At 64.9% G+C, this 57,671-nt stretch carries 40 protein-coding genes and 2 pseudogenes (1 of these 42 running past the window's edge); 17 read left to right on the forward strand and 25 right to left on the reverse strand.

The window, feature by feature from the left end:
* Nucleotides 1–181: 181 nt before the first annotated feature.
* Complete coding sequence (gene gltA, locus EJA05_RS19425) at nt 182–1,471, forward strand: citrate synthase (protein WP_110993995.1); 1,290 nt, start codon at nt 182–184, stop codon at nt 1,469–1,471.
* Between the two features lie 89 nt (nt 1,472–1,560).
* On the opposite strand, the gene EJA05_RS19430 is transcribed toward gltA, so the two are convergent.
* From EJA05_RS19430 to EJA05_RS19470, 9 genes are all read right to left on the reverse strand, one after another.
* Nucleotides 1,561–2,166: an START domain-containing protein gene (locus EJA05_RS19430; RefSeq protein WP_110993996.1), complete on the reverse strand. Its 606-nt coding sequence runs from the start codon at nt 2,164–2,166 to the stop codon at nt 1,561–1,563.
* 33 nt (nt 2,167–2,199) lie between these two features.
* Complete coding sequence (locus tag EJA05_RS19435; protein ID WP_125464891.1) at nt 2,200–2,454, reverse strand: YkgJ family cysteine cluster protein; 255 nt, start codon at nt 2,452–2,454, stop codon at nt 2,200–2,202.
* Between the two features lie 107 nt (nt 2,455–2,561).
* On the reverse strand, nt 2,562–3,056 hold the full coding sequence (locus EJA05_RS19440; protein ID WP_125859464.1) for a hypothetical protein: 495 nt from the start codon (nt 3,054–3,056) through the stop codon (nt 2,562–2,564).
* Nucleotides 3,057–3,117: 61 nt separating this feature from the next.
* Entirely contained in the window at nt 3,118–4,560 is a 1,443-nt protein-coding gene (locus tag EJA05_RS19445) for an aminotransferase-like domain-containing protein (protein ID WP_125464893.1), read from the reverse strand.
* A gap of 207 nt (nt 4,561–4,767) precedes the next feature.
* The gene (locus EJA05_RS19450; RefSeq protein ID WP_125464894.1) at nt 4,768–5,577 is read right to left on the reverse strand and encodes an OmpA family protein; all 810 of its coding nucleotides are present in this window, start codon (nt 5,575–5,577) and stop codon (nt 4,768–4,770) included.
* Entirely contained in the window at nt 5,574–5,927 is a 354-nt protein-coding gene (locus EJA05_RS19455; RefSeq protein WP_125464895.1) for a DUF4398 domain-containing protein, read from the reverse strand. The genes EJA05_RS19450 and EJA05_RS19455 overlap by 4 nt, the downstream gene beginning before the upstream one ends.
* Before the next feature lie 9 nt (nt 5,928–5,936).
* Nucleotides 5,937–6,758: a substrate-binding periplasmic protein gene (locus EJA05_RS19460; RefSeq protein WP_125859465.1), complete on the reverse strand. Its 822-nt coding sequence runs from the start codon at nt 6,756–6,758 to the stop codon at nt 5,937–5,939.
* Between the two features lie 84 nt (nt 6,759–6,842).
* A complete protein-coding gene (locus EJA05_RS19465) occupies nt 6,843–7,772 on the reverse strand; it encodes an electron transfer flavoprotein subunit alpha/FixB family protein (RefSeq protein WP_125859466.1) in 930 nt (309 codons plus the stop codon).
* Entirely contained in the window at nt 7,773–8,522 is a 750-nt protein-coding gene (locus EJA05_RS19470; protein ID WP_125464898.1) for an electron transfer flavoprotein subunit beta/FixA family protein, read from the reverse strand.
* A 528-nt stretch (nt 8,523–9,050) separates the two neighbouring features.
* On the opposite strand from EJA05_RS19470, the gene EJA05_RS19475 reads away from it, so the two are divergent.
* Nucleotides 9,051–10,733 carry an electron transfer flavoprotein-ubiquinone oxidoreductase gene (locus EJA05_RS19475; protein ID WP_125859467.1) on the forward strand — a complete coding sequence of 561 codons (1,683 nt, stop codon included), beginning with the start codon at nt 9,051–9,053 and terminating at the stop codon, nt 10,731–10,733.
* 59 nt (nt 10,734–10,792) lie between these two features.
* Here EJA05_RS19475 and EJA05_RS19480 read toward each other — a convergent pair whose 3' ends face one another.
* The 5 genes from EJA05_RS19480 to EJA05_RS19500 all read right to left on the reverse strand — a co-directional run bounded on the left by EJA05_RS19480 (nt 10,793) and on the right by EJA05_RS19500 (nt 14,105).
* Nucleotides 10,793–11,194, reverse strand: coding sequence for a type II toxin-antitoxin system MqsA family antitoxin (locus tag EJA05_RS19480; protein ID WP_125859468.1), 402 nt, complete (start codon nt 11,192–11,194; stop codon nt 10,793–10,795).
* Between the two features lie 2 nt (nt 11,195–11,196).
* Nucleotides 11,197–11,493: a type II toxin-antitoxin system MqsR family toxin gene (locus tag EJA05_RS19485; RefSeq protein ID WP_125859469.1), complete on the reverse strand. Its 297-nt coding sequence runs from the start codon at nt 11,491–11,493 to the stop codon at nt 11,197–11,199.
* A gap of 94 nt (nt 11,494–11,587) precedes the next feature.
* Nucleotides 11,588–12,913, reverse strand: a complete 1,326-nt coding sequence (locus EJA05_RS19490; protein ID WP_125859470.1) for an MFS transporter — start codon at nt 12,911–12,913, stop codon at nt 11,588–11,590.
* 61 nt (nt 12,914–12,974) lie between these two features.
* Entirely contained in the window at nt 12,975–13,460 is a 486-nt protein-coding gene (locus EJA05_RS19495; RefSeq protein WP_125464903.1) for a histidine kinase, read from the reverse strand.
* A 168-nt stretch (nt 13,461–13,628) separates the two neighbouring features.
* Nucleotides 13,629–14,105 (reverse strand): sigma-70 family RNA polymerase sigma factor, encoded by a 477-nt coding sequence (locus tag EJA05_RS19500; protein WP_125464904.1) that lies wholly within the window; start codon nt 14,103–14,105, stop codon nt 13,629–13,631.
* A gap of 218 nt (nt 14,106–14,323) precedes the next feature.
* Between EJA05_RS19500 and EJA05_RS19505 the strand changes: the two genes are divergently transcribed.
* Genes EJA05_RS19505 through EJA05_RS19515 form a run of 3 tightly spaced genes read left to right on the forward strand, consistent with a single transcriptional unit; the run spans nt 14,324 to nt 18,890 of the window.
* Nucleotides 14,324–15,499, forward strand: a complete 1,176-nt coding sequence (locus tag EJA05_RS19505; RefSeq protein ID WP_125859471.1) for an efflux RND transporter periplasmic adaptor subunit — start codon at nt 14,324–14,326, stop codon at nt 15,497–15,499.
* 1 nt (nt 15,500) lies between these two features.
* On the forward strand, nt 15,501–17,465 hold the full coding sequence (locus EJA05_RS19510) for a MacB family efflux pump subunit (protein WP_125859472.1): 1,965 nt from the start codon (nt 15,501–15,503) through the stop codon (nt 17,463–17,465).
* A gap of 3 nt (nt 17,466–17,468) precedes the next feature.
* Complete coding sequence (locus EJA05_RS19515; protein WP_125859473.1) at nt 17,469–18,890, forward strand: efflux transporter outer membrane subunit; 1,422 nt, start codon at nt 17,469–17,471, stop codon at nt 18,888–18,890.
* A 191-nt stretch (nt 18,891–19,081) separates the two neighbouring features.
* Here EJA05_RS19515 and pvdP read toward each other — a convergent pair whose 3' ends face one another.
* Nucleotides 19,082–20,704: a pyoverdine maturation tyrosinase PvdP gene (gene pvdP / locus EJA05_RS19520; RefSeq protein ID WP_125859474.1), complete on the reverse strand. Its 1,623-nt coding sequence runs from the start codon at nt 20,702–20,704 to the stop codon at nt 19,082–19,084.
* 122 nt (nt 20,705–20,826) lie between these two features.
* Between pvdP and EJA05_RS19525 the strand changes: the two genes are divergently transcribed.
* Nucleotides 20,827–21,759: a siderophore-interacting protein gene (locus EJA05_RS19525; protein WP_125859475.1), complete on the forward strand. Its 933-nt coding sequence runs from the start codon at nt 20,827–20,829 to the stop codon at nt 21,757–21,759.
* 49 nt (nt 21,760–21,808) lie between these two features.
* Here EJA05_RS19525 and EJA05_RS19530 read toward each other — a convergent pair whose 3' ends face one another.
* The 6 genes and pseudogenes from EJA05_RS19530 to EJA05_RS19555 form a co-directional block, all read right to left on the reverse strand.
* Nucleotides 21,809–23,209 (reverse strand): aspartate aminotransferase family protein, encoded by a 1,401-nt coding sequence (locus EJA05_RS19530; RefSeq protein WP_125859476.1) that lies wholly within the window; start codon nt 23,207–23,209, stop codon nt 21,809–21,811.
* 203 nt (nt 23,210–23,412) lie between these two features.
* Nucleotides 23,413–24,735, reverse strand: coding sequence for an ATP-binding protein (locus EJA05_RS19535; RefSeq protein ID WP_125859477.1), 1,323 nt, complete (start codon nt 24,733–24,735; stop codon nt 23,413–23,415).
* Entirely contained in the window at nt 24,732–25,415 is a 684-nt protein-coding gene (locus tag EJA05_RS19540; protein ID WP_110994018.1) for a response regulator, read from the reverse strand. The genes EJA05_RS19535 and EJA05_RS19540 overlap by 4 nt, the downstream gene beginning before the upstream one ends.
* A gap of 119 nt (nt 25,416–25,534) precedes the next feature.
* Nucleotides 25,535–26,031: pseudogene (locus tag EJA05_RS19545) on the reverse strand (RHS repeat-associated core domain-containing protein); the annotation flags it as partial.
* Nucleotides 26,032–26,176: 145 nt separating this feature from the next.
* On the reverse strand, nt 26,177–26,722 hold the full coding sequence (locus EJA05_RS19550; RefSeq protein ID WP_125859478.1) for a hypothetical protein: 546 nt from the start codon (nt 26,720–26,722) through the stop codon (nt 26,177–26,179).
* Between the two features lie 347 nt (nt 26,723–27,069).
* Nucleotides 27,070–31,420, reverse strand: a pseudogene (locus EJA05_RS19555) (RHS repeat-associated core domain-containing protein); the annotation flags it as partial.
* Nucleotides 31,421–31,801: 381 nt separating this feature from the next.
* Between EJA05_RS19555 and dsbD the strand changes: the two are divergent.
* The 3 genes from dsbD to dsbG are packed head-to-tail and all read left to right on the forward strand — an operon-like array spanning nt 31,802 to nt 35,110.
* Nucleotides 31,802–33,520, forward strand: a complete 1,719-nt coding sequence (dsbD, locus tag EJA05_RS19560) for a protein-disulfide reductase DsbD (RefSeq protein WP_125859479.1) — start codon at nt 31,802–31,804, stop codon at nt 33,518–33,520.
* Entirely contained in the window at nt 33,520–34,350 is an 831-nt protein-coding gene (locus tag EJA05_RS19565) for a TlpA family protein disulfide reductase (RefSeq protein WP_125859480.1), read from the forward strand. The genes dsbD and EJA05_RS19565 overlap by 1 nt, the downstream gene beginning before the upstream one ends.
* A gap of 1 nt (nt 34,351) precedes the next feature.
* Nucleotides 34,352–35,110 (forward strand): thiol:disulfide interchange protein DsbG, encoded by a 759-nt coding sequence (gene dsbG / locus EJA05_RS19570; RefSeq protein WP_125464917.1) that lies wholly within the window; start codon nt 34,352–34,354, stop codon nt 35,108–35,110.
* 133 nt (nt 35,111–35,243) lie between these two features.
* On the opposite strand, the gene EJA05_RS19575 is transcribed toward dsbG, so the two are convergent.
* The gene (locus EJA05_RS19575) at nt 35,244–48,188 is read right to left on the reverse strand and encodes a non-ribosomal peptide synthetase (protein WP_125859481.1); all 12,945 of its coding nucleotides are present in this window, start codon (nt 48,186–48,188) and stop codon (nt 35,244–35,246) included.
* Nucleotides 48,189–48,508: 320 nt separating this feature from the next.
* Here EJA05_RS19575 and EJA05_RS19580 point away from each other — a divergent pair, with 320 nt between their 5' ends.
* Nucleotides 48,509–49,039 (forward strand): RNA polymerase factor sigma-70, encoded by a 531-nt coding sequence (locus tag EJA05_RS19580; protein ID WP_125464919.1) that lies wholly within the window; start codon nt 48,509–48,511, stop codon nt 49,037–49,039.
* Nucleotides 49,040–49,144: 105 nt separating this feature from the next.
* Here the strand turns inward: EJA05_RS19580 and EJA05_RS19585 are convergent, their stop codons facing one another.
* On the reverse strand, nt 49,145–50,155 hold the full coding sequence (locus tag EJA05_RS19585) for a GNAT family N-acetyltransferase (RefSeq protein WP_125859482.1): 1,011 nt from the start codon (nt 50,153–50,155) through the stop codon (nt 49,145–49,147).
* Nucleotides 50,156–50,218: 63 nt separating this feature from the next.
* Entirely contained in the window at nt 50,219–51,019 is an 801-nt protein-coding gene (locus tag EJA05_RS19590) for a substrate-binding periplasmic protein (RefSeq protein WP_125859483.1), read from the reverse strand.
* Nucleotides 51,020–51,197: 178 nt separating this feature from the next.
* Between EJA05_RS19590 and EJA05_RS19595 the strand changes: the two genes are divergently transcribed.
* Together EJA05_RS19595 and ppnP are read left to right on the forward strand one after the other, a co-directional pair.
* A complete protein-coding gene (locus EJA05_RS19595) occupies nt 51,198–51,749 on the forward strand; it encodes an exonuclease domain-containing protein (protein WP_125464922.1) in 552 nt (183 codons plus the stop codon).
* A 74-nt stretch (nt 51,750–51,823) separates the two neighbouring features.
* Nucleotides 51,824–52,108, forward strand: a complete 285-nt coding sequence (gene ppnP, locus EJA05_RS19600; RefSeq protein WP_110994027.1) for a pyrimidine/purine nucleoside phosphorylase — start codon at nt 51,824–51,826, stop codon at nt 52,106–52,108.
* Between the two features lie 99 nt (nt 52,109–52,207).
* Here the strand turns inward: ppnP and EJA05_RS19605 are convergent, their stop codons facing one another.
* Nucleotides 52,208–52,900, reverse strand: coding sequence for an alpha/beta family hydrolase (locus tag EJA05_RS19605; protein WP_125859484.1), 693 nt, complete (start codon nt 52,898–52,900; stop codon nt 52,208–52,210).
* 49 nt (nt 52,901–52,949) lie between these two features.
* Between EJA05_RS19605 and ccoN (EJA05_RS19610) the strand changes: the two genes are divergently transcribed.
* The 5 genes from ccoN (EJA05_RS19610) to ccoN (EJA05_RS19635) all read left to right on the forward strand — a co-directional run.
* Nucleotides 52,950–54,374: a cytochrome-c oxidase, cbb3-type subunit I gene (gene ccoN, locus EJA05_RS19610; protein ID WP_110994029.1), complete on the forward strand. Its 1,425-nt coding sequence runs from the start codon at nt 52,950–52,952 to the stop codon at nt 54,372–54,374.
* A 13-nt stretch (nt 54,375–54,387) separates the two neighbouring features.
* Complete coding sequence (gene ccoO / locus EJA05_RS19615) at nt 54,388–54,996, forward strand: cytochrome-c oxidase, cbb3-type subunit II (RefSeq protein WP_110994030.1); 609 nt, start codon at nt 54,388–54,390, stop codon at nt 54,994–54,996.
* A 5-nt stretch (nt 54,997–55,001) separates the two neighbouring features.
* Entirely contained in the window at nt 55,002–55,193 is a 192-nt protein-coding gene (locus EJA05_RS19620) for a cbb3-type cytochrome oxidase subunit 3 (protein WP_110994031.1), read from the forward strand.
* Complete coding sequence (gene ccoP, locus EJA05_RS19625) at nt 55,190–56,131, forward strand: cytochrome-c oxidase, cbb3-type subunit III (protein WP_125464924.1); 942 nt, start codon at nt 55,190–55,192, stop codon at nt 56,129–56,131. The genes EJA05_RS19620 and ccoP overlap by 4 nt, the downstream gene beginning before the upstream one ends.
* Nucleotides 56,132–56,638: 507 nt before the next feature.
* On the forward strand, nt 56,639–57,671 hold the 5' portion of the coding sequence (ccoN, locus tag EJA05_RS19635; RefSeq protein ID WP_125464925.1) for a cytochrome-c oxidase, cbb3-type subunit I. Its footprint extends 410 nt past the window's final position; only the first 1,033 of its 1,443 coding nucleotides appear in the window; its start codon is at nt 56,639–56,641; its stop codon lies beyond the right edge, outside the window.

Genomic DNA, 57,671 nt, shown 5'->3' on the forward strand with positions numbered 1-57,671 from the left:
TAGCGCATTGCCTTTAGTGAACAAAAGGCGTAAACGGGCGAGAATTTCGTGAAAAATCAGGCCTCAGAGGGCGTTTCAACCAGCCTTTAGGCAAATTGACATTCGAATTTATCCCTCTATAGTGGTGCGGGCCCTGCGTGGGGGGTCTGTCTGATGATTTCAAGCATTAATAGGAGGCCACATGGCTGACAAAAAAGCGCAGTTGGTCATCGAGGGCAATGCCCCCGTCGAGCTGCCCATTTTAACCGGCACCGTTGGTCCTGATGTTATCGACGTCCGCGGGTTGGGGGCATCCGGCCACTTCACCTTCGACCCCGGCTTCATGGCGACCGCTTCGTGCGAGTCGAAGATCACCTACATTGATGGTGACAAGGGCGTGCTGCTGCACCGCGGCTACCCGATCGAGCAACTGGCCGAACAGTCGGACTACCTCGAAACCTGCTACCTGCTGCTCAACGGCGAACTGCCGAATGCCGAGCAGAAGGCCCAGTTCGTCAGCACCGTCAAGAACCACACCATGGTTCACGAACAGCTGAAGTCGTTCTTCAACGGTTTCCGTCGCGACGCCCACCCGATGGCGGTGATGTGCGGCGTGGTCGGCGCCCTGTCGGCGTTCTATCACGACTCGCTGGATATCAATAACCCGCAACACCGCGAAATCTCCGCGGTGCGCCTGGTCGCCAAGATGCCGACCCTGGCCGCGATGGTTTACAAGTACTCCATGGGCCAGCCCATGATGTACCCGCGCAACGACCTGTCGTACGCGGAAAACTTCCTGCACATGATGTTCAACACGCCGTGCGAGATCAAACCGATCAGCCCGACGCTGGCCAAGGCCATGGACCGGATCTTCATCCTCCACGCCGACCACGAGCAGAATGCCTCCACCTCCACCGTGCGCCTGGCAGGTTCTTCGGGCGCCAACCCGTTCGCCTGTATCGCTGCCGGTATCGCCGCACTGTGGGGCCCGGCCCACGGCGGTGCGAACGAAGCCGTACTGACCATGCTCGATGAAATTGGCGATGTCTCGAACATCGACAAGTACATCGCCAAGGCCAAGGACAAGAACGATCCGTTCAAGCTCATGGGCTTCGGTCACCGCGTGTACAAGAACCGCGACCCGCGCGCCACCGTGATGAAGAAGACCTGCGACGAAGTTCTCAGCGAACTCGGCATCAAGAACGATCCGCAACTCGAACTGGCCATGCGCCTGGAAGAGATCGCATTGACCGATCCGTACTTCGTCGAGCGCTCGCTGTACCCGAACGTGGACTTCTACTCGGGCATCATCCTCAAGGCCATCGGCATCCCGACCAGCATGTTCACCGTGATCTTCGCCCTGGCACGTACCGTGGGCTGGATCTCGCACTGGAAGGAAATGCTCTCCAGCCCGTACAAGATCGGCCGCCCGCGCCAGCTGTACACCGGCTACGAAAAGCGCGACATCGTCGAGCTGAAGGACCGCAAGTAAGCCTTCTGAGCCGAACGCAAAAAGGCCGCCCTTCGGGGCGGCCTTTTTCGTTGCGATCCAGCGCTAAACAGGTGAGCGCTGAAAGCTGCTCAGGGCCTTTCAGCTTTTTCGCGCAGCCCTTTGAGGGTATTGAACGGCGCATCCACCACGAACTTGTTGGCCAGCCACGACGGCACGCTGCCTCCCGGCTCGGTGTGTACCTGATAGGTCACTTCGGTACTGTCACCCTTGGGTACCAACTTCCAGAAACCCTGCACCTGGGCAACACGCACGTAGCCGCTTTCTTCCGGCAGGTACTTTGGCTGCTCCTCGAGCGTGCGGGTCAAGCTGCCATCGCTGCCCTGGACTGTGGTGATATGCAATACCGAGTCACGCGGAGTCACCGGCCAGGGTGTATTGAACTGGGTGTAGGTCCAGCTCTGATCACCTTCATGCTTCAGCAGTTTCTGCGACTTGCATTCATGCACCCAGGCACAGGCCCCGGCGACGTCTTCCTGCAACGCCCTGACCTTGGCCAGCGGCGCCTTGATCAGCGTTACACCACGGTAAGCCTTGTACTTCGAGCCCGGCACTTCGCTGAGCGACACCTTGATGCCGTCCTCGTCCTTGGCCACCTGCCAGCTTTCAGCCCAGGCTGCCGGCGCCAACAGCACACTCAGGCCACACAACACAGCAACACGCTTGAACGATCTCATTATCTTGTTCCTTGTTGTAGAAGATCCGCACAGTCACGCCGCCGTCATTTGCTCCAGCCAACCAATGATGCGAATGGCCTCGTCACGATCATTGCCGCAGACATCCACCTCTGCCTTGAAGCCACCACACACCTTCGGCCGTTCGGGCTTGCCGAACAGGGCACAAAGGTTGTCGATGGACAGGTGCAGGCAGCGCTCGCCGGCCGGCTTGCCTTGCGGCATCCCCGGAATGGCTGAGCTGATGGACGGAGCGATGCAGCAGGCACCACAGCCCTCACGGCATTTCATGACAACAGGACTCCCAGGAGCAAAGCGGGACGAACGTCCCTGGATACTAACCGCTCAAACATACGTTTGAAATTGCCGGACAGATGAAATCGCCAGTGACCCGGCAGTCAGTTGCGGAATTCGAATTCGATGGCCGCGCCCTCTACATCGCGACGGCTGTCGTTGCGCAGCTGCAGCTGCATTTCATTGTTGATCAGCCGACCATTGAGCTGGAACGGGCTGTCATCAGTGACCGGCTTTTCGCTGAACATGGAAGGCAGCAATGGCTTGCGGGGCGACGGCGCATTGCCAACGTCCGGCTTGAGGTGCTTGACCATGTCGGTGGGCAGACTGAGGTCGAGCTTCGCGGCAGGTACAGGCTGACTGGCCACCTTGCTCACGCCCTTGCTGCGAGTGACAGGTTTCTGCTTGGGCTTAGGCTTGACCGCCGGCTTGGCGGGCGCTTTGGACACAGGTTTCGCCGCCACCTTGCTCACAGGCTTGGCAGCCTTGCCCTGCTGCGCCTGCTCCTTGGCCGGCGGTTGCGCGGCGTGCACCAAGCCCCCCGAAAACCAAGGTAGCGATAAGGACAGAATCAGTGCCAGAGGGCGAAGCGCTTTCATGAATACCGGGAGCAGGCTGGGAAAACGCGTATGCTCCCTGTTCCCTGCCCTTCTGACAAGCCTACATAAGCAAGCCAGCCGACTCCCGGCACAGTTGCTGGGCCAGCAAGCCCAGGGTCATTACCGCCCGTTCGGCTTCCTTGTTCCATGGAATACCGCAGTTGAGACGGATGCAGTGGTTGAATTGCTCGGTATTGCTGAAGATCAGCCCCGGCGCGATGCTGATACCCTGCTCCAGCGCACGCACGTGCAACTCTTGGGTGTTGACCCGTCCAGGCAGGCTGACCCACAGGATAAAACCGCCTGTCGGCCGGGTCATCTGCGTACCCTCCGGGAAATGCTGCTGCACCGCCAACTGGTAGGCACTGAGGTTCTTGCGATACTCCTGACGGATATAGCGCAGGTGGCGGTCGTAGCCGCCGTTTTCCAGATAGGCCGCCACCCCCATCTGCGTCACGCTGCAGGCCGAGTGCGTGGTGAAAGTCTGCAAGCGCTGGATCTCGTCCTGATAACGGCCGGCGACCATCCAGCCGACACGAACCCCCGGCGACAGCGTCTTGGAGAAGCTCGAACAGTAGATCACCCGATCGAGGCGATCGAAGGCCTTGAGTGCCTTGGTGCGACCCTGCTCGAACATCAGCTCGCCATAGATATCATCCTCGACGATCTGAATATCGAAGTCCGAGGCCAGGCGCAGCAGCTGTTTTTGCCGCTCTTCGGGGATGGTGCCACCCAGCGGGTTGCTCAAGCGCGCGGTCAGCACCAACGCCTTGATCCCCCATTGATTGGCGGCCAGCTGCAGCGCTTCGAGGCTGATGCCGGTGGAGGGGTCGCTGGGAATCTCGATCACCTTCAACCCCAGCAGATCGGCCAGCTGCAGCAAACCGTAGTAGGTTGGCGACTCGGCGGCGATCAGGTCACCCGGGCGCGTCAGCACCCGCAACGACATCTGCAGCGCATCGACACAACCATGGGTCACCACCACTTCGCGCGGGTCGACCAACACACCGGCATCGCGCATGCGAATGGCAATCTGCCTGCGCAGCGGCTCGAAGCCAGGGCTGAACATGTAACTGAAGGCACGCGGGCTGTGGAAGCGGGTCACCTTGGCGATTTGCTGGTGCAGGGCACGCACCGGCAGGTAATCGACATGAGGCACCGCCGCACCGAAGGGAAATACGCCGTCGCGCCGCGCTTCGGTCAAGACCTGCTGAATGATACTGGCGCGGGTAACCAGGCCGGGGCGTTCGACCCGAGCGATATCCGGCGTTTGCGCAGTAAGGGCCGGCGTCTGGTGTACGTAGTAGCCCGACTGTGGCCGCGCACGAATGAGGCCCTGGTCCTCGAGATTGGCATACGCCTGCAGTACGGTGGCATGACTGACGTTGAGCTGGGCGCTCATCTTGCGCACCGAGGGCACCCGCTCACCAGGCTGATAGACACCACGGCGGATGTCATCGGCCAGTTGCTGGGCGATGCGCTGGTACAACAGCAGGTTGGTCATGGCGTGTTCTCGAAGCGCGGACGGGATCGTTGTTCTTGTGCGACTCACAGCTGAGCCAGAATACCGTAACAGTTGCAAAGTGTACTGGGACAGATCGCAGGATAGTCAACAATACAGTTGCGTGACAGCTACAAGATGAACAACAACGGCCGTGCGCCGACGAACGCAGGGAGCACAGGGCCGCGTCGCGACCCTGCAGGAGCTGGCTCAGCGCGCTGGAGCGAGCTTGCCCTTGTCATCGGAGAAAACGATCTCGACCCGACGATTCTGCGCCCTGCCCCGCTCCGAGGCGTTAGCCTCGACCGGATACTGGTCGCCATAACCCTCGACTTCGATGCGCTTCTCGTCGATACCCAGGTCAACCAGCATGTCGGCCACCGACTGAGCACGATCGCGCGACAGCTTGAGGTTGTCCTCGGGCGTGCCGGTGCTGTCGGTGTAACCCTCGATCCGCACCACACGGCGCGGATTGAGCTGGAGGAACTGCACCAGCTTGAGCACGGTGCGGCTGGCCGAGCTCTTGAGCTCCGCCTGGCCGGTGTCGAACAGCACATCGCCCAAGGTCATCACCAGCCCCCGGTCGGTCTGCTCAGAGGCCAAAGCGGCAATCTGCGCCTCGACGAACTTGCCCTGCTGCTGGACGCTGGCCAGCTTGGCCTCACGCAAGGCCAACTGCAGGCGCTGGCGTTCGAGGTCGAGCTTGGTCAAGCGTTCCTGATTCACCGCCAGCTTGGCGTGCTCGGCAGCGATTTCACTGTAACGCTGGCTCAGATAGGCGTAATGACGCACATCGCTGCCAGTACCGATATAGCCGGCCAGGCGCTCTGCCCGGCCCAGCGACTCACCGGCACGGATCACGTCACGCGGCGCACTGCGCAGTACATCGGAGTCATCCTTGACCTTCTGGAACGCAACGGTGGCGTCATCCAGTGCCGATTCGCTGCGCTGGCTGGCACAGCCCTGCAACCCGACCAGCGCCAGCAAGGCCAGCGCAGCCATTGGCTTGAGGCGGCTCATGGCTGCACCTCCAGTTGCTTGCGCAGGCGCTTGACCCGCGTCTGCAACAGCTGCAGCTGCTCTTCGCTCTTTTGCGTCAGCACCAGGGCCTCGGCCAGGCGCGCATCAAGCTCGGCCTGCTCGGCACGCATGCGCGCATCACGGTAGCTTTCGCTGGCCATGTTGGCCTTGGCACGGGCCAGCTTGTCTTCGGCCAGCTTGAACTCCGGCACCTGCTCGGTGGCGCCGACCGCCTTGGCCTGCTGCAGCGCCTGTTCGGTGAGGCGCAGTTGTTCATGGGGCACCGGATCACTGGCACACCCGGCCAGGCCAAACACGGCCAAGGCAAGAATCAGGGGATGGCTTCTCACACACTCTTCCTACTGTTTAGGGGCGTCCAGCGGCGCCTGCATCTGCGCTTTCCAGCGCTCGACATTGCGCTGCAGCACCGCCTCACTCGCCCCGGAGATCGGTAATTCTGTCAGCTTTTTCGCCAGTTGTCCGCGCAACCAGCTGTCGTTGCACGCCGAGTTGTGCGACACCGCCAGGTACAGGCCTGGGCGGTCTACTGGCAGGCCGCGGGCGATAAGGTCGTTGCCCACTCCCAGGCTCTGAGCCATTGCCATGCCGGCGTAACGCCCTGCAAGCACATAATCGACCTGGCCGAGCACCAGCCTCTGGAACGCCTGGGTGAGGTTCTGCGCGGGCACCAGCTTGAGCTGGGCCTTGGTAAAGGCTTCGAAAGCCGGGGTCAGGCGCGCCTTTTCCGACACGCCGCCCTGGTAACGGGCAAGGTCTGCAGGGCCGTTGAACTCCAGCACCGCGTCGTGCCGGGTCCACACCAGGTATTCGTTGAGCTGCAAAGGGGGATGAATGTAATCAAGCGCAGTGAGCTGGGTAACCTGCATGGGCGTGTCGAGCAGCAGGTCCATGCGCCCGCTGCGCACTTCTTCAAGCGCCTGTTCGCGCTTGCCGGCGTACAGCACTTCGACCTTGACCCCCAACTCTCCCGCCACTTGGCGCAACAGGTCGACATTGGCGCCGATCAGGTGCTTGGGGTCGCTTGGGTCCTGCCAGGAGTAAGGCGGCGCATCCGGGCTACCGGTGACCACCAGGCGCTCACACTTGCCGGCGGCCAGCAGCGGTGCCGACAACAGCGCCAGCACACCGGCCAAGATCCCTTTGCTTGCGCGAAACGCCATGCCAACTCTCCTACAGCCTTGAAAATCAAAAAAAAGCCCGACCCCCAAGGAGGGCCGGGCTTCTTTATAGGTGAAGCAGGCGGATCAGACCAGCTTTTCCAGCTCCGGAACCGCTTCGAACAGGTCGGCGACCAGGCCGTAGTCGGCGACCTGGAAGATCGGCGCCTCTTCGTCCTTGTTGATCGCAACGATCACTTTCGAGTCCTTCATGCCGGCCAGATGCTGGATCGCGCCGGAGATACCGACGGCGATGTACAGCTGTGGCGCGACGATCTTGCCGGTCTGGCCGACCTGCATGTCGTTGGGCACGAAGCCTGCGTCAACCGCAGCACGCGAAGCGCCGACGGCGGCGCCGAGCTTGTCGGCCAGGCTGTACAGGTGCTTGAAGTTGTCACCGTTGCCCATGCCACGACCGCCGGAAACGACGATCTTGGCAGCGGTCAGCTCTGGGCGATCGGACTTGGCCAGCTCTTCGCCGACGAAGGCCGATTTGCCGGCGTCGTGCGCGGCAGCAACAGCTTCGACAGCAGCCGAACCACCTTCAGCGGCCACGGCGTCGAAGCCGGTGGTACGCACGGTGATGACCTTGACCGCAGCGCTCGATTGCACGGTGGCAATGGCGTTACCGGCGTAGATCGGGCGCTTGAAGGTATCGGCGGATTCAACCGAGATGATCTCGGAAATCTGATCGACGTCCAGCAGCGCGGCAACTCGCGGCAGGATGTTCTTGCCGTTGGTGGTGGCCGGGGCCAGCACGTGGCTGTAACCGCTCGCCAGATCGACGATCAGCGGCGCGACGTTTTCCGGCAGGGCGTGGGCGTAGGCGGCATTGTCGGCAACCAGCACCTTGGCAACACCGGCGATCTTGGCGGCGGCTTCGGCAACGCCACCCACGTTTGCGCCAGAGACCAGCACGTGGATATCACCACCGATCTTGGCAGCAGCGGCAACAGTGTTCAGGGTGGCCGGGGCTACGGCACCGTTTTCGTGTTCAGCGACAACCAGGATAGTCATTTAGATTACCTTCGCTTCGTTCTTCAGCTTCTCGACCAGTTCGGCCACCGATTTGACCTTGATGCCAGCGCTGCGGGCAGCAGGCGCTTCGACTTTCAGGGTTTTGGTGGTGGAGGCGATGGACACGCCCAGCGCGTCTGGAGTAACGGTCTCCAGCGGCTTCTTCTTGGCCTTCATGATGTTCGGCAGCGACGCGTAGCGCGGCTCGTTCAGGCGCAGGTCGGTGGTGACGATCGCTGGCAGGTTCAGCGCAACGGTCTGCAGGCCGCCATCGATTTCACGGGTGACGTTGACCTTGTCGCCGGCCAGCTCCACCTTGGAGGCGAAAGTGCCTTGGGCGTAGCCGGTCAGCGCAGCCAGCATCTGGCCGGTCTGGTTGTTGTCGCTGTCGATCGCCTGCTTGCCGAGGATGACCAGCTGTGGCTGCTCTTTATCGACAACGGCCTTGAGCGCCTTGGCCACGGCCAGGGAGTTCAGCTCATCGGCGACTTCGACCAGGATGGCGCGGTCGGCACCCAGGGCCAGGGCGGTACGCAGTTGCTCCTGGGCCGTGCTCGGGCCGACGGAGACGACGACGATCTCGCTCGCCACGCCCTTTTCCTTCAGGCGGACGGCTTCTTCCACGGCGATTTCGCAGAAGGGGTTCATGGACATCTTGACGTTTGCAAGGTCGACGCCGGAGTTGTCCGCCTTGACGCGAACCTTGACGTTGTAGTCGACCACTCGTTTGACAGCTACAAGAACCTTCATGGATTCCTCGTTACTCTCCGGTGAAAAGAATGTCGCCTGGGGGCTGCCCGGCGAATGCGCGTGGGTACAAGGGCACCTCTAAAAACGTTCTGGAGCCGGCAGAATTCAGATGACCGATCAGTCCTGTTTCGACCCTTCGGGGTAAAACCCGCGGGTCATTTTCTGTCGTGGCGTGTAGACTCCACTACAAAACCTGATTCGGCCCGTAAACCCTGCTCCACGCCTGGTCTTTAGGGGTGCACCTGCGCCCGACGGTCAGCCTACGGCAAGCGTAAAAGCGCTCGTATCTTGACCGTAACACCCCATCCGGTCAATACGCCAAATTGGCCAGCCTTCAGCCGCGTACCAGTGATTTTACTGGGCTCCGGCAAATTCAAACAAACGTTTGTATTGGACCCGCCAAGTGGTGTAGATATAATGCGCGGCCAAGACAAAACGGTGTAGTCCGTCATTCCAGCAGCTACAGCATCAGCCGCTACCCATGACCGCCCCAGCACCCAATAAGACCAAGCAACAGCACGAGCCTTGATGAGTAGGAGAGAACCAGTGGAACGCGAATACATGGAATTCGACGTGGTCATCGTCGGCGCCGGCCCGGCGGGCCTGTCCGCCGCCTGCCGCCTGAAGCAGAAGGCCGCCGAAGCCGGTAGCGAGATCAGCGTCTGCGTGGTCGAGAAAGGCTCCGAAGTCGGCGCCCACATCCTCTCCGGCGCGGTATTCGAACCTCGCGCCCTGAACGAACTGTTCCCCGACTGGAAAGAACTCGGCGCGCCGCTGAACACCGAAGTGAAGCGCGACGACATCTATGTGCTGAAAAGTGCCGACAGCTCGACCAAGGTCCCCGACCTGTTCGTGCCCAAGACCATGCACAACCAGGGCAACTACATCATCTCCCTGGGCAACCTGTGCCGCTGGCTGGCCCAGCAGGCCGAGAACCTGGGCGTCGAGATCTACCCGGGCTTCGCCGCCCAGGAAGCCCTGTTCGACGAGAACGGCGTGGTCCGCGGCATCATCACCGGTGACCTCGGTGTCGACCGCGAAGGCAATCCGAAAGAAGGCCTGTACACCCCAGGCATGGAGCTGCGCGCCAAGTACACCTTGTTCGCCGAAGGCTGCCGTGGCCATATCGGCAAGCAACTGATCAAGCGCTTCGACCTGGACAACGAATCCGACGTGCAGCACTACGGCATCGGCCTCAAGGAAATCTGGGAAGTCGACCCGGCCAAGCACGAGCAAGGCCTGGTGGTACACACCGCTGGCTGGCCACTGGACGTGATGAGCGCCGAGAACACCGGCGGCTCGTTCCTCTATCACCTGGAAAACAACCAGGTGGTGGTCGGCCTGATCGTTGACCTGTCGTATGCCAACCCGTACCTCTCGCCCTTCGACGAGTTCCAGCGCCTGAAGCACCACCCGGTGATCAGCCAGTACCTCGAAGGCGGCAAGCGCATCAGCTACGGCGCCCGCGCCATCTGCAAAGGCGGCCTGAACTCGCTGCCGAAGATGGTGTTCAACGGTGGCGCGCTGATCGGCTGCGACCTGGGCACCCTGAACTTCTCCAAGATCAAGGGCAGCCATACCGCGATGAAGTCCGGCATGCTCGCCGCTGAAGCGGTAGCCGACGCATTGATCGCCGGCAGCGAAGGCGGCGACCAGCTCAACGGCTATGTCAGCGCGTTCAAGGCCAGCTGGCTGCATGAAGAGCTGTTCGCCAGCCGCAACTTCGGTCCGGCGCTGCACAAGTTCGGCCCGTTGCTCGGTGGCGCGTTCAACTATGTGGACCAGAACTGGTTCGGCGGCAAGCTGCCGTTCACCCTGCACGACACCAAGCCGGACTACGCCTGCCTCAAGCTCGCCGCCGACTCGCAGAAGATCGACTACCCGAAACCGGACGGCAAGCTCAGCTTCGACAAGCTCAGCTCGGTATTCCTCTCCAGCACCAACCATGAAGAGGAACAACCCTGCCACCTGAAGCTGGCCGACCCGAACATCCCGATCGCCAGCAACCTGCCGCTGTACGACGAGCCGGCGCAGCGCTACTGCCCGGCCGGCGTGTATGAAGTGATTACCCAGGAAGACGGCAGCAAGCGTTTCCAGATCAACGCGCAGAACTGCGTGCACTGCAAGACCTGCGACATCAAGGATCCGGCCCAGAACATCACCTGGGTCACTCCTGAAGGCGCCGGCGGGCCGACCTACCCGAACATGTAAGGCCTGCCCTCGCAGCAATGAAAAGCCCCCTGGCCGCAAGGCCAGGGGGCTTTTTCGTATCAGGCGGTCCTGACTTCCTCGAACAGCTCGGGGTGGCGGTCGAGCAGCTTGAACAGCTTGATCAACGCCACTGGCGGCGTGGTTTTACCATTTTCGTAGCGGGAAAAGGCGTTGACCCCACCACCGAAAATCTCACCCGCCTCGCGCTGGTCCAGGTCGAATTTCTTGCGCACGGCGCTGATGAAAGCTGGATCAACCGCGGCCGCATTGACCCGACGCTCAAAGGCCGACATCTGTTCACTGACACGCATGGCTTCGTCGTGGCTCAGGACCGCCTCACCACAGGCAGAGCAGTAGTCGCCGCTGACGCCCTGGATCAGAGTCGACTCTCCTTTGTAGCGGTAGGGCATGTCCTGAATATCTGGCGCAAGCTCCGCGCCACCGCAGATCGGGCATCTCATGATTACAGCTCCTTGAAGGACACGATGAGCACGTCATCGACCACTGACAGTTTCAGGTAAACGTAGCCGACTGCCGTGAGCGGACGGTATATGTCCTGCCAGACGCCGTGTTCCGTATAGCAGGTCATGCTTTTGTAAAAATCAGTGCGTTCCAGACTGCTGATCACATCGAGCATTCCTGGGTAATCCAGGCCCAGAGACCTGGCACCTCTTAATGCAGCGAAGGTCGGACTGATCCGCTTTACAGCAAGCAGCGCTTTTACCCGATCAAGTGGACAGTGAGGCACTCTCTTTTCCATGAGAAATTAACCTTTCAGGTTAAATCTGGCTAATAGGTTATTCCAATAACCCCCGCCCGGAAGTCTGCCTCAACGCCCCACAGCCACTACCACTTCATTTGTCACCACACATGATCGGCATGGAGTCCGCACCGAATGCCAACGGCTCACGACGCCCGAAATACAACGACGTCAGCGCCCCGACCGTGCCCATGATCAGACAAAAGCCGACACACACCCACGGGCTCCACGGCATCAGCGCAATCAACGCCAACGGTGTGGTACTGGCCCACAGGGCGTAGGCGATGTTGTAGGTGAACGAAATCCCCGACACCCGGATCTGCGCCGGGAACAGCCCGACCATCACCGACGGCACCACCCCCACCACCCCACAGGACAGCCCGGCCAGCGCGTAGGCCAGCCAGGTCATGCCCCACTGCCCGACCAGGCTGGCGTACAACGCGCCGATGCCCAGCGGCAGCACCAGGCTGTAGATCATCAATGCACGCCAGGCGCCGATGCGGTCGACCAGCAACCCGGCCAGCACGCAACCAATGTTGAGAAAGACGATACCCACGCTACTCAAGGCAAAGGTGTGCCCGGCCGTCATGCCGAAACGCTGCTGCATCACCGTCGGCGTGATCACCACCAGCACCACCACTGCCGAGGTCAGCACACAGGTCAGCAACACCGCCGGAATCAGTGCCCGGCGATGCTCGCCAAGCACACTGCGCAGCGGGAAGGCCACCGGCTGTTCCCGCTGTTCACGCAGGGCAAGAAACACCGGTGTCTCGCTCAGCCAGCGGCGTAGCCACACACCGATCACGCCGAACACGCCGCCCAGCAGGAACGGGTAGCGCCAGGCGTAATCGAGTATCTCCTGCGCTGTATAAAGCTGCGCCAGCAGCGTCGCAGTCAGCGCGCCCAGCAGATAGCCAAAGGTCAGCCCCGCCTGCAGAAAGCCAAGCGCATAGCCTCGCCGCCCGGCCGGCGCATGCTCGGCGACGAAGGTCCAGGCACTGGGCACCTCGCCCCCCACCGCAGCCCCTTGCAGGATGCGCAGGGCCAACAGGATCAGCGGCGCGGCGTAGCCGATGTCGGCGTAGGTCGGCATCACGCCGATCAACAGGCACGGCAATGCCATCATCAGGATGCTCAGGCTGAACACCCGCTTGCGCCCCAGGTGGTCGGCGAAATGGGCCATGAGGATGCCGCCCAAAGGCCGCGCCAGGTACCCGGTGACGAAAATCCCGAAGCTTTGCAGCAACCGCAGCCACTCTGGCATCTCGGGCGGGAAGAACAGCTGGCTGAGGGTCAGCGCAAAAAACACGAAGATGATGAAATCGTAGATTTCCAGGGCGCCGCCCAGCGCCGCCAGGCCCAGGGTCCGGTGGTCGCCGCGGCTGAAGCCGGGCGCGCGGGGGTTATCGATGGCAGTCATGGCAGGTCCGCAGATCGGCAAAAGGCCAAGAGGATAGCAAATGCCGTTAACGGGGGCCGAGTCAGGAACTGCGGCTGAAAACGGTCTGGCCGAAATTCATTCGCCGCTTGCCATAGCCGGCTGCGCCGCAAAGGCTGGCCGGCAAGGGTACCTGCCCGACCACCACCGGCAGGTCGATAATCGCCATGAACGACCCTAACGCTTCGCAATCAGGCACGCTTGGCAGGCTGACGCTCACGGCCTGTCGCTCGCTCTGCGGCACGGCAGGCACCTTCAGTTGCTGCGAGTGATACAACAAAGCGTGCTGGATCTGCGTACTGACCCGGCAGAAGCGCGCCAGGTCGACGCCCGCATGGCTGGCCAGTTCGATGTTGCCAACCAACAGGTTGAACGGCAGCAGGGCACTGTGCACCAGACGCTGCAGATCGTCGAAGCTCTCCACCGGGGCGATGCGGTAATACCCCAGGCCATTGAGCAGCCGCTCCAGTTGCAGACGCTGGTCGGGGTGTTCGTCAGCGATGAGGATGCGCAGGGATTTGTTGGGCATCGTCCGCACCTGGCCGCAAGGTAATGAATGGGCTCCATGACCGTACTGCGCCAGAACAGGCAAACGTCAGGCAGGCCGCCTGATCGGGTCTTTATTGATAGTTGTCTTGAAACAAGTGGAAATCAAGTTGCCAGCACAGGAAATTTTCACCTGCCCTTCACGGCGTCTTCACGACTCCCACTGACGCATGCGCAAGCGACAGTGCTTCATGGCATTGACGATGTGCTTCTCCACCAGGCTGCGGGAAATGCCCAGGCGCTCGGCAATCTGCGGGTGCGACAGGCCATCGAGCTTGCGCAACAGGAAGCAGTCACGGCACACCGCGCTCAACTCATCCAGGGCTTGCTGCATCAAGGCCAGGCGCTGATCCTGCTGCATGCTTTGGGTCAGTGCCGGGCTATGCCAGCGCTCGTCGCTATCGAGCACCTCCAGCGGCTCGGCCTGGCGCACCAGGTGGCGCCGGTGGCGATCGACCACCAGGTTCAGCGCGGTGCGGTACAGGAACGCCCGCGGGTGCTCGATCTGCTCGCCCTCGGTACGCTCCAGCACCCGCAGGTAAGCGTCATGGGCCACATCTTCCGCCGCCTGGCGATTGCCCAGGCGCGCAGAGAGAAAGCTCACCAATTCGCGATAGTAGTGTTCCACGACGGTACCTGGCCTTTCCCTGCGCAAACGCTGACATGGCATGGGCAGCGGATAGGAGTGAAGTAAGCGAACGATCTTACAAATTATAATTATTCTCAGCAACATCGATACTGGCCTTTCGCCCGGTTAAATCGGCACGCAGCAGGTTCGTTTAACTGGCACCCCCGAGCGCGCCGTGCATGGCCGCGCCCGGCCACTCCCTTCGGCTGGAAGCCCGCATGACACGCACAACCGCCCCCCGTCGCCGTCTGCTTATTGCAGCCTTGGGCCTGCTTGGCCTGGGCAGCCTGCTGGCCTGGACCACCTTGCCCCTGGGCGGTGCGCCGGTCAGCACCGTGCCGGTGACCCGCGCCGATATCGAAAGCAGCGTCACCGCCCTCGGCACTCTGCAACCGCGTCGCTATGTCGACGTCGGTGCCCAGGCGTCCGGGCAGATCCGCAAGTTGCATGTCGAGGCCGGCGATGAAGTCCGCGAAGGCCAGTTGCTGGTGGAGATCGACCCCTCCACGCAAAAGGCCAAGCTCGACGCCGGCCGCTACTCCATCGAAAACCTCAAGGCGCAACTCGCCGAGCAACGCGCCCAGTACCTCCTGGCCCAGCAGCAACACCAGCGTCAGCGCGACCTGGCCGCCGCTGGCGCCAGCCGCCAGGAAGACCTGCAAACCGCCCAGGCCCAGCTGAAAGTGACCCAGGCCCGCATCGACATGTACCAGGCACAGATCCTCCAGGCCCAGGCCAGCCTGCGCAGCGACGAGGCGGAGCTTGGCTACACGCGCATCTATGCCCCCATGAGCGGCACCGTGGTGGCCGTGGACGCCCGCGAAGGCCAGACCCTCAATGCCCAGCAACAGACCCCGCTGATCCTGCGCATCGCCAAACTGTCACCGATGACCGTCTGGGCCCAGGTATCCGAAGCCGACATCGGCAAGGTCAAACCCGGCATGACCGCCTACTTCACCACCCTTGCAGGTGGCAAACGCCGCTGGGCCAGCACCGTGCGCCAGATCCTGCCGATCCCGCCCAAACCGCTGGATCAAAGCGCCCAGGGCGGCGGCAGCCCGGCCAGCGCCACGGCCGGCACCACCGGCAGCAAAGTGGTGCAGTACACCGTACTGCTCGACGTCGACAACCCCGACGGCGCCCTGATGGCCGAGATGACCACCCAGGTGTTCTTCGTCGCCGGCCAGGCCAGCCAGGTGCTCAGCGCCCCTCTGGCCGCGCTGGAAGACACGCCGGACGACGGCCTGCGCCTGGCCCAGGTACTCAAGGCCGACGGCAAGGTCGAGGCACGCCAGGTACGCATCGGCCTGAGCGACCGCCTGCGCGTACAGATCCTCGACGGCCTGCACGAAGGTGAACGCCTGGTGATCGGCTCGCCGACCAGCGGGGGTTGAGATGAGCACGCCCCTGATCGAGTTGAGCGACATCTACAAGGCCTACGGAGGCATCGATTCACCGAAAGTCGAGGTGCTGCGCGGCATCAGCCTGAGCATCCACCCCGGAGAATTCGTCGCCATCGTCGGCGCTTCGGGCTCCGGCAAGTCGACCCTGATGAACATCCTGGGCTGCCTCGACCGCCCGACTTCCGGCAGCTACCGCTTCGCCGGCCGCGACGTGGCCGAGCTGGACGGCGACGAACTGGCCTGGCTGCGCCGCGAGGCGTTCGGCTTCGTGTTCCAGGGCTATCACCTGATCCCTTCGGGCTCGGCCCAGGAAAACGTCGAGATGCCGGCCATCTATGCCGGCACGCCACCGGCCGAACGTCATGCACGCGCCCATGCCCTGCTCGAACGCCTGGGCCTGGCCAGCCGCACCGGCAATCGCCCGCACCAGCTTTCAGGCGGGCAGCAACAGCGCGTGTCGATCGCCCGGGCATTGATGAACGGCGGCCATATCATCCTCGCCGACGAACCCACCGGCGCCCTCGACAGCCACAGCGGCGCCGAAGTGATGGCCCTGCTCGACGAGCTGGCCAGCCAGGGCCACGTGATCATCCTGATCACCCACGACCGCGAAGTCGCCGCCCGCGCCCAACGGGTGATCGAGGTGCGCGACGGCCAGGTGGTCAGCGATTCGGCCGCCGAGCAGGCGGCCAGCGTACCCACCCGCCACCTGCAGGCCGACGACCTGCGGCAACGCCTGGACAGCGGCGCCAGCCATAAAGGTGCCTGGAAAGGCGAAATGATCGAGTCACTGCAAGCCGCCTGGCGGGTGATGTGGGTCAACCGTTTTCGCACCGCGCTCACCCTGCTCGGTATCGTCATCGGCGTGGCCTCGGTGGTGGTCATGCTGGCGGTCGGCGAAGGCAGCAAACGCCAGGTGATGGCGCAGATGGCCGCCTTCGGCTCGAACATTCTCTACCTCAACGGCAAACGCGCGACCGAGCGCGAACCCGCAGGCATTGTCACCCTCGACGATGTGGCCGCCATCGCCGAACTGCCCCAGGTGAAACACGTCATGCCGGTGATCGGCGACAAGCTGATGGTGCGTCAGGGCAACAACAGCCAGCAGTTCTATGTAGGCGGCAACAACACCTGGTTCCCCGAGATCTTCAATTGGCCGGTGGTCGAAGGCAGCTTCTACAGCGAGGCCGACGAAGCCAGCGGCGCAGCCGTGGCGGTGATCGGCCAGAAGGTCCGCAACAAGATGTTCGGCGAGCAGAGCAACCCGCTCGGCCAATACCTGCTGATCGGCAACGTGCCGTTCCAGGTGATCGGCGTGCTGCAGGCCAAGGGCGCCAGCTCCGGCAGCGAGGACAGCGATGAGCGCATCGTGGTGCCCTACTCGGCCGCCGCCATCCGCCTGTTCGGCAGCGGCGACCCCGAATACATCGCCATCGCCGCCCAGGACTCCAGCCGGGTGCACCAGACCGAACAGGCGATCGAGCACTTGCTGCGCCAGCGTCACCAGGGCAAGCATGATTTCGAGCTGACCAACGACGCCGCGCTGATCCAGGCCGAGGCGCGCACCCAGAACAGCCTGTCGCTGATGCTCGGGGCGATCGCTGCGATATCCCTGCTGGTCGGTGGCATCGGCGTGATGAACATCATGCTCATGACCGTGCGCGAACGCACCCGCGAGATCGGCATCCGCATGGCCACCGGTGCCCGCCAGCGCGACATCCTGCGCCAGTTCCTCACCGAAGCGGTGATGCTGTCGATGGTCGGCGGCGTCACCGGCATCCTCCTCGCCCTGGCCATCGGCGGCAGCCTGCTGCTGGCCGATATCGCCGTGGCCTTCGCCCTGCCCGCGATCATCGGCGCCTTCGCCTGCGCCGTGGTCACCGGCGTGGTGTTCGGCTTCATGCCGGCCCGCAAGGCCGCCCGCCTAGACCCGGTCAAAGCCCTTACCAGCGAATAATCCATGACGATCCCCAGCCGCATCAGCCTGTTGACCCTGAGCCTGTTCCTGGCCGCCTGCAGCACCCCGCCGCCACCGGCGTCGGGCATCGACGCCCCAGCCGCCTGGCAAGGCGCCGCCGAAACGGCGCAACCCTGGCCGGACGGCCATTGGTGGCGCGCCTTCGCCAGCCCAGTGCTTGACCAGTTGATCGAACGCGCCCGGCAAAACAGCTACGACCTCGCCGCCGCCACCGCCCGGGTGCGCCAGGCCCAGGCCAGCGCGGTGATCGCCGGCGCCCCCTTGCTGCCGGAACTGCAGCTGGGCCTGGATGCCAGCCGCCAGCGCCTGCTGCGCGGTGACGGCAACGACCAACTCGACGCCAGCAGCAGCGAACGCACCAGCACCTCGTTCGGTACTCGCCTGAGCGCCAGCTACGAGATCGACTTCTGGGGTGGCCTGCGCGCCGCTCGCGACAGCGCCCTGCGTAGCCTGGACGCCAGCCGCTTCGAGCGCCAGACCGTCGAACTGACCTTGGTCAGCGCCGTGGCCGACAGTTACCTGCAGGGCCTGGCCCTGGAGGAGCAATTGCGCATCGCCCGCCTCAACCTCGACAACGCCCGCGACGTGCTCGGCCTGGTCGAGGCCCGCGAACGCGCGGGCTCCGCCACCCGCCTGGAACTGGCCCAGCAGCGCAGCCTGGTGGCCGCCCAGGAGCGCCAGCTGCCGCTGCTCGAACAGCGCCGCCAGGACAACCGCATCACCCTGGCCACCCTGCTAGGTGAACCAGTGCAGGCACTGCCCGCTGGCAACGAGGTGATCGGCGCGCTGCGCTGGCCAGTGATCGGTAGCGGCGTGCCCAGCGAACTGCTGAGCCGACGCCCCGACATCGCCGCCGCCGAAGCCCGCCTGGCCGCCGCCAGCGCCGACGTGCAGGTCGCCAGGGCCGCCATGCTGCCGCGCCTGGTCCTGGGCGCCAACCTTGGCAGCGGCTCCAGGACCTTTGCCAATATTTTCGACAGCCCCTACTACACCCTCACCGCCGGCCTTACCGCGCCGATCTTCAACAATGGCCGCCTGCGCGCCCAGCGCGAGCTGGCCAGCGCCGAGCAGCAAGAACTGCTGGAGGCATACCGCAGCAGCATCCTGGCCGGTTTTTCCGATGTCGAGAAAGCCCTCAACGCCATCAGTGGCGTGGAGCGCCAGCGCCAGTGGCAAGACCAGGAAGTGCAGCAGGCGCGCATCGCCTTCGACCTCGCCCAGCAGCGTTATGCCGCCGGTGCCGAGACCTTGCTGAGCGTGCTAGAAACCCAACGCACCCTGTACCTGGCCCAGGATGAGCAGGCGCAACTGTACCTGGCACGACTGCAAGGCAGCGTGGCGTTGTACAAGGCGTTGGGTGGGGGGTGGCAGGCGCCGCAGGCGTTGGCCGAGGCTCGGCCATAATCCGCCGCCCCTCGTAGGAGCAACTGTCTTACTCAACTGCTAAAGCTAGCGCGATCCCTGTGGGAGCGGGCTTGCCCCGCGAAAGGGCCGTGCAGCGGCCCCAGCGATTTCTGCCTTTACACCGAAACCTGGGGCTGCCCTGCATCCCTTTCGCGGCACAAGGCCGCCCCTAAAGAGGGCGGGCTACCCCATCAAGTCGCGATGTTCTTCATCGACAGATGCCGCGCATACCAGGGCCGTTGCGGCACCTTGCGCAGCAGCCCGTCGATCTTGTCGTCTTCACCGAAGGTGATGCGCAAGGCCAGTTTCATCACCTCCACGTCCATCTCGACCGATTTGCCCGGGCGCGTGCCCGGCTCGGTGCTGCAGCCATGGGTATCGGGCCCCAGCCACGGGTCATCGACCTCCACCCAGCGGCCAGGGGCGAACCAGGCCACACCATTGACTTGCTGGCGCCGAACCTGGCCAGGGTGATAGCGCTCGTGGGCGCGGAACCAGTCCTCGATGCGGTCGTCGATCCAGCCATGGAAGGCCCAGAACACCGGGTTGACGTGGGACGAGAACGGGTCGCCGAGAAAATCGTTTTCACGCTCGAACCAGCGCGCGGCGAAGTCCGCAGGGTCACGGGCAAAGGGCACCGGCGCGCCGTTGATCGGGTCACGCGGCACCGACGCCCAGCACATGTGCAACCAGTCGTGCAGGTTCATCTCAAGCTCGGAGCCAAAGGCCCCCAGCGACAGCTTCGACAGGTACTGCGGGTCCTGATACTGCGACTCCCACACCTGGAAGTTGCTGCAGAACGTCTCACCCGCCTTGATCGCCGCCACCCACTGGCCGTAGGCCTCGTCCTCGGGCGCCTGCCAACTGGGCGGCACACGGTGGCCGTCGTGGTTGTCGTGGTAGCGAGCGAAGCCTGCGCGGTCGAACTCCACGCTCGGTTGCGGCAACGGGAAGCGCTGCCACGACGGCAGGTCCTGCAGGGTGCGGGCATGCATCAGCATGTGCCGATGCATGAACAGGAAGTCGATGCCTGAACCATTGCGGTGCTTGCGTGGGCCACGGGCATCGCGCTCGCGGTCGCGCGGGCCGGGCTGCCAGCCCAGGCCACGCAGCGCGTTGTGCTTCTCCACGGGCAGCTTGTGCCACTGATCGCGGGTCGCGTGCCAGAGCTGGTGGAACAGCCGATGCTCGGCGCCGATCACCCAGTCCTGCATCTGCGCGGTGTAGGGCAGGCGCTCGCGCGCTTCGGGGAATGGCCGCTTGACCGCGACAAAGCGGCTGTCCTGCAACGGCAGCGTCAGCGGGCGGTCCAGGCGTTGAATGCGGCCGCTGAGGGTGCCTGGGCCGGCATTGGCAAAGGTGCCCCATACCTCATCGAGGCTGGCCACGCACTCATAGCCCGGGCCGCCGTGCAGGCCGACCAAGCGCCAGCGCACCTGGCCGCTGCTGGCACCCACCAGGTCGCCAAGCACACGGTAGGCCGCCTCGCCGTCGCCACGCAGGCGTTCGCCGGTATCGACGAAGCCCCGCAGCCCGCGGCCCTTGGTGGCGACATCGAGGAACATCTCCACGCCTTCCTTGGGCAGACCGTCAAGGCCACCATCGGCGCCGGCAAAGCGGATGTCCCAGACCCCGCGCAGCAAGTCCGCCAGCACCTGCCCGGCGGCGTCGGCCAGCTCCACGCTGGCCTCGCCCGGCGTGACCACATCGTCCTGCGGGTCGTGGGTCAGTTCCTTGTGCGCGTAATAGGCCGCCGTGCCGGCAGCGCCCGCTACCGCCAGGCCTGCGATGAATCCTCGTCGAGAAATTGTCATTGCGCCTCAATCCGTCTCCGCGTGACGCGGCTTCTATCCAAGCTAGGACGGATGTCGGCCGGGTAAATTTAGCGGCCGAGGCGCTCGTCTGTTGAGTATCTCCCGTTGCCAGAGGTACCCCCATGACCTCCCTGCTTGCCCGCCTGATCCGCCCCAGCAAGGCCACCGCCTACCGGATCTTCGACATCGAGCTCAAGGCCATCGTGGCCCTGAGCCCTTCGCTGTGCCGCTTCGTCTTCAGCGGCCCTGACGTGGCCCAGATGACCACCCTGGCTCCCGACCAGCGCATCAAGCTGTTCTTCCCCACTCCTGCGGGCGCTGCGCCCAACCTGCCCAAGGACGGCCAGTGGCAACAGGCACGCCGCCACCTGGCGCCGCAGGACACGCCACCGATGCGCACCTACACCATTCGCGCCCTGCGCCGCAAAGCCTGTGAAGTGGATGTGGACTTCGTCCTGCATGGGGTGAACGGCCCGGCATCGGCCTGGGCGACCAGCGCCCGCATGGGTGACCGGCTGCAGATGGTCGCCCCCAACCTGGCCTATGCCGGCGACCCGGGCGGCTATGAATGGAAGCCCCCGCACGACGCCCGGCACATTCTGCTGGTGGGCGACGAAACCGCCCTGCCGGCCATCGCCGGCATCCTCGAACAGCTGGCCGACCAGGCCCCTGAGCTGGCGGTAGAAGCTTTTATCGAAGTGCCCCTGGAAGACGACTGCCTGCCCCTGCGCCACAGCCCGGCAACCCGCCTGCACTGGCTGCCCCGTGACCTGCTGCGCAGCGAGCACGGCCAGGCCATGCGTCACGCCGTACAAGAGCTGGCCAGCCTGCCCGCTGCGCGCAGCACAGCGTCGGGCACGCTGGAAGACGTGGACATCGACACACAGCTGCTGTGGGAACTGGCCAGCGGCGAGAGCAATGGATTCCATGCCTGGATCGCTGGTGAATCAGGGGCGGTGATGGACATCCGCCGACACCTGATCAAGACGCGCGGCCTGCCACGCGAAAGCCTGACCCTGATGGGCTACTGGCGCGCCGGCCGGGTACTGGACTGAAAAGCACTGGGGCCGCATTACGCGGCCCCAGTGCTTGTCACGGTTCGCTTCAACGTGCAGCAACCGCCGCCCGCACCGCTTCGGCAAAACGCCCGGCCACTTCGTCGATCTGCTCGGCGCTGATGATCAACGGCGGCAGGAAGCGCACCACCGCGCCATGCCGCCCGCCCAGTTCGAGGATCAAGCCACGGCGCAGGCATTCACGCTGCACCTTCGGCGCCAGGGTGCGACAGGCCGGCGGATGGCCTTGGGCGTCGAGTTTGCCGGCCGGATCCACCAGCTCGACCCCCAGCATCAAGCCACGGCCACGAATGTCGCCCAGCTGCGGATAATCCTGCTGCAGGCGCTGCAGGTGGCCACGCAGGCGCTGACCCATGGCTTCGGCGTGCTCGCACAGACGGTGCTCGACCAGGTAGTTGATCACCGCCGAGCCTGCGGCCATGGCCATCTGGTTGCCACGGAAGGTGCCGGCATGGGCACCCGGCGACCACTGGTCGAGCCAGTCGCGATAGACCATCACCGCCAGCGGCAGGCTGCCGCCGATGGCTTTCGATAGCGTGACCACATCCGGGACGATGCCGGCATGCTCGAAGGCGAACATCCGCCCGGTACGGGCAAAGCCGCTCTGGATCTCATCGACGATCAGCGCCACCCCGGCCTGCTCGGTGATCCGGCGCAGGCCGCGCAGCCACTCGATGTCCGCCGGGATCACGCCGCCTTCGCCCTGCACCACCTCGACGATCACTGCCGCTGGCAGTGCAACGCCGGCCTCGGGATCGTTCAGCAGGTTTTCCAGGTAATGCAGGTTGGCGCGCACGCCCGCCTCACCGCCCAGGCCGAACGGGCAACGGTAGTCGTAAGGGTATGGCAGGAACTGCACGCCATTGTTGAGCAGCGCGCCCAGCGGCTTTTTCGGGCCCAGGCTGCCCATCAGGCTCAGCGCGCCCTGGGTCATGCCGTGGTAGGCCCCCTGGAACGCCAGCACCGTGCTGCGCCCGGTGGCGGTGCGCACCAGCTTCAGTGCGGCTTCCACCGCGTCGGTACCGGTCGGGCCGCAGAACTGGATCTTCGCCTCGTTGCGCAGCGCCTCGGGCAGCACCCCGAACAGATCCTGGACGAAACGGTCCTTGACCGGGGTGGTCAGGTCCAGAGTGTGCAGCGGCAGCTCATCGGCCAGCACCCGCTGGATCGCCTCGGTCACCACCGGGTGGTTGTGCCCCAGCGCCAGGGTGCCGGCGCCGGCCAGGCAGTCGATGAACTGGCGGCCCTCGACGTCCTCGACGTAGAGGCCACGGGCGCGTTTGAGCGCCAGCGGAATGCGCCGCGGGTAGCTGCGCGCGTTGGACTCCTGCTGCTGCTGGCGCAGCAGCAGCGGTGAGTCCGTGAATTCATACAAGGCCTGCGGCGCGCTGGCCGGCAGAACCTGAGCAAGGCTGGAAGCGGTCGACATCGGAAAAACCCTCGCAAGCAAGCGAATGTGCCCGCCACGCCCCTGTAACCGGATGTGTGTCGGGTTGTTATCGCTTGGAAAACGCTTGGGCGAGGTACGGATTTAGCGGTTGCTGTGGGATTTGTTATGGCAGTGCCGCTCCCACAGGCGGACATGCAAGTTCATTGTGGGAGCCGGCTTGCCGGCGATGAAGCCAACGCCGATCACTTGACCGAGCGCGCCGGCACGTTCAACCACACCCGCAACCCATCGGCCTGGCTGTCGAAACGCAGGCTGCCCGCGCAACGCTGGGCAATGGCCTGGACGATCGCCAGGCCCAGGCCACAACCGCCGCTCTGGCTGTTGCGCCAGAAGCGTTCGGTGAGGTGTTCGAGGTCTTCCTGGGCGATGCCCGGGCCATGGTCGCGCACCATGAAACCCACCTGCCCGTCCCGCGCCTGCACTTCCAGCTCCACCGCCGCATCGCCCCCGTGGCGCAAGGCGTTGTCCAGCAGGTTACGCAGCGCCGCCACCGCCAAGGGCGCCGGCATGCCGAGGTAGACCTTGGCCGCCTCTTCCGGCAAGCGCAGCAGGATGCGCCGGTTATCACCACCGCCTGCGTCCTGAACCGCCTGCAAGGCCACCTGCTCGGCGCTGCACTGCACGCCGTCGTCGAACGACAGGCTGCCCTCGACCCGGGCCAGCATCAGCAGTTGTTCCAGCGTGCGGTGCATGCGGTCGGTGCCCTGCTCGGCGTGCTCCAGCGCCTGCTCGCGTACCGCGCCGTCGGTCATGCGGGCCACCTGCAGGTGGGTCTTGATCGCGGTCAGCGGACTGCGCAGCTCGTGGGCGGCATCGTCGGTCAGGCGCCGCTCGCGCTCGAGGGTCTGGGCGATGCGCAGGAACAGCTGGTTCTGGGTGTCGAGCAACGGCTGCAGTTCGCTGGGCAGGCCCGCCACCTGCAACGGCTCGACACTGTCGGCGCGCCGCCTGCGCAACGCGTCGCGCATACGGTTGAGCGGTTCCAGGCCCTTGCCCAGACCGATCCACAGCAACCCCAGGCTACCCAGCAAAGCCATCAGCACCGGCGCCGAGGCGGCCAGCAGTATCGACTGGTTCAGCGCTTCGCGCTCCTGGTGGCGGTCAGCCGTGGTGATCCGCACATCGCCGTGGTTGTAGGTGAAGGTGCGCCAGGAGGCGCCTTCGATGGTCTGGTCACGGAAGCCGCTGCGCTGGTCGTCCATCGCCCCGTCATGCTTGTGGTTGCTGGCCAGCACCTCACCGCGCAGCGAGCTGACCTGGCAGGCCATGCCGTCCGGCACGCTCAGCTGGTCGGCGGCAAAATGCGCCTCCTCGCCCTTGGCCGCCAACGGCTGCGGCAACTGGTCGATGAGCCCGGCGACCATGCGTGCCGAGGCCACCAGGCGTTGGTCGAGGGAGAACATCATCTGCTGGCGCAGGTCGCGCAGCATCCACGCCGCCGCCAACGCCCAGATGACGATGAACACGCTGCCAAGGATCAGCGACAGCCGCACCCGCAGGCTCATGACGAAGCCCCCTCGGGCGCCTGCGCCGGCCCCAGCCGATAGCCCAGCCCACGCACCGTCTCGACGATGCCATTGCCCAATTTGCGCCGCAGGTGATGGATATGCACGTTCAACGCATTGCTCTCGACCTCGTCGCTGAAGCCGTAGACGCAGTCCTTGAGCTGTTCGCTGGACAGCACCCGCCCGGGGTTCTGCAACAGCGCCTGCAACAGTGCCTGCTCGCGCCGCGACAGGTCGACCGGCTGCCCGGCCAGGGTGGCCATGCAACTGCTCGGGTCATAGCACAGCGGGCCATGCTCGATCACGTTCACCGCCCGCCCCGCCACCCGCCGCACCAGGGTATGCAGGCGCGCCGCCAGCTCGCGCAGGTCGAACGGCTTGAGCAGGTAGTCGTCGGCGCCGGCCTGCAGCCCGTCGACCCGGTCGCTGACCGCGTCCCGCGCGGTCAGCACCAGCACCGGCAGCGCCTCGCCCTGCTGGCGCAGGCGGCGCAGCAGCTTCAGGCCGTCCTCGTCGGGCAGGCCCAGGTCGAGGATCATCACATCGAACTGCGCGGCCTGCAGCATCTGCCGCGCCTGCGACGCATTGCCCACCCGGTCGACGGTGAAGCCCTGGGCCGTGAGCCCGGCGCAGATGCCGCTGGCGATCAGGTCGTCGTCCTCGCAGAGCAGAACGTGCATGGTGGGGGCTCCTGGGGTGGGGAAGCGGGTATTGCACAGGGGGGGGATTAAGTGGGGATTATCGTATCGCCTTCATCCTGCGGCGGCGAACTTTCCCAGGCGAGCGTGTCGCCTTCTCAACCATAGAGGGTGATACCACAACCCAGCTCGCGCTGGCGTTTGGCCCGCTGCATCCGGTTCCAGCCGCTGCCCGAACGGGGATCGTCCTGATAGCGTGCACTCGAGTGTTTATGCAGGCGGCGGCCCAGGGCGTCGTAGCTGTAGACCACGCTGAGTTTGCTGTCGTCAAAGCGAGTCAGGCGGTCGAACAGGTCCCAGGTCAGGCGCGCCTTGTCGCCGTTATGCAGGCGGTGGACGAGGTTGCCGCGCTCGTCGTACTGATAGTGGGTACCGGCGTACTCGCGCAGCAGGTTGTCCATGCGCTTGTTATAGCGGGGGTCGCTTTCCAGCGGGCGGTTGAGTTGCTGGGCTTTGTCGTCCAGCAGGTTGCCGCCGGATCGAAGGCGATGGTCTCAACACCAAGATGGCTGGTGGATTGAAGCAGGCGACCAACGGGATCGTATTGATAGACCAGATAGCCACGGCGAGTGTCGTGGATATCGGTCAGCTGGTGGGCCACTTAGCGGTAAAGCTCATCGCACTCATAGGCCAGCAGCATCTTGACGCTGTTGCACATCTCTCGACGCACTAAATACAGGTGCACCATTTTATTCCGGAACAGAGCACGTAGTGATAGTAACTTCGTGGGCCAATTTTATATATCAGGGCAATATTTTCGGCAAATAGCCCGAACTAGCATTTAGAGGTTTCCTAACCCCAAAGCCTAAAAACAGATGCCAATTTTTACCAGACGCCAGCGCACCTTCCGTCCAATAATAATTATCCCAAAGCCCACCTACTCCACCTTCAGAGCTGACAACCCCTTTATTCGCGCACTTCCTGAGCAACTTACTCAACGCTTTTCCAACCATTTTTTCATTTTCAGATGAGTCGCCTTTAAAAATGGTCGCACCAATAGCATTTTCATCATCGCGCCCATAAGTCACATCAACAAAACCCACGATATCAGCACGACCGACTTCTGCTCTAGGCTTATCTGAAAACGTAAAGTCTTTCTTTGCCCCGATTAAAATTCGGGGCTTTCGAGATGAATTAATTAAAGACTCGCTACCAGCACCCAACGACTCGATAAGCGCGAAGGGCTCTTCAGAACTGGCAGACATGAACAAGTCAAGCCCCGACTCCTCTTTAAGCTTATTAACGAGAGAAGCATACTCTGCAAAAGTAATAAATATTGTCTTTTCCACAGATCACCTTAAGGACACGGCCTATTGTAAGCACGGAACTGCACCTCATCTGGAATATCTTTACCTTGAGTCTTCGTCCTCAAATCCTCCATTGCCTTCTGCTCACGAGCCACTGGCGTTACACCATCCGCCTTGACTTTTCCTACGTTGCCGTAAACTAATTTACCGTCGGCGTCTTCGTAGATGATATCGGGCCGCCTTTTCCCTTTGTTACCTACCGGCGTGTTCACTGCCGTCTCTTTAAGAATGCCTCCACCCGCGATTACCGCACCACCAGAAGCCTCCACCTCTCGCCCCCACGCCGCAATAACCTGATTATGCGGCCCTTCACCATTAGTTTTCGGCCCCCGTTTCGCCAACCCAAGTGGATCTATCCAGTCAACAGGGTTCGGCGTATACGCAAAAAGGTTCAATCCACCAAAGTAGCTGATCGGATCTTGGTTGATGAACCGCCCGACCCTCGGATCATAGTACCGATAGCGGTTGTAATGCAGCCCGGTCTCGTGATCGTGGTACTGCCCCTGGAAGCGAATCGGGTTGGTCATCCCGACCTGCCTGGCCCACGCCGAGCGCGCCTCGCGTACTTCACCCCAAGCCTTGTACTGCGCCGTCCACGCCACCTCACCGTTGTGGTCGGTGAGTTCCATCGGTGTACCGAGGTGATCGCACTGGTACCAAACAATCAAATCGAACGGCTGCGCCTTGACCTCGGTGTGCCACAACGGGTCCTGATCGAAATCATATTCCCGACCGCGCCAGTCCGGCTGGCGCAGCAGGCGAATCGGCGCCTTGCGCAGTGCCTGGACCACCGGCACGAAACTGCCCGGCTCGTACAGGTAGTGCACGGTCCGTCCGGTCTCGCCTTCGTCTTGCGGCGGCGAGCTTTCCCAGGCGAGGGTGTCGCCATCCCAGCCGTAAAGGGTGTAGCCGCAGCCCAGCTCACGCTGGCGCTTGGCTCGCTGCATGCGGTTCCAGCCGCTGCCCGAACGGGGATCGTCCTGATAGCGTGCACTCGAGTGTTTATGCAGGCGGCGGCCCAGGGCGTCGTAGCTGTAGACCACGCTGAGCTTGCTGTCGTCAAAGCGAGTCAGCCGGTCGAACAGGTCCCAGGTCAGGCGCGCCTTGTCGCCGTTATGCAGGCGGTGGACGAGGTTGCCGCGCTCGTCGTACTGGTAATGGGTGCCGGCGTACTCACGCAGCAGGTTGTCCATCCGCTTGTTGCGGCGTGGGTCGCGTTCCAGCGGGCGGTTGAGTTGCTGGGCGTTGTCGTCCAGCAGGTTGCCGGCCGGGTCGAAGGCAAAGGTCTCGACGCCCAGGCGGCTGGCAGCTTGCAGCTTGCAGCAACCGTCCCACCGGATCGTATTGATAGGCCAGATGGCCACGGCGGGTGTCGTGGATATCGGTCAGTTGGCCGACTGCATCGTATTGATACTGGCGCTTGAGCAGAGTGGACTTGCCGTCATGGCTGCCCAGCAGTTGTTCCTGCAAACGGCCCGCCGGGTCCCATGCCTGGGTTTGCATCAGTTGGTTGCCTTGATGGCGGACCACTTCGCGGTGCAGATCATCACGCTCGTAGGCCAGCAGTTCGTGCTGGTCGAGGGTCATGCCCAGCACGTGGCCGCTGCCGTAGGTGAGCACGCTGACCTTGTGCCCGTCCGGGCGAATCGTCGAAACACGATGATTGAGGGCGTCGTACGCGTACTGCCACACCGCGACCATCGGCACGTCAGTCTTGAAGTAGTACTGGTGCTCGCGGGTCAGGTTACCGGCTTCATCAAAGAACCACTGCAGCTTGCTGTCGGCGTTGATGGCCTGGATCAGCTTGCCGTTACCGTCGTAGGCAAAGGTTTCTTCCTGGCGCTGGTCGCCCAGGCTCGCCACCCGCGAGGCCAGACGCCCCACGGCATCGAAGGTGATATCGATCCGGCGTTGGCCGACCTGCGTGCTGGCCAGCCGGCCGCTGTCCGGGTCGTACCGGTAGCGCGTCACCAGGCCATCGAAGCCCTTTTCTTCCAGCAAACGACCCACCGGGTCGTGGAGGAAGGTGGCCTTGCTTTCGTTCTCGTTCTCCAGCCCGATCAGGCGGCCCAGCTTGTCCCAGCGGTAACGCAAGGTGTGCTCGGCAGCATCCACGCGTTCAGCAAGCAGCCCCGCCGTGTTGTAAGACCAAGTGGTGCAGCGGTCCAGCGCATCGGCGTGGGCCAGCAGGCGGCCTTCGGCATCACGTTCGAAGCGCTCTTCGGTGTTGTCCGGATGAATGACTTTCGCCAGCTGGCCGGCGTTGTATTCATAGGCGGTCTTGCTGCCGGCGGCATCGGTGAACAGCGCTAGGCGGCCGAGATCGTCGTATGCCCACTGGCTGGTCTTGCCTGAGCAGTCGGTGAACTCGACCAACTGATCGGCTGCGTTGTAAGCCAGCTTCTTTTCGTTGCCCGCTGCATCCTTGATTGCCTTGATCAGGCCCGAGGGCGTGTAGGTGTATTCGGTCCTGTTGCCCAGCGGGTCGGTGGCTTCGATCAGGTTGCCCTTGAGGTCATAATCGCTCAGCCACAGACCGCCTTCAGCATCGCGGATCTTGATCGGGCGCCGCCTGGCATCCCGAGCGATATGGACCTGGCTGTGATCGGCGCGGATATGGCGAACGACACTGCCCTGTTCGTCATAGTCGTAGCGGTCCTCACTGCCGTCAGCGTGTACATGGCGTACCACGTTCTTGCGCTCGTCACGGAAAATCCATTCCGAGCGCTCGTCAGGATGCCGTACACGGTAAAGGTGGCCGAGGATGTCGTAGTAGTACCAAGTCTCCTGGCCGTGGGCGTCGGTGACGTAGGTCAGGCGAATGTTTTCGTCCCACTCCAGGCGGGTGTCGTAGCTGCCGTCGTCGGCCCACTCATGAATAGCCTTGGCGTGGGCGCTGCTACCGTCCCATTCCAGGTTCATGCCGCGACCGGTACGGTCGGTGTAGCGGGTTACCAAATGGTGCTGGTACTGGTAGTGCCAGGCAGCGCCGTTTTCATCCTGGGCGGCGACCAGGTCGCCCTGTTCGTCGTAGTGGTAGGCGCACAGCTGGCGCAGCGGCTGGCCGTCGCGCATTTCCCACAGGCCGGTGATATGGCCGTGGTCGTCGATCAGGGTGCCGAGGTGACGCAGCACATTCTTCACGTCGCCCTGGAAGGTGATGATGTCGGACAGCACCGGGCGGCCTTCGTGGCGATGCTCGTAATGCAGCATGCAGCCGGCGTCGTTCTGCAGCAGGATCTTGTACAGGTAGTAGCGATCCCCTACCCGCAGGTAGTACTCCTTGCGATCGAATCCGCGGCAGATCACCAACTCGTTATCACGGCTGCGCACCAGCAGCAGGTCTTCGATGGCGTTGTACAACGCTTTCTCCACCTTGGGAGTTTCAAAAGCGTGGCTGCGCCCATCGTAATCGTGGAACAGCAACCCCATGCCCACCACATCGATACGCGTAGTGAACGGTGTGACCCAACGCGCACCCAGGCAACCTTGGTCGAATTCGGCAAGACGCGAGTGGTAGATGCGCTGCCATTCGATGGGGAAGGCCCCAGGCAAGCTGAAGTCGGTGTGGATGATGAATTCCGAGCCTAGGGCAAAGCTGATGCTGCGACCCGTGGTGGGTTTGGGGGTTGGTCTCGGTAGTGGGCAACTTGCCTGGATAGGACTCGGCGTCTGCTCAGCCGGCGCCTGCTTGCCACTGACCGCCAACTGCCCCTTGCTTTGCTCACGCTCCACCTTGGTCACGGCATCCGGCTTGGCTACCCCCGGCTGGCCGTTCCTGTTGCGCTTGCGAAAGCCCTTAACCGCGCCGTCCAGCACGTTGAGCATCCAGCCGATGCTCATCTGTGTGCCCGGGTCGGCCAGCTTGTTCAACTGCTGGGCCATCTCCGGGCCCAGGGCGCGCAACTGGCCGGTGTTGGCCAGCATTTTGGTCTTGATTTCGTCCGGCAGCAGCTTGCTGGTCGCGCTGTTGGCCAGGCCCTTGCCGGCCGCCTTGTAGGCGCTGTGCACCGCACCGAAGAAATTGCTGATCGCGGTCTTGGGGTCGTAGAGCAACTGATCGCTCGCCGCCGCCATCTGCCTGCTGACCGCCGCTTTGTCGCCCCTGGCATCCAGCTGGCCGAGCACCACCTTCTCCAGGCCATCGGCGATCTCGCCGGTCACCTTGGTGCCGAGCGCACCGGCGTCGGCGAGGATCTCGGCAATCTTCGGCTGGGCCTGTTGGACGAAGTCATCGATGGTGCCGGCAATCGTCGCATTCAGGTGCCCGCTCAACACCGTGATCAGCGAATCGCCCAGCAGCATCTTGGCGCTGTTGCGCAGCTCCTGGCGCACCAGGAACAGCGTTGGCCGCAGGCTCATGCGCGCGGCGGCCATGGTCGGCGGCGTCGGCAGCACGCCGATCAGGTTGATGCCCAGGCTCACCCAGTCGAGCAGTTGGCGGTTCTTGCTCTTGACCAGGGTCACCACGTCGCCCAGGGCGTCGACCAGGGCCATGATGTTGCCCACCACCGGCAGGGCGCCGGCCACGGTCTTGATCCGTTCGAGGGTGACGTAGCCAGCGCTGACCGATTGCAACCAGGCGTCGAAAGCGGCGGCGCCACGGCCAACGTCCTTGACATCGATGGTGTTGAGCGGGGCGACGGCGACCTGCGGTTCGCGCTGCTTGGCGTCGCTCATGCCAGCGCCTCGCGGCTCGGCAGGCCCTTGGCCGGTTTAGAGGTCGAAAACAGCGAGGGCCATTGCCCTGCCCGCTTTGTAAAGATAGCGGCCATCGTGGCGCGTGTTGCCATGTGCAGCTCTCCATGCGTGAACACTGTGCCCCGGTGATCCCACCCAGGCCAAAACAGGAAGGGAAAAGATACCGGGGAGGCTCACAGAGAGAGCGTCAGGAAATTCCTGATAGAGTGAAGGACGCTTCCTGCGTGACAGCTGAATCGCTCATGTCGGCGGCAGCAGTAGATAGATCGCCGCTATTACTCCGCCCTATCCCCCGTTTAACCTTCAGTTAATACCCCCCGGCCAGCATGGCCCCACTCCAAGCTCTGCCAAGGCCTCGACATGCGTGTGCTCCTGCTCTTCCTGACCTTCCTGCTCGCCGGCCCGCTTCAGGCCAACCCGTTTGCCGCCAAACCGGACTTCCTGCCGGTGAACCAGGCCTTCGTGCTGACCCACGACCGCCTCGCCGACGGCCAGGTGCGCCTGCATTTCCAGATCCAGGACGGCTATTACCTCTACCAGAAGCGCCTGAAGTTCGACGGCCTGCCGCCTGAGCAGCACCCGCAACTGCCCCAGGCTGAAAACCATCACGACGAGTTCTTCGGCGACAGCGCGGTGTACCGCACCGAGTTGGAGCTGCTGTTGCCGGCCAACGCCAGTGGCGAGCTGCGCCTGGGCTGGCAGGGCTGCGCCGACGCCGGGCTGTGCTACCCGCCGCAAACCACGCCGATCGCCCTGGGTGGCACGCAGGCGCCGACGCCGGGCGCTGAGCAGGCCAGCGACCAGGCCCTGGCCGGCACGCTGCAGCAGAGCACCCTGGCCTGGAGCCTGCTGGCATTCTTCGGCCTGGGCCTGCTGTTGGCCTTCACCCCCTGTTCGCTGCCGATGCTGCCGATCCTCGCCGGGCTGGTCATGGGCAATGGCGCCAGCGCCCGCCGTGGCTGGGTGCTGGCCGGCGTGTATGTGCTGAGCATGGCGCTGGTGTATGCCGCGCTGGGGGTGATCGCCGCGCTGCTGGGCGCCAGCCTGCAGGCCTGGTTGCAGCAGCCGTGGCTGCTGGGCAGCCTGGCGGCGCTGTTCGTGCTGCTGGCCCTGCCGATGTTCGGGGCCTTCGAGTTGCAGCTGCCAGTGGCGCTGCGTGATCGCCTGGACCGCGCCGGGCAAGGCACCCGCGGCGGCAACCTGTATGGCGCGGCATTGCTCGGCGCGTTGTCGGGCTTGCTGATGGGCCCGTGCATGACCGCGCCGCTGGCGGGCGCGCTGCTGTACATCGCGCAAAGCGGCGATGTGCTGCACGGGGCGCTGGTGCTGTTCAGCCTCGGGCTGGGTATGGGCGTGCCGCTGATGTTGCTGGTGACCCTGGGCAACCGCTACCTGCCGCGCCCGGGCGCCTGGATGAACCTGGTCAAGGGCCTGTTCGGCTTCGTGTTCCTGGCCATGGCCCTGTACACCGTGCGCACCCTGCTGGCCGAGCCCTTGCTGCTGGCCCTGGCCGGCGCCTGGCTGATCGCCCTGGGCTGGGCCGCCTGGCCGGCCCTGTATCGTTTACCTGCCCTGCGCGCGGTGCCGCTGCTGGGGGCCCTGTGGGGCGGCCTGCTGCTGGTCGGTGCGGCGGCGGGTGGCAGCAACCTGTGGCAGCCGTTGCAGCCCTTCGCGGGCAATACCCAAAGTGCCGCCCAGGCCAGCGCGCATGACGCCTTCGTCACGGTCAGCAACCCCGTCGACCTGCAGCGCGAGCTCGACGCCGCCAAGGCCCGTGGCCAGTGGGTGCTGGTGGACTACTATGCCGACTGGTGTGTGTCGTGCAAGGTCATGGAAAAACAGGTGTTTGGCCGTGCCGATGTACAGGCCAGCCTCGCTGGCGTGCACCTGCTGCGCCTGGACGTCACCGCCGACTCGCCGGCCAGCCGCGAGCTGCTGCAGCGCTACCAGGTGCCAGGCCCGCCCAGCCTGATCTGGGTCGGCCCGGAAGGCGACGAACGCCGCGCCCGGCGTATCACCGGCGAAATCGACGCCGCCGGTTTCCTGCAACACTGGGCCCAGACCAGGAGCCAAGGCTGATGCTGACCGTCACCCTCGGGCCATTGACCATGGCCCTGAACCACCTGCTGTTGCTCGCGGCGCTGGGCATCGCCTGCCTGGTCGGCTGGCGCGTGGCCAAGCGCGGTGGCGAGAACCCCGAGTCGGCGTTGTTCAATGTGTTTCTGCTGGGTTTGCTGTGTGCCCGTTTGGGCTTCGTTCTGGCCTACTGGCCGATGTACCGCGACGAGCCGCTGCAAGTCATCGATATCCGCGACGGTGGTTTCCTGCTCTGGGGCGGCCTGTTCGGCATCGTCCTGGGCACGCTCTGGCAGGGCTGGAGTCGCCCCGGCCTGCGCCGCCCACTGGGCTGGGCGCTGGCCAGTGGCGCGCTGTTCTGGGTGCTCGGCAGCCTGGGTAGCCACCTGTACAGCAAGGGCACGGAGCTGCCGCAGTTGACCCTGCGCGATAACCGCGGCCAGGCGGTGGCGCTGCACGACTACCGCGGGCGCCCGCTGGTGATCAATATCTGGGCCACCTGGTGCCCGCCCTGCCGCCGGGAAATGCCGGTGTTGCAGCAGGCCCAGCACGACTACCCCCACGTGACCTTCCTGTTCGTCAACCAGGGCGAAACCCCGGAGAACGTCAGCACCTTCATGGCCACCACCGGCCTGATGCTGTCCCATGTGCTGTTCGACGGCAGCGGCGAGCTGGCGCGCAAGGTCGGCTCCATGGCCCTGCCCACCACCCTGTTCTACAACGCCGAAGGGCGGCTGGTCGGCAGCCACCTGGGCGAGTTGTCGCGGGCCAGCCTGCGCCACGCCCTGGAACCCTTCGACCGCGCCGACGCGCCCGCCCCACAAGGAAACTGACATGCGATTGAATGCCCTGCTGCCCCTCACCCTCGCCCTGCTGGCCGCCCCCGCGCTGCAGGCCGAAGAACTGCCCAAGGCGATCCAGCAACTGCAAGCCAAGGGCGCGGTGATCAAAGGCAGCTTCAATGCCCCCGACGGCCTGCGCGGCTACGCCGCCGAGTACCAGAACAATGGCATCGCCCTGTACCTCACCCCCGACGGCAAGCACGTGCTGGTGGGCAGCCTGTTCGACGAGCAAGGCAAGGACCTCAGCGCCGAGCCCCTGGAGAAACTGGTGTACGCCCCGATGAGCAAGGCCATCTGGGCGAAGATGGAGAAGACCGCCTGGATCGCCGACGGCAAGGCCGACGCACCGCGCATCGTCTACCTGTTCAGCGACCCCAACTGCCCGTACTGCAACATGTTCTGGCAGCAGGCCCGGCCGTGGGTCGAGTCGGGCAAGGTGCAACTGCGCCATATCATGGTCGGTATCATTCGCGAGGACAGCCCGGGCAAGTCCGCCGCCCTGCTGGCCGCCAAGGACCCGAGCAAGGCCTTGCTGGCCCATGAGTCGGCGGGCAAGGCGAGCACGCTCAAGCCACTGGAGAAGGTGCCGGAAGCGGTGCAGAAGAAGCTCGACGCCAACCAGGCGCTGATGGAAGAGCTGGGGCTGGCGGCGACGCCGGCGATCTTCTTCCAGGATGAGCATGGGCAGTTGCAGAGCCAGCAAGGGGCGCCGCGGCCGGAGCTGCTGGGCAAAATACTCGGCAAACGTTGATTAGTCGCAGTCCTGTGCTGGCCCCTTCGCGGGTAAACCCGCTCCCACAGGTGCACCGCTGGATTGAAGATTGCGGTGTACCTGTGGGAGCGGGTTTACCCGCGAAGAGACCGACGCGGATTTCCCGATTAAGTCAGAGCGCCTCCAGCTCCGCCATCAGATCACTCAACCGATCCACCTTGTCCTCATCCAGCGCACTGCCCTGCAGCCCCTGCACGTACGCCGCCAGCTCCTCCACCGTGCTGCACTCGAACATCGCCCGCAGCGGCACGTTGAGTGCCAACGCCTTCTGCACCCGCGAAGCGATCTGCGTGGCCAGCAGCGAGTGCCCGCCCAGTTCGAAGAAGTTGTCGCGCACGCCCACCCGCTCGGCCTTGAGCACGTCGGCCCAGATGCCGGCCAGGGTCTCTTCCAGCTCGCTGCGCGGCGCCAGGTAGTCCTGACTGTGCTGGCCGCCGATATCGATGGCCGGCAGCAGTTTGCGGTCGAGTTTGCCGTTGGCGTTGTGCGGCAGGCTGTCGAACCAACCCCAGTGCAGCGGCACCATGTACTCCGGCAGCTCGGCACGCAGGCGTTGCTTGAGCTGGTCGAGCAGCGCGGCATCGGCTTCGACACCTTGATGGGCCACCAGGTAGCCGACCAGGTGCTTGCCGTTGACGCCTTCCTGCACACCCACGGCGGCATCGCGCAACTCGGGCTGTTCGTGCAGGCGCGCCTCGATCTCGCCCAACTCGATGCGGTAACCGCGGATCTTCACCTGGTGGTCGATACGCCCGACATACTCCAGTACCCCGTCCGGGCGACGACGCGCCAGGTCGCCGGTGCGGTACAGGCGTTCGCCCGGGGCACCGAACGGATGCGGAATAAAGGCCTGGGCGGTACGCACCGGGTCGCCGACATAGCCGCGGCCCACCCCGGTACCGGCGACGCACAGCTCGCCTACCGCACCCAGCGGCACCAGTGCCTGATCCTCGCCCAGCAGGTACAGGCGGTTGTTGTCGGTCGGCGTGCCGATCGGCAGGTAGCTGCCCTGGGTCGATGCGAGATCGACGCGGAAGAACGCCACGTCGTCCGAGCATTCCGCCGGGCCATAGGCGTTGACCAGGCCGATGGCCGGATAGCGCTGCAGCCACTGCGCGGCCAGCTCCGGCGGCATCGCCTCGCCGGTCGGCAGCATCCAGCGCAGGCCGTCCAGCGCCTGGTGATCGTTGGCCAGCATGCCCTGGATCAGCGACGGCACGCTTTCCAGCACGGTGATGCCGGTGGCCTGCACATGGGCCAGCAAGCCTTGCGGATCATGGGCGATGGCATTCGGCACGATCTCTACCGTGGCGCCGAACAGCGGCGCGGCAAGGAACTGCCAGACCGAGATATCGAAGCTCTGCGAAGCGGTCTGGGCGATCACGTCTTGCTCGTCCAGCACCAGGTACGGCACCTTGCTCAACTGGTTGTTGAGCATGCCGCGCTGCTCGACCATCACGCCCTTGGGCAGGCCGGTGGAGCCGGAGGTGTAGATCACATAGGCAAGGTTGTCCGGTGCGCTATGGATGCCTGGGTTGTGGCTGGCCACGTTGCTCGCCTGCACCTCTTCCCATACCAGCAGTTTCGGCCGTACCGCGCCCGCCACTTCATCGAGCAACTGGCGCGCCTGCTCGGCGCAGGCCGCGCTGCACACCAGCACCGGGGTGCGGCTCAGTTCGACGATGCGTTGCAGGCGTGCCGATGGCAGGCCTGGGTCCAGCGGTAAGTAGCCGGCGCCCGCCTTGAAGCTGCCGACGATCATGCCCAGCAGCGCCAGGCCACGCTCGGCCAACAGTGCCACCGGCTGGTCGATGGCAACCCCGGCCGCGACCAGGGCATGGCCCAGGCGGTTGGCCGCCAGGTTAAGCCCGGCGTAGTCGAACGACGCCTCCAGGCAGCGGGCGACGGTGCGCTGCGGATGCGCGGCGACCCGCGCTTCGAACAGTTCGATGTAGCTCTGTTCCAGCGGATAGGCGTGCTCGGTGCGGTTGCAGTCGTCCAGCAGGAAGCGCTGTTCATCCGCGCCCAGCAGCGGCAGTTCGCCCACCTCGCCTTCGAAGCCGTCCACCAGCGCCAGCAGCAGGCGCTTGAACTCGCCCAGCAGACGCTCGACGCTCGGGTAGTCGAAGTAGCGCTGGTCGAACGACAGGTGCAGGCCAAGGTCGTCGCCCGGGTAGCACACCGCGGTCAGCGGGAAGTTGGTATGGGTACGGCCCGAGTCGGAGCTGGCGTTCAGGTGCTGGGCGTGGTCGAGCACGGCGGTTTCCACCGGGGCGTTCTCGAACACGAACAGGCTGTCGAACAGCGGCTGGCCCTTGGGCAGTTCGCTGCATTCCTGGATCGCCACCAGCGGCAGGTATTCGTACTCGCGCAGCTGCATGTTGCGGTCGAGCAAACCCTGCAACCACTGGCGCACGCTGCGCCGTTCACCCGGCTGCGGCAACTGCACGCGCAGGGCGATGCTGTTGATGAACAGCCCGACCGTGCGCTGCATCTGCGGCAGGCTCACCGGGCGCCCGGCCACGGTGACGCCGAACACCACATCGCGTTCGCCGCTGCAACGGGCCAGGGTCAGGGCCCAGGCCGCCTGGGCGAAGGTGTTGACCGTCAGCTGGTGGGCCTGGGCCAGTTCGCGCAGGCGGGCACCTTCAGTGACGTCCAGGCGGGTGTAGCAGTCGCCGACCACCATGCCGTCACCGGCATGGTCATGGCGCAGCGGGCGGTCGCTGGGGATTGCCGTGGCACGTTCGAAACCGGCCAGATTGGCCTGCCACCACTGGCGCGCCTCGCCCAGGTCCTGGCGTTGCAGCCAGCCGATGTAGTCGCGGTAGCGCGGCGGCACCGGCAACTGCGCCTGACGGCCCTCGCCGAGGGCCTGGTAGAGCTCGAAGAAGTCGTTCATCAGCAGCGAGCGGCACCAAGCATCGATGAGGATGTGGTGGTTGCTCATCATGAACCAGTAGCGCTCATCGGCCACACGCACCAGGCGCAGGTGGAACGGCGCCTCGCGCAGGAGCTCGAAACCGGCCTCGCGTTCCTGCTTGTGCAGGGCCTGCAGGCGCTGTTCCTGGGCGTCGTCGTCGAGGCCGCGCCAGTCCTGGTAGTCCACCGGCGTGTTGCCGGCCTTGTGGATGATCTGCAGCATCGCCTCGCCGGCGTTCCAGCTGAATGAAGCGCGCAGTGCTTCGTGGCGGGCGACCACGGCCTGCCAGGCCTGGGCGAAGCGCTCGGGGTCGAGGGCGCTGTTGATGCGGTAGCGGTCCTGCATGTAGTACAGGCCGGTGCCCGGCTCCAGCAGGGTGTGCAGCAGCAGGCCTTCCTGCATCGGTGTCAGCGGGTAGACGTCCTCGATCTGCGCGGCGGGCACCGGCAGTGCATCGATCTGCTCCTGGGTCAGTTGCGCCAGGGGGAAGTCCGATGGGGTGAAGCTGCCGTTGCCATCGGCCAGGCAATGGCCGACCAGCGCCAGCAGTTCCTGGCGATAGGCTTCGGCCAGGGTGGCGATGGTAGCCTCGTCGTAGCGCTCGGCGCTGAAGCTCCAGCGCAGTTGCAGGGCGCCGCCGTACACCTGGCCATCCACGCTCAGCCAGTTCGGCAGCGGCGCGTCCAGGTCATGGGCCAGGCCCGCCGGCGCATCCAGTGGCTGGAACAGCGCGGCCTGGTCGAACTGCTGGTCGAACTGGCCGAGGTAGTTGAAGGTGATGCGCGCCTGGGGCAGCGCCGCCATGCGCTCACGGCCGGCGTCATCGGCCAGGTAGCGCAGCACGCCGTAGCCCTGGCCTTTGTGCGGCACCTGGCGCAGTTGCTCCTTGATGCGCTTGATCGACGCCGCGCGGGCCACCTCGCCTTCGGCCATGTCCGGGCTCAGGCTCAGCGGATAGGCGTTGGTGAACCAGCCGACGCTGCGGGTCAGGTCCATGTCTTCGAACAGCCCGTCGCGGCCATGGCCTTCCAGCTGCACCAGCACCTGCTCGTCACCGGTCCAGCGGCACAGGGTGCGCGCCAATGCGGTCAGCAGCAGGTCGTTGACGTGGGTGTGGTAGGCCGCCGGCGCTTGTTGCAGCAACTGACGGGTCTGCTCGACATCGAGTTCGATGGCCAGGCTTTGGGCATGGCGATGCAGGTTGCCGCCCTGGGGGTGATCGCACGGCAATTCATGGCGGGCGCTGCCCAGCTGGCGTTCCCACCAGCCCAGCTCGTCACGCAGTGAATCGGAACCCGCGTAGCTGGCCAGGCGTGCAGCCCAGTCGCCCATGGCGTGGGTCTTGGCGGCCAGGGTTTGACCGCGATACAGCGCTTGCAGGTCTTCGAGCAGCACACGCCAGGAGACGCCATCGACCACCAGGTGATGGATCGCCAGCAGCAGGCGCTGGGCACCCTGGCCGTCGCTGACCAGCAAGGCGCGCAGCAGCGGGCCCTGCGCAAGGTCGAGGCTGCGTTGCACGTCGCTGTACAGTGCCTGGCAGTCGTTGAAGTCGGCCACGGTGGCAGTCCACAGCAGTGGCTGGGTGTGCGGCTGGGTGTACTCGGCCTGCCAGCGGCCCTGGGCCTGGCTGAAGCGCAGGCGCAGGCTGTCGTGGTGGGCCACCAGCGCGGCCAGGGCCTGTTCCAGTTGCTCCGCCTGCAGCGGCTGGCGCGCTTCGAGCAGCACGGCCTGGTTCCAGTGCTGGGGTTGCGGCACTTCGCTGTCGAAGAACCAGTGCTGGATCGGCGTCAGGCCGCTGCGCCCCTGGCGCGGGCCCTGCTCGATGTCGCTCGATGCCGCGCTGCGGGTCACCACGGCGGCCAGGGTCTGGATGGTCTGGTGCTGGAACAGGTCGCGCGGGGTGAACTGCAAGCCCAGCTGGCGGGCGCGGCTGACCACCTGGATCGACAGGATCGAGTCGCCGCCCAGCTCGAAGAAGTTGTCCTGCACGCCGATGCGCGAGACGTTGAGCACGTCGCGCCAGATCTGCGCCAGTTGCGTTTCCAGCTCGTTGGCCGGGGCCTGGTAGTGCTGGCGCGCCTGCTCAAGGTCCGGCGCCGGCAGCGCACGGCGGTCGAGCTTGCCGTTGCCCATCAGCGGCAGGCTGTCGAGCAGCACCAGGTGCGCCGGCACCATGTAGTCCGGCAGGTGCTGACGGGCGTCGGCCTTGACCGCTTCGCGCAGCAGGGCCTGGGCATCGCTGTCGGCCTTGGCTTGCGCGCACACCAGGTAACCCACCAGTTGCTTGCCGCCCGGCAGGTCGAGGGCCAGGACCACAGCCTCGTCGACATCGGCATGTTCCTGCAGACGGCTTTCGATTTCGCCCAGCTCGATGCGGAAGCCGCGGATCTTCACCTGTTGGTCGGCACGGCCGACGTATTCCACCAGACCATCGGCGCGCAGGCGCACCAGGTCGCCAGTGCGGTACAGGCGCCCGCCGTGGTGGCTGAACGGGTCGGCGACGAAGCGCTCGGCGCTCAGGCCCGGGCGGTCGTGGTAACCCTGGGCCAGGCCGGCGCCGCCGACGTACAGCTCGCCGATGCCACCTTGCGGCAGCAGCGCCAGGTCGTCGTCGAGGATGTAGGCGCTGCGGGCACCGATCACCCGGCCGATCGGCACGCTGCCAGCGTCGCTGGGCAGTTGCTCGGGGGCCAGGCAGGCCAGCGGCATGACCACGGTTTCGGTGGGGCCGTAGGCGTTGTAGAACTGCTGCGGGGCGAACGCCTGGCGAATACGTTGCAGGTGCTCGCCCGTCAGGGCCTCGCCGCCGGTGATCACCAGGCGTACCGGCAACTGCTCGCCCTGCCCGGCCAGGTACTGGGCCAACTGGCTGCCATAGCTCGGGGTGAAGCCAAGGATGCTCACCTGTTGCTCACGCACCAGCTGGCAGATCTCTTCGGCACCCCATTGGCCCTGGGCGCGCAGCACCACGCGGGCACCGCACAGCAGCGGCGTCAGCAGGCGTTCGCTGGCGGCGTCGAAGTTGATCGAATAGAAGTGCAGCTCGCAGTCGTCGCTGCGCATGCCGAACTCGGCGATCACCGCCTGGCAGTGCATGGCGATCTCGCCGTGGCTGACCACCACGCCCTTGGGCTTGCCGGTGGAGCCGGAGGTGTAGATCAGGTAGGCCTGGTGCTGCGGCAGGTTGAGGTTGTCCAGCGGCGCGTCGCTGTAGGCGGACAAGCGTGCGGCATCGTCCTCCAGGTTCCAGCTGGCCACCCCCGCGGGCAACTCGCCCAGGGTTTCGAGCAAGCTGCGCTGGCCGATCAGCAGGCCCAGGCGGCTGTCTTCGATCATGTAGCGCAGGCGGTCGAGCGGGTATTCCGGGTCCAGCGGCACATAGGCGCCACCGGCCTTGAGGATGGCCAGCAGGCCGACCACCATCTCCAGCGAACGCTCCAGCGCCAGGCCCACCCGCACCTGCGGGCCGACACCGCGCTCGCGCAGGGCGCGGGCCAGGCGGTTGGCCTGCTGGTCGAGTTCGGCGTAGCTCAGGTGTTGGCCTGCGAAGGTCAGCGCCAGCGCCTCGGGGGTGCGTTCAGCCTGGGCGGCGAACAGGCCGTGGAGCGTCTGGGTCAGCTCGAAGTCCTGCTGCCCCTGCAACTGGCCCACCAGCACCTGCTGCTCGGCGTCGGCCAGCATCGGCAACTCGCACAGGCGCTGCGCCGGGTTGTCCAGCAGCGCTTCGAGCAACTGCTGCCAGTGCTCGGCCATGCGCGCGATGCGCGGTTCGTCGAACAGGTCGCGGCTGTAGGTGAAACAGCAGCCCAGGCGGCCATCGAGGTCGGTGACCTCCAGGTACAGGTCGAACTTGGTGGCGCTGGCGTCGTTGACCAGGTAGTCCACCTGCATGCCCACCAGCTCGCGGCTTTGCTGGAAGGCCCAGCGCTGCACGTTGCACATCACCTGGAACAGCGGGTTGTAGGCGCTCGAACGCGGCGGCTGCAGCGCTTCGACCAACTGCTCGAACGGCAGGTCCTGGTGCGACTGGCCGTCGATGATGGCAGTACGCACCTGCTCGAGCAGCGCACTGGCGCTCATCTGCCCGTCCACCTCGCAGCGCAGCACCTGGGTGTTGAGGAAGGCGCCGATCAGCCCTTCGCTTTCCGGGCGAATGCGGTTGGCCACCGGCGCGCCGATGCGCAGGTCGCGCTGGCCGCTGTAGCGGTGCAGCAAGGCGGCCAGGGTGGCGGTCATGGTCATGAACAGGGTCAGCCCGCGCTGGCCATTGAAGGCATGCACGCGCTTGACCAGCGCAGGGTCCAGGTCGAAGCGGTACAGCTCGCCGCGGTGGCTCTGCACCGCCGGGCGTGGGCGGTCGGCCGGCAGGGCCAGCACCGGGTGCTCGTCGCCCAGGCGGTCTTGCCAGTACGCCAGCTGGCGCGCGCCCTCGCCGCTTTCCAGCCACTGGCGCTGCCAGACGCTGTAGTCGAGGTACTGCACCGGCAGCGGCGCCAGCGGCGATTCGCGCTCGTCGACGAAGGCTTCGTACAGCTCGCCCAGTTCGCGGGCGAAGATGTCCATGGCCCAGCCTTCGGTGACGATGTGGTGCAGGGTCAGCACGAAGTAATGCTCGCGCTCACCGGCCTTGACCAGACAGGCGCGCAGCAGCGGGCCGCGCGCCAGGTCGAACGGCTGGTGCGCCTGGTCGTCGGCCAGTTGCTGCAGGCGTTGTTGGCGGGCCTCGTCGGGCAAGGCACTGAAGTCATGCCATTGCAGTTGCAGGTGGCTGTCGTCGTCCACGCACTGGTAAGCCTTGCCGTCGATGCTGGGGAAGGTGGTGCGCAGGGTTTCGTGGCGCACGATCAGCGCCTGCAGGGCGCGCTCGAAGGCGTCCACGTGCAGCACGCCCTTGAAACGGGCCATGCCGCCGACGTTGTAGGCCGGGCTGTCCGGCTCCATCTGCCAGAGGAACCACATGCGCTGCTGCGAGTACGACAGCGGCACCGCCTGACGGCGGTCGACCCGGGCGATGGCGCCTTGCTGGTTGCGCTCGCCGCTGCCCTGCAGGCGGGCGATCTCGGCGCAGAACGCGCCCAGCTCGCTGGCCTCGAACAAGGCCTTGAGTGGCAGCTCGACGTCCAGTGCCTGGCGGCTGCGCGAAACGATCTGGGTGGCCAGCAGCGAGTGGCCGCCAAGGGCGAAGAAGTCGTCGTGCAGGCCGACCTGGGGCAGGTTCAGCACCTCGCGCCAGATCGCCGCCACCTGCTGTTGCAGTTCGGTTTGCGGCTCGACGTGATCACGCTGCTGCCACACCGGCGCCGGCAGTGCCTTGCGGTCCACCTTGCCGCTTGGGCCGAGGGGCATCTGCGCCAGGTGGATCAGTTGCGCCGGCACCATGTAGGCCGGCAGGCGCTCGGCCAGGGCCCCGAGCACGGCGTCGGTCTGTTCGATGCCGCTGTAGTAGCCGACCAGCTGGGCGCCGACGGCGTCCTTGTGGATCAGCACCAGTGCCTGCTGCACACCTGGTTGCGCCAGCAATACCGCCTGCACTTCCTCAGGCTCGACGCGGAAGCCGCGCACCTTGACCTGCTGGTCCAGGCGCCCGAGGTACTCCAGGGATTCACTCTGCACGTGCCAGCGGGCACGGTCGCCACTGCGGTACAGGCGCGCGCCCTCGCCGTCGGGCTGCGGCACGAAGCGCTCGGCAGTGAGGCCAGGACGGCCAAGGTAGCCACGGGCCAGGCCGGCGCCGCCCAGGCACAACTCGCCCGGGACGCCTGGCGGGGTCAATTCGAATTCATCGTCCAACACCCGGCACAGCACGTTGCCCAGCGGGCGGCCGATCGGCGAGCGCTGACCGTCGCTGGTCTGGCAGTGCCAGTGGGTGACGTTGATAGCGGTTTCGGTCGGGCCGTAGCGGTTGTGCAACTGCACCTGGGGCAGCAGTTGCAGCACGCGGTCGCGCAGGGCCGCGCTCAGCGCCTCGCCCCCGGAGAACAGCCGGCGCAGGCTGGTGCAGCCAGCCGCCAACGGCTCTTGCACGAACACCTGCAGCAGCGGCGGCACGAAGTGCAGCGTGGTCACGCCGTGCTGCTGGATCAGCTGGGCAATGCGCTGCGGGTCGCGGTGCTCGCCGGGGCCGGCCAGGACCAGCTTGCAGCCGGTGATCAATGGCCAGAAGCACTCCCACACCGACACGTCGAAACTGATCGGCGCTTTCTGCATCAGCACGTCGTTGTCGTCCAGCGCATAGGCCTGCTGCATCCATTGCAGGCGCTCGGCCAGGGCCCCATGGGTGTTGCCCACGCCCTTGGGCTGGCCGGTAGAGCCGGAGGTGTAGATCACGTAGGCGAGGTTGTCGCCGTGCAGGTGCAGCCCCGGGGCCTGGCTTGGCCAGCTGTCCAGGTGCAGCTGGTCGAGGGCGATGGCGCTGACGCCGTCAACTTCCGGCAGGGTTTCGAGCTGGCTGCTGTGGCTGAGCAGCAGGCCGGCGTTGCAATCCTTGAGCATGTAGGCCAGGCGTTCGGCCGGGTAGTCCACGTCCAGCGGCACGTAGGCGCCGCCGGCCTTGAGGATGGCCAGCAGGCCCACCAGCAGCTGCGGCGAACGCTCGAGGGCGATGGCTACGCAGGTGTCCGGGCCGACGCCCTTGTCGCGCAGGTAGTGGGCCAGGCGGTTGGCCTGCTGGTGCAGCTCGCCATAAGTGAGCTGGCCGCCGTCCCATACCAGCGCGGTGCGCTCGGGGGTCAGGCGGGCTTGTTCGTTGAGCTGCTCGACCAGCAGCTGTTGTGGCTGCGCGGCCGGGGCCTGGCCCCAGTGCAGCAGTTGCGCACGGCTCGGTTCATCGAGCAGTTGCACCTCAGCCAACGCCAGCTGCGGCTGGGCGCACACTTGTTCGAAGAACGCCAACAGGTGGTTGGCCAGGCGCTTGACGGTGGCCGCCTCGAACAACCCGGCGGCGTAGTCGAAGGCCAGGGTCAGGCGGCCCTGGTGGTCCTCCTCGCTGTGCAGCTGCAGGTCGAACTTGGCCTCGCGGCTGTGCCAGGGCAGCTCTTCGGCCAGCAGGCCGGGCAAACGGCGCAGCGCCGAAAGGTCGCGCTGCTGGTGGTTGAACATGACCTGGAACAGGCCCTGCTCACGGGCCTGCGGCAGCGCCTCGACCAACTGCTCGAACGGCAGGTCCTGGTGGGCCTGGGCTTGGAGGGTGGCTTGGCGCACCTGGCCGAGCAGTTGCGCGAACGGCAGGCGGCCATCGAGCTCGGCGCGCAGCACCTGGGTGTTGATGAAGAAGCCGACCATGCCCTGGGTTTCCAGGCGCGGGCGGTTGGCGTTGGGCACGCCAACGCGGATGTCGCCTTGGCCGCTGTAGCGGTGCAGCAGCGCCTGCCAGCCGGCCAGCAGCACCATGAACAGGCTGGCCTGCTGGTCGCGGGCCAGGTCCTTGAGGGCTGTGGCGAGTCGGGTCGGCACCTTCAGGCTGTGACGCGCTGCGCGATTGTGCTGCTGGCTGGCGCGGGGCTGGTCGGTGCACAGGTCGAGCACCGGCAGTTCATCGCCCAAGGCGTGCTTCCAGTAATCGAGCTGGCGGGCGCTTTCGCCGTCGGCCAGCCACTGGCGCTGCCAGGTGCCGTAGTCGGCGTAGCCCAGTGGCAATTCGGGCAACTGTACCTGCCCTTGCGCCGCGTACAGGCGGGCGAACTCGTCGAGCAGAATGTTCAGCGACCAACCGTCGGCGACGATGTGGTGCAGGGTCACCCACAGCTGGTGCTCTTCGTCATCCAGGCGGGCCAGGGTCACCCGCAGCAGCGGGCCCTGGCGCAGGTCGAACGGGCGCTGCGCTTCGTCTTCGCGGCGCGCGGCCACCTCGGCGGGCTCCAGGCCCTCGAGGTCGCAGTGCTGGAGGTTGAACGCAAGGCTCGGCAGGATGCGCTGCACGGCCTGGCCGTCGACCTCGTCGAACACCGTGCGCAGGGATTCGTGGCGGGCCACCAGGGCCTGGAAGCTGGCCTGCAGCGCGGCCTGGTCCAGCTCGCCGCGCAGGTGCAGGCCGGCGGGGATGTTGTAGGCGGCGGACGCAGGCTCCAGCTGCCACAGCAGCCACAGACGGTTCTGCGCCAGCGACTGGGGCAGGGCCTGGTCGCGACCTTGGGTGTCGATAGCGCCGGCAGCCTTGCCCCCTTCGGCGAGGATGGCCGCCACCGCGGCACTGTATTCGGCCAGGGTCGGTGCTTCGAACAGGGTACGCAGGCTCAGCTGGATGCCCAGCTCGTCACCCAGGCGCGCGGTGACCTGGGTGGCGGCGATGGAGTTGCCGCCCAGCAGCAGGAAGTGATCATCCGCCGCCACGGCTTCGACCTTGAGCAGCTCGCGCCAGATACCGGCGATGCGTGCTTGCAGGTCGCTGCCGGCAACCTCTGTGCTGCCCTTCGCGGCGACGAACGGGAAGCGGGCGTAGCAATCCAGGCTGCCGTCATGCATGCGCAGGCGGCAGGCCGCGCGCTGCAGCTTGCCGCTGGAGGTCTTGGGCAGCGCGCCGGGGTTGAGCAGCAGCACCGCCGCCGGGGCCTGGCGGCAGGCGTCGGCGATCACCCGACGCAGGGTGTTGATCAGCGCTTCGGGGGTGTGCGCCTTCTGTACGTTGCGGCTGATCTCCACCGCCACGCCGATGCCCTCCTCGCCCTGGTCGTCGACGGCGAACACCGCCACCCGGCCTTTGCGCAGCACGTCCACTTCACGCTCCAGGGTCTTTTCCAGATCCTGCGGGTAGAGGTTCTGGCCACGGACGATGAGCATGTCTTTCAGGCGCCCGGTGACGAACACTTCGCCGTCACGCATGAAACCCAGGTCGCCAGTGCGCAGCCAGGTCTGGCCATCCATTTCGACGAAGGTGCGTGCGCTGGCTTCGGGGTTGCGCCAGTAGCCCAGGGCGATGCTCGGGCCGCCGGCCCAGATCTCGCCCACCCGGTTGTCGCCCAGCACCTGCAACTGCTGCGGTTCGACGATGCGCACGGCGTGGCCCGGCTGCGGGTAGCCGCAGCTCATCAGCACACTGCCCTGGCCCGGCTCGGCGCGGTTGGCGGCAAACGCCTCGGCGTCCAGCTCCAGCGCGCCGATGCCCTGGCCACGGCGGCTGCCGCTGACGAACAGGGTGGCCTCGGCCAGGCCGTAGCTGGCGAAGAAGCTGCTGGCCTGGAAGCCGCAGCGGGCGAATTTGTCGGCGAAGGTGTCGAGGCTGTCCTGGCGGATCGGTTCGGAGCCGGAATAGGCCACGCGCCAGCGGCTGAGGTCGAGCCCGGCCAGGGCGGCCTCGCTGACCCGCTCGCTGCACAAGCGGTAGGCGAAGTCCGGGCCGCCGCTGATGGTGCCACCGTACTCGCTGATGGCCTGCAGCCAGCGCTGTGGCCGGGCGAGGAAATAGCCGGGCGACATCAGCACGCAGGGCACGCCGCTGAAGATCGGTTGCAGCAGGCCGCCGATCAGGCCCATGTCGTGGTACAGCGGCAGCCAGCTGACGATCACGTCGTCGGGGTTCAGGTCGATGCCGAAGCCCTGGCGGATCAGTTGTTCGTTGGCCACCAGGTTGCCGTGGCTGACCTGCACGCCTTTGGGCAGCGCAGTGGAGCCAGAGGTGTACTGCAGGAAGGCGATATCGTCATTGGCCAGCGCAGGTTCACGCCATTGTTCGGCCAGCTGCGGGTCAAGACTGTCCACGGCCAGCAGCACCGGGGCATTTTCCCCGACCAGCGCTTCCAGGCCCTGCAAGCTCTCGCACAGCGCCCCTACCGTCAGCAACAGGCGCGGCTGCGCGTCATCGATGATCGACAGCAGCCGTTCCTGGTGGTGCTGGCGGGCAGACTCCGGCGGGTAGGCCGGCACCGCGATCACCCCGGCATACAGGCAGCCGAAGAACGCCGCGACGTAGTCCGGGCCACTGGGGAACAGCAGCACGGCACGCTCACCGAAACCGGCACGGGCCTGCAACGCGGCGGCAATGGTGCGCGCGCGCTGGTCGAGGTCCCGGTAGCTGAGCACGGCCTGCTCGCCTGGCGCATCGGCCAGAAAGCGCAAGGCGATGCGCTCCGGGGTCTGCTCGGCGCGTTGCGCCAGGGCCTGGACCAGCGAGTGCGGGAGTTCGAAGGCGTCCGTCATGGAATGTTCCTGCCAGTGTCTGGTTGAGTCGTGCCGATGCTGTACCGCGCCAAGCTGGCGGGCAGCGCTGGGCAGCCGGATGTACACAGGGGAACGGATGGACAGGGGAAGAAATTAGCCCCGCCGGGCAGCGGGTAGAGGCGTTGGGGCCTGCGACGGTTTGAAGCAGTTCACAGTGTTCGGCTTAGAACCAGATCGAATGCTTAATCATTAACTTTCGTATTTGACAATCATTATCATTCTGAATAGTTTGTCGCACGTCGTAGGAAGCCTCCCCACGGGATGTGCTCCCTTTCCCTCTGAGACAAGGTGAAAATTCCATGGCGGAACAACTGTCCACAAGTAAGTGCGATTCACCGCTGCTCCAGGCGTTCGTCGACAACCGCAGCATCCTGGTCAAGATCGCCGCGCGCATCACTGGCTGCCGTTCGCGCGCCGAGGATGTGGTGCAGGACGCGTTCTTCCGACTCAGCGCCGCGCCGCAGATTACCTCTTCGTTCAAGGCCCAGCTCAGCTACCTGTTCCAGATCGTGCGCAACCTGGCCATCGACCACTACCGCAAGCAGGCCATGGAGCTGAAGTACTCCGGCAGCGAGGAGGAAGGGCTGAACGTGGTCATCCAGAACGCCTCGCCCGAAGCCACGCACATCAACCTGGCCACCCTCGAGCACATTGCCGAAGCGCTCAACGAACTGCCCCAGCGCACCCGTTACGCCTTCGAGATGTACCGCTTGCATGGCGTGCCGCAGAAGGACATCGCCAAGGAACTGGGGGTGTCGCCGACGCTGGTCAACTTCATGATCCGCGATGCCCTGATCCACTGCCGCAAGAGCAGCCTCAAAAGCAGCTGAAAGCTTCGAGCTGCAAGCTGCAAGCTGCAAGAAGTAGCCGGACGTCGATCCGCTCTTCCCTTGCAGCTTGCAGCTTGAGCCGCAGGCGGCTTGTGGCTTGAGCCGCTAGGCGAGCCTGCAGCGCTCGAAGAACCGCTCCCGCCCCAGGATCATCAACGCCGCCCGCTTGTGCGGGAAATCGAACTCTTTCTCGCAGTGGAAGCACTGGTCGTGCATGTAGCCGATCATCTTGCCGTTGTCGGCACGCGGCTCGGCCACCACCCGCTGGGTGCGCGGGTCGTCGAGGAACAGGTAGTGCACCAGCGCCGACAACCAGCTGGCGACCTTGTGCGGGCCGCGATGCGTCTCTTCGCCCACCAGCATGTGGATGCCACGGTCGTAGTCGTCGGCCGGGTAGAACGGCGCGATGCGATCTTCCTTGGCCCAGTACGCCTCGAAATAGGCGAACGGCTCGTCATCGAAGCAACCGATCAGGGTCAGGGTGTGCGGGTCCTGTTCAAGCTTGGTCAGGTACTCGCGGTGTTGCTCGAGCGAGCCGCCCTCCTGCCAGAACTGCTCCACGCGCGGATTGTTCTGCCAGCGGTTGAAGCGTTCCAGGTCCTGGCTGATTTCCAGGGTGCGCAGCGAAACCCAGGCCCCCAGACGCGCATCGAAGCGCCGGTACACCTCACCCCGTGGCTTGGGCGCCCGGCGCGGGTGACGCTTGCCATTGCTCAACTGCATCTGCTGCGGATAGACCCCGGCCAGCGACTCGCCGAGCCACGGCTGGGGCAGTTGCCAGAACAGCGTGCGTTCGCACAGGTAACGCCCCGGCGCCTGGTCGGGCAGCAACAGGCCACTGGCGACGGCTTGCGGGATTGGTTGCGGCAGGTGCCAGGCCAGGCGCTGGCAGGCCGGGTCGCGTGACAGCAGCCAGTAGCAGGCGGCCCACAGGGCCTGCTCGGGGCGCTCGGGGCAAATCTGTTGCAGGTGCGCTTCAAGGGGCTCGCCAGGTACCAGGCGCAGGCTGATGAGGGGGCGCCCTTCCAGGGTCAGGCTCAGGCGGCAATCGCCTTCGTCGGCCTGCAGGCTGCGCCAGCGGGGCGCGCAAGGGGGCGTAGCGGCATCGAACGGCATGTCAGGGCTCACAGGAAATGAAAGAAAGGCTCACTCCTGAAAACGTCCTCATGCCCCGGCAATTTAGTCGTGGGGCGCTTCGACCGTGATCTTGTAGGGTTTGAAGATACGCAACAACTCACCGTTCTCGCGCAGCCGGCGCAGCAGCCCGGTAAAGTTTTCCGGGCTTATCGGCGCATCCGGGCGCAGCAGTGCGTAGTGGTGGTAGACCTGGTCGACCCGCTGCGAGGCCAGCAGCTGGCTGACGCTGGACGGGTTGCGCTTGAGGAAGTCGCTCAGGTAAGAGCGAGTGACCAGGGCGATGTCGGCCCGACCGCGCTCGACCATGGACAGGTTGCTGTCGTGGGAGTAGGTCAGGGTCGCCTGATAGCGTTGCCTGAGCAGCACCGGGTCGGGCTCGAAGTCGGCGAAGGCGTAGTGGTAGCCATTGAACAACGCCAGGCGCTTGCCGTGCAGATCATCGAAATACTGCTGGTCACGCCCCGGCTGCTGGCGCGTGACGAAGATCTCGGCATCTTCCAGCCCCATGTCCACGGTGCTGTGCGCGATCCCCTGCCACCCCCACTGCGGGTTTTCGAAAATCGCCATGTCGGTGCGGCCTTGCTGGAAATCGCCAAAGCGCCGGGGAATCGAGGTGGGCACGAGCACGAAGCGGTAGTCGTTCTGCAGCTCGTTCAAAGCCTCCACCAGTTGTGGCAGCAGGCCGGTGTCAGCGCCCTGCTCGGGGCGCACGGTGTAAGGCGGGAAATGCGCCGCGCCGATCTTCACCTCGACCGCCTCGCCCGCCCACGCTGCTGCCGTCAGCGACAGTGCGGCGAACAACAGCACAGAGCAGGAGAGCTTGAGGCTGGGCAGAGGGATCAAGTCGAGACACTCGTCACGGGTAGTGGCCTGGATGCGCTTAAGCTAGGCGTTTTCCCAGGCGGGCACAACCGCCGGATATGCCAAAGTGCCAGGGGATGTCGCGCGCGCGGACATTGGCTACCCTCTAGGGGCCCGCGCGTGAGGACGCGGGCTACCGCGTATTGATAGGGAGCCTGGCATGGGCCACTGGTTGGTGATCGACCTGGAAGCCACCACCGACGACGGCGGCTGGCCGGTCACGGAGATGGAAATCATAGAAATCGGCGCGAGCCTGGTCACCCGTGAGGGGCGCGAGGTCGACCATTTCCAGCGCTTCGTACGGCCCCGGCGGCGGCCACAGCTGACGCCGTTCTGCCGCGAGCTGACCCATATAAGCCAGGCCGATGTCGACGGCGCCGAGCCCTTCAGCGCGGTGTGGGGCGCGTTCGAGCGCTGGCTGGGCGATCACCAGGCGCAGCTGCAGGCCTGGGTCAGCTGGGGCGACTACGACCGCAAGCAACTGCTGCAGGAGTGGCAACTGCATCACCAGCGCAGCCTGCTCGAGCAACTGCCGCACATCAACCTCAAGCAGCGCTTCGCCAAGGCCCGCCACCTGCAGCGGCCGGCGGGGCTCAACAGCGCCCTGCAACTGGCCGGGCTGCAGTTCAGCGGCCAGCAGCATCGCGCGCTGGAAGACGCGCGCAATACTGCCCGGCTGCTGCCGTTGAGCCTGCCGCTGGGCGGCGCCTGAAACAGATGACGCAAGGGCGGGCCTTGGGCATACTGGCCAGCCCTTTTTTTCATCCCCTTTTTCAGGAGTCGCCCATGTTCAAGGTCAATGAGTACTTCGATGGCACCGTCAAGTCGATCGCCTTCGAAAGCAGCGAAGGTCCGGCTACCGTTGGCGTGATGGCCCCGGGCGAATACGAGTTCGGCACCGCCAAGCGCGAAATCATGCATGTGGTTTCCGGTGCGCTGATCGTCAAGCTGCCAGGCAGCGAGAACTGGGAAACCTTCAACGCCGGCGACAAGTTCAATGTTGCCGCCGACAGCAAGTTCCAGCTGCAGGTGAAGGTCGATACCGCCTACCTGTGCGAGTACCGCGACTAAGCGCCAGCCTGCTTTGGCCCCATCGCCGGCAAGCCGGCTCCCACAGGGTCACACGATATCCTGTGGGAGCCGGCTTGCCGGCGATGAGCCTTAACCCACTCAGTTTTTCAAAAACCCCGCCACCTTCTGGGCCGCCGCCTGCAGATGCTGCTCATGGCTGAACCCCGAAGCCTTCAGCGGCTTCAGGTCATGGTCCGCCGCCACCAGCCAGCTCACTTCGATCGCTGGCGATAGTTCATACCCCTGCACCGCTTCCCGATTGCCCAGGGCATCGCGCTCCCCCTGGACGATCAGCGTGCGCGTGCGCAGCCCGGCCAGGTGCTCGACGCGGGGCTTTTGCGGCTTGCCCACGGCATAGAACGGATAGCCCAGGCACACCAGCGCATCGGCACCGAGTTCGTCCGCCAGCAGGCTGGCCATGCGCCCGCCCATGGACTTGCCACCGACGGCCAGAGGCCCCGCGACCAAAGGTCGCACCTGGCTGTATACATCGCGCCAGCAGTCGAGCAGAACTTTCTGCGGATTGGGCGGGCGCCGGCCACCGTCGACACGCCGCTGGGCCATGTACGGAAACTCGAAGCGCACCACCCCTACCCCAAGCCCTGCCAGCCTTTGCGCCATGTCGTCCATGAACCCGCTGTCCATCGGTGCACCCGCGCCGTGGGCCAGGATCAGCCAGCTGGTTTGCCCGCTTTCGCCGGTGATTCGCGGAGGATCGCAGCGCAAGCCTGGGGCATTTGCAATCTGCGCCCATTGATCCCCGTCAATACCGGCACTTTGCCCATTAATCATGCTTGCCTCGCTGTCTAGCCTGCCTATAACCGTGGATGGGAACCCATACATGAACACAACCAGCAGTACCGCCTACAACTATCAGGTGGTCCGCCAATTCGCCATCATGACGGTGGTGTGGGGCATCGTCGGGATGGGGCTCGGCGTCTTCATTGCCGCCCAGCTCGCCTGGCCCGCCCTTAACCTTGACCTGCCGTGGACCAGCTTCGGCCGCCTGCGACCCTTGCACACCAACGCGGTGATCTTCGCCTTCGGCGGCTGTGCCCTGTTCGCCACCTCGTATTATTCGGTGCAACGCACCTGCCAGACCACCCTGTTCGCACCGCGCCTGGCCGCGTTCACGTTCTGGGGCTGGCAATTGGTGATCCTGCTGGCGGCGATCAGCCTGCCGCTGGGCTACACCAGCTCGAAAGAGTACGCCGAACTGGAATGGCCGATCGACATCCTGATCACCATCGTCTGGGTCGCCTACGCCGTGGTGTTCTTCGGCACGCTGATGAAGCGCAACACCAAGCACATCTATGTGGGCAACTGGTTCTTCGGCGCGTTCATCCTCACCGTGGCGCTGCTGCACATCGTCAACAACCTGGAGCTGCCGGTCAGCCTGACCAAGTCGTACTCGGTGTACGCCGGGGCCACCGACGCCATGGTGCAATGGTGGTACGGCCACAACGCCGTGGGCTTCTTCCTCACCGCCGGCTTCCTCGGGATGATGTACTACTACGTGCCCAAGCAGGCCGAGCGCCCGGTGTATTCGTATCGCCTGTCGATCGTGCACTTCTGGGCGCTGATCACCCTGTACATCTGGGCCGGCCCGCACCACCTGCACTACACCGCGCTGCCGGACTGGGCCCAGTCGCTGGGCATGATCATGTCGCTGATCCTGCTGGCGCCGAGCTGGGGCGGCATGATCAACGGCATGATGACCCTGTCGGGGGCCTGGCATAAGCTGCGCAGCGACCCGATCCTGCGTTTTTTGGTGGTGTCGCTGGCGTTCTACGGCATGTCCACCTTCGAAGGCCCGATGATGGCCATCAAGACGGTCAACGCCCTCTCCCACTACACCGACTGGACCATCGGCCACGTACACGCCGGCGCCCTCGGCTGGGTGGCGATGATTTCCATCGGCGCGCTGTACCACACCATCCCCAAAGTGTTCGGCAAGGAGCGCATGTACAGCCTCGGGCTGATCAACGCGCACTTCTGGCTGGCGACCATCGGCACCGTGCTGTACATCGCCTCGATGTGGGTCAACGGCATCGCCCAGGGCCTGATGTGGCGCGCGGTCAACAGCGACGGCACGCTCACCTACTCGTTCGTGGAAACCCTGGTGGCCAGCCACCCAGGCTTCGTCGTGCGCTTCGTCGGTGGCGCGATCTTCCTCAGCGGCATGTTCCTGATGGCCTGGAACACCTGGCGCACGGTGCGTTCGCCAAGCGTTGTGGAAGCCCCTGCCAACGCCCAGCTGGCTTGAGGAGTAGAGCCTGATGAAACATGAAGTCGTTGAGAAAAACATAGGCCTGATGGCGCTGCTGATGGTGTTCGCCGTCAGCATCGGCGGCCTGACCCAGATCGTCCCGCTGTTCTTCCAGGACGTCACCAACAAGCCGGTGGAGGGCATGAAGCCTTACACCGCCTTGCAGCTCGAAGGTCGCGACATTTACATCCGCGAAGGCTGCGTGGGTTGCCACTCGCAGATGATCCGCCCGTTCCGCGCCGAAACCGAGCGCTACGGCCACTACTCGGTGGCCGGCGAAAGCGTGTGGGACCACCCGTTCCTGTGGGGCTCCAAGCGCACCGGCCCGGACCTCGCCCGCGTGGGTGGCCGCTACTCCGATGACTGGCACCGCGCGCACCTGTACAACCCGCGCAACGTGGTACCGGAGTCGAAGATGCCGTCCTATCCCTGGCTGGTGGCGACCCAGGTCGACAACAGCCACACCGACGTCAAGCTGCGCACCCTGCGCACCCTCGGCGTGCCGTACACCGACGACGACATCGCCGGGGCCCGCGACGCAGTCAAGGGCAAGACCGAGATGGACGCGCTGGTCGCCTACCTGCAGGTGCTTGGCACCTCGATCAAGAACAAGAGGTGAGTGCGATGGAAATGGACATCGGCATGATCCGTGGCCTGGGCACCCTGGTGGTGATGATCGCCTTCATCGGCCTGTCGCTCTGGGTGTTCAACCGTCGCCGCGACCGTGATTTCGCCGAAGCGCGCCTGCTGCCCTTCGTCGACGACCGCCTGCCCCCTGCCGGGCAGGAACCCGCCATGAGGAGTAATGGGCAATGACCACCTTCTGGAGTACGTATATCAGCGTACTGACCATCGGCAGCCTGATCGGCCTGACCTGGCTGCTGCTCGGCACCCGCAAGGGCCAGAGCAGCGACACCACCGACCAGACCATGGGCCACAGCTTCGATGGCATCGAGGAGTACGACAACCCGCTGCCCAAGTGGTGGTTCTGGCTGTTCGTCGGCACCCTGGTGTTCTCGGTGGGCTACCTGATCCTGTACCCGGGCCTGGGCAACTGGAAAGGCATCCTGCCCGGCTACGAGAACGGCTGGACCGGCGTCGACGAGTGGAAAAGAGAGATGGAAAAGGCCGACGCCAAGTTCGGCCCGATCTTCGCCAAGTACGCCGCCATGCCAGTGGAAGAAGTGGCCAAGGACCCGCAAGCGCTGAAGATGGGCAGCCGGCTGTTCGCCTCCAACTGCTCGGTGTGCCACGGTTCGGACGCCAAGGGCTCCTACGGCTTCCCCAACCTGACCGACAAGGACTGGCGCTGGGGCGGCGAGCCGGAAACCATCAAGGCCTCGATCATGAACGGCCGGCACGGCGTGATGCCGGGTTGGGCCACGGTGATCGGCGAGCAGGGCGTGGCCGATGTGGCCGCTTACGTGCTGACCGGCCTGGACGGGCGCAGCCTGCCAGCGGAAGCCAAGGCCGACCCGGTCAAGGGCAAGGAGATCTTCGCCACCACCTGCGTCGCCTGCCACGGGCCGGAAGGCAAAGGTACCCCGGCGATGGGCGCACCTGACCTGACCCATCCACAGGCGTTCATCTACGGCTCGAGCTTCGCCCAGCTGCAGCAGACCATCCGTTACGGCCGTCAGGGCCAGATGCCGGCGCAGCAGGACATCCAGGGCAATGACAAGGTGCATCTGCTGGCGGCGTATGTGTACAGCCTGTCGCAGGATCAAGTGCCAGAAACCGTAACTGCCAAGTAGTCCCTTCGTGGGAGCGGGCTTGCCCCGCGATAGCGCCAGGCCTGACGACCTCATCGCCGGGGCCGACGCTTATCGCGGGGCAAGCCCGCTCCCACGACCCGCTCCCACGATCCCCTAGCTCACCCCTCCCCGCCTTGCACCCCCTCCGAACACAACTAAGCTTGTTGCCACAGTGGCCCCGCTCGCAGCAGCCGGAGCAGACGTGGTGCACAGCCTGACACCACGCAGCGATTCCAGCCTTGCGAGCCCGCGCTTTGGGATGATGCCTTGCGTGCCCGTCCCGGCAATAAAAGCTTGACCGATCGATCAGAAAAACATGGGAAACGGTACACATTACAAAGATTTATTTGTGTACAATCGTTCGAACCCCGACGCCACGGGACGGTGGCGAACAGGGTTTGGACACGGGTCGGCACCAGTCGCCTTGCATTGTAATAACCCTGGTGGTTATTGATACTGGCGCCGATTTACCAACCAACAAGAATACCCAAACCGTGGAACCTTAGAATGAGCACTGCAATCAGTCCGACTGCTTATAACTATAAGGTCGTCCGCCAGTTCGCCATCATGACGGTGGTCTGGGGGATCCTTGGCATGGGGCTTGGCGTCTTCATCGCCTCGCAACTGGTATGGCCCCAGCTCAACCTGGACCTGCCATGGACGAGCTTCGGCCGCCTGCGCCCACTGCACACCAACCTGGTGATCTTCGCCTTCGGTGGCTGTGCCCTGTTCGGCACCAGCTACTACGTGGTGCAGCGTACCTGCCAGACCCGCCTGATCTCCGACAGCATGGCCGCCTTCACCTTCTGGGGCTGGCAGGCGGTGATCGTCGGCGCGCTGATCACGCTGCCCATGGGCTTCACCACCACCAAGGAATACGCCGAGCTCGAGTGGCCGCTGGCGATCCTGCTGGCCATCGTCTGGGTGACCTACGGGCTGGTGTTCTTCGGCACCATCGTCAAGCGCAAGACCAAGCACATCTATGTCGGCAACTGGTTCTACGGTGCCTTCATCGTGGTCACCGCGATGCTGCACATCGTCAACCACATGTCGTTGCCGGTGAGCCTGTTCAAGTCGTATTCGGCCTACGCCGGCGCCACCGACGCGATGATCCAGTGGTGGTACGGCCACAACGCCGTGGGCTTTTTCCTCACCACCGGCTTCCTCGGGATGATGTACTACTTCGTGCCCAAGCAGGCCGAGCGCCCGATCTACTCCTATCGCCTGTCCATCGTGCACTTCTGGGCGCTGATCACCCTGTACATCTGGGCCGGCCCGCACCACCTGCACTACACCGCCCTGCCGGACTGGGCGCAGTCGCTGGGCATGGTGATGTCGATCATCCTCCTGGCACCGAGCTGGGGCGGCATGATCAACGGCATGATGACCCTGTCGGGGGCCTGGCATAAGCTGCGCACCGACCCGATCCTGCGTTTCCTGGTGGTGTCGCTGGCGTTCTACGGCATGTCCACCTTCGAAGGCCCGATGATGGCCATCAAGACGGTCAACTCGCTGTCCCACTACACCGACTGGACCATCG

The sequence above is a fragment of the Pseudomonas oryziphila genome, assembly GCF_003940825.1.
Taxonomy (GTDB): Bacteria; Pseudomonadota; Gammaproteobacteria; order Pseudomonadales; family Pseudomonadaceae; genus Aquipseudomonas; species Aquipseudomonas sichuanensis.

Bases quoted from the DNA above. Each gene is read 5' to 3' on its own strand.
- ccoO (WP_110994030.1), top strand. From the start codon at position 54,388: ATGAAACATGAAGTCGTTGAGAAAAACATAGGCCTGATGGCGCTGCTG.
- EJA05_RS19465 (WP_125859466.1), bottom strand. From the start codon at position 7,772: ATGACTATCCTGGTTGTCGCTGAACACGAAAACGGTGCCGTAGCCCCG.
- EJA05_RS19620 (WP_110994031.1), top strand. From the start codon at position 55,002: ATGGAAATGGACATCGGCATGATCCGTGGCCTGGGCACCCTGGTGGTG.
- EJA05_RS19475 (WP_125859467.1), top strand. From the start codon at position 9,051: ATGAGTAGGAGAGAACCAGTGGAACGCGAATACATGGAATTCGACGTG.
- EJA05_RS19495 (WP_125464903.1), bottom strand. From the start codon at position 13,460: ATGCCCAACAAATCCCTGCGCATCCTCATCGCTGACGAACACCCCGAC.
- EJA05_RS19480 (WP_125859468.1), bottom strand. From the start codon at position 11,194: ATGAGATGCCCGATCTGCGGTGGCGCGGAGCTTGCGCCAGATATTCAG.
- EJA05_RS19460 (WP_125859465.1), bottom strand. From the start codon at position 6,758: ATGGCGTTTCGCGCAAGCAAAGGGATCTTGGCCGGTGTGCTGGCGCTG.
- EJA05_RS19490 (WP_125859470.1), bottom strand. From the start codon at position 12,913: ATGACTGCCATCGATAACCCCCGCGCGCCCGGCTTCAGCCGCGGCGAC.
- EJA05_RS19440 (WP_125859464.1), bottom strand. From the start codon at position 3,056: ATGAAAGCGCTTCGCCCTCTGGCACTGATTCTGTCCTTATCGCTACCT.
- EJA05_RS19515 (WP_125859473.1), top strand. From the start codon at position 17,469: ATGACGATCCCCAGCCGCATCAGCCTGTTGACCCTGAGCCTGTTCCTG.
- ccoP (WP_125464924.1), top strand. From the start codon at position 55,190: ATGACCACCTTCTGGAGTACGTATATCAGCGTACTGACCATCGGCAGC.
- EJA05_RS19505 (WP_125859471.1), top strand. From the start codon at position 14,324: ATGACACGCACAACCGCCCCCCGTCGCCGTCTGCTTATTGCAGCCTTG.
- EJA05_RS19470 (WP_125464898.1), bottom strand. From the start codon at position 8,522: ATGAAGGTTCTTGTAGCTGTCAAACGAGTGGTCGACTACAACGTCAAG.
- EJA05_RS19450 (WP_125464894.1), bottom strand. From the start codon at position 5,577: ATGAGCCGCCTCAAGCCAATGGCTGCGCTGGCCTTGCTGGCGCTGGTC.
- ccoN (WP_110994029.1), top strand. From the start codon at position 52,950: ATGAACACAACCAGCAGTACCGCCTACAACTATCAGGTGGTCCGCCAA.
- EJA05_RS19485 (WP_125859469.1), bottom strand. From the start codon at position 11,493: ATGGAAAAGAGAGTGCCTCACTGTCCACTTGATCGGGTAAAAGCGCTG.
- EJA05_RS19535 (WP_125859477.1), bottom strand. From the start codon at position 24,735: ATGAGCCTGCGGGTGCGGCTGTCGCTGATCCTTGGCAGCGTGTTCATC.
- EJA05_RS19430 (WP_110993996.1), bottom strand. From the start codon at position 2,166: ATGAGATCGTTCAAGCGTGTTGCTGTGTTGTGTGGCCTGAGTGTGCTG.
- EJA05_RS19595 (WP_125464922.1), top strand. From the start codon at position 51,198: ATGGGCCACTGGTTGGTGATCGACCTGGAAGCCACCACCGACGACGGC.
- EJA05_RS19585 (WP_125859482.1), bottom strand. From the start codon at position 50,155: ATGCCGTTCGATGCCGCTACGCCCCCTTGCGCGCCCCGCTGGCGCAGC.
- ppnP (WP_110994027.1), top strand. From the start codon at position 51,824: ATGTTCAAGGTCAATGAGTACTTCGATGGCACCGTCAAGTCGATCGCC.
- EJA05_RS19540 (WP_110994018.1), bottom strand. From the start codon at position 25,415: ATGCACGTTCTGCTCTGCGAGGACGACGACCTGATCGCCAGCGGCATC.
- pvdP (WP_125859474.1), bottom strand. From the start codon at position 20,704: ATGACAATTTCTCGACGAGGATTCATCGCAGGCCTGGCGGTAGCGGGC.
- dsbD (WP_125859479.1), top strand. From the start codon at position 31,802: ATGCGTGTGCTCCTGCTCTTCCTGACCTTCCTGCTCGCCGGCCCGCTT.
- EJA05_RS19525 (WP_125859475.1), top strand. From the start codon at position 20,827: ATGACCTCCCTGCTTGCCCGCCTGATCCGCCCCAGCAAGGCCACCGCC.
- EJA05_RS19530 (WP_125859476.1), bottom strand. From the start codon at position 23,209: ATGTCGACCGCTTCCAGCCTTGCTCAGGTTCTGCCGGCCAGCGCGCCG.
- gltA (WP_110993995.1), top strand. From the start codon at position 182: ATGGCTGACAAAAAAGCGCAGTTGGTCATCGAGGGCAATGCCCCCGTC.
- EJA05_RS19580 (WP_125464919.1), top strand. From the start codon at position 48,509: ATGGCGGAACAACTGTCCACAAGTAAGTGCGATTCACCGCTGCTCCAG.
- EJA05_RS19575 (WP_125859481.1), bottom strand. From the start codon at position 48,188: ATGACGGACGCCTTCGAACTCCCGCACTCGCTGGTCCAGGCCCTGGCG.
- EJA05_RS19435 (WP_125464891.1), bottom strand. From the start codon at position 2,454: ATGAAATGCCGTGAGGGCTGTGGTGCCTGCTGCATCGCTCCGTCCATC.
- EJA05_RS19510 (WP_125859472.1), top strand. From the start codon at position 15,501: ATGAGCACGCCCCTGATCGAGTTGAGCGACATCTACAAGGCCTACGGA.
- EJA05_RS19565 (WP_125859480.1), top strand. From the start codon at position 33,520: ATGCTGACCGTCACCCTCGGGCCATTGACCATGGCCCTGAACCACCTG.
- dsbG (WP_125464917.1), top strand. From the start codon at position 34,352: ATGCGATTGAATGCCCTGCTGCCCCTCACCCTCGCCCTGCTGGCCGCC.
- EJA05_RS19445 (WP_125464893.1), bottom strand. From the start codon at position 4,560: ATGACCAACCTGCTGTTGTACCAGCGCATCGCCCAGCAACTGGCCGAT.
- EJA05_RS19605 (WP_125859484.1), bottom strand. From the start codon at position 52,900: ATGATTAATGGGCAAAGTGCCGGTATTGACGGGGATCAATGGGCGCAG.